Source organism: Gemmatimonadaceae bacterium (assembly GCA_037721215.1).
Classification (GTDB): Bacteria; Gemmatimonadota; Gemmatimonadetes; order Gemmatimonadales; family Gemmatimonadaceae; genus UBA4720.
Genome location: JBBJNV010000023.1, coordinates 1 through 57,671, shown reverse-complemented (window position 1 = coordinate 57,671; position 57,671 = coordinate 1). Strand labels below are relative to the sequence as shown.

At 59.6% G+C, this 57,671-nt stretch carries 41 protein-coding genes and 1 pseudogene (1 of these 42 running past the window's edge); 20 read left to right on the top strand and 22 right to left on the bottom strand.

Annotated features, from left to right (window positions below):
• The 3 genes in view from WKF55_12950 to WKF55_12940 are tightly spaced (at most 42 nt apart) and all read left to right on the top strand, a layout consistent with a single transcriptional unit that may run on beyond the window.
• Positions 1 to 589, top strand: partial view of a glycosyltransferase family 4 protein gene (locus WKF55_12950; GenBank protein ID MEJ7760485.1) — the 3' portion only. Its footprint begins 476 nt before the window's first position; the window shows 589 of its 1,065 coding nt (coding positions 477-1,065); the start codon falls outside the window, past its left edge; its stop codon occupies positions 587 to 589.
• A 42-nt stretch (positions 590 to 631) separates the two neighbouring features.
• Positions 632 to 1,429: a glycosyltransferase family 2 protein gene (locus WKF55_12945; GenBank protein ID MEJ7760484.1), complete on the top strand. Its 798-nt coding sequence runs from the start codon at positions 632 to 634 to the stop codon at positions 1,427 to 1,429.
• 20 nt (positions 1,430 to 1,449) lie between these two features.
• Positions 1,450 to 2,316 carry a DUF3108 domain-containing protein gene (locus tag WKF55_12940; GenBank protein ID MEJ7760483.1) on the top strand — a complete coding sequence of 289 codons (867 nt, stop codon included), beginning with the start codon at positions 1,450 to 1,452 and terminating at the stop codon, positions 2,314 to 2,316.
• Here the strand turns inward: WKF55_12940 and WKF55_12935 are convergent.
• Positions 2,290 to 2,523: a hypothetical protein gene (locus tag WKF55_12935; GenBank protein ID MEJ7760482.1), complete on the bottom strand. Its 234-nt coding sequence runs from the start codon at positions 2,521 to 2,523 to the stop codon at positions 2,290 to 2,292. The two genes, WKF55_12940 and WKF55_12935, sit on opposite strands and share 27 nt — an antisense overlap.
• Positions 2,524 to 2,585: 62 nt before the next feature.
• Between WKF55_12935 and WKF55_12930 the strand changes: the two genes are divergently transcribed.
• From WKF55_12930 to WKF55_12895, 8 genes and pseudogenes are all read left to right on the top strand, one after another.
• Positions 2,586 to 3,659 carry an FAD-dependent oxidoreductase gene (locus tag WKF55_12930; protein MEJ7760481.1) on the top strand — a complete coding sequence of 358 codons (1,074 nt, stop codon included), beginning with the start codon at positions 2,586 to 2,588 and terminating at the stop codon, positions 3,657 to 3,659.
• Positions 3,660 to 3,678: 19 nt separating this feature from the next.
• Complete coding sequence (gene lipA / locus WKF55_12925; GenBank protein MEJ7760480.1) at positions 3,679 to 4,587, top strand: lipoyl synthase; 909 nt, start codon at positions 3,679 to 3,681, stop codon at positions 4,585 to 4,587.
• Positions 4,584 to 5,642, top strand: a complete 1,059-nt coding sequence (gene pdhA / locus WKF55_12920) for a pyruvate dehydrogenase (acetyl-transferring) E1 component subunit alpha (GenBank protein MEJ7760479.1) — start codon at positions 4,584 to 4,586, stop codon at positions 5,640 to 5,642. The genes lipA and pdhA overlap by 4 nt, the downstream gene beginning before the upstream one ends.
• A 1-nt stretch (position 5,643) precedes the next feature.
• A complete protein-coding gene (locus tag WKF55_12915) occupies positions 5,644 to 6,624 on the top strand; it encodes a pyruvate dehydrogenase complex E1 component subunit beta (GenBank protein ID MEJ7760478.1) in 981 nt (326 codons plus the stop codon).
• A 5-nt stretch (positions 6,625 to 6,629) separates the two neighbouring features.
• Entirely contained in the window at positions 6,630 to 7,961 is a 1,332-nt protein-coding gene (locus tag WKF55_12910; protein ID MEJ7760477.1) for a dihydrolipoamide acetyltransferase family protein, read from the top strand.
• Positions 7,962 to 7,978: 17 nt separating this feature from the next.
• Positions 7,979 to 9,385, top strand: a complete 1,407-nt coding sequence (lpdA, locus tag WKF55_12905) for a dihydrolipoyl dehydrogenase (protein MEJ7760476.1) — start codon at positions 7,979 to 7,981, stop codon at positions 9,383 to 9,385.
• 28 nt (positions 9,386 to 9,413) lie between these two features.
• A pseudogene (gene lipB / locus WKF55_12900) lies at positions 9,414 to 10,208 on the top strand (lipoyl(octanoyl) transferase LipB).
• A 57-nt stretch (positions 10,209 to 10,265) separates the two neighbouring features.
• Positions 10,266 to 12,359, top strand: a complete 2,094-nt coding sequence (locus WKF55_12895) for an ATP-dependent helicase (GenBank protein MEJ7760475.1) — start codon at positions 10,266 to 10,268, stop codon at positions 12,357 to 12,359.
• 82 nt (positions 12,360 to 12,441) lie between these two features.
• Here the strand turns inward: WKF55_12895 and WKF55_12890 are convergent, their stop codons facing one another.
• From WKF55_12890 to WKF55_12875, 4 genes are all read right to left on the bottom strand, one after another.
• Positions 12,442 to 13,908 (bottom strand): tetratricopeptide repeat protein, encoded by a 1,467-nt coding sequence (locus WKF55_12890; protein MEJ7760474.1) that lies wholly within the window; start codon positions 13,906 to 13,908, stop codon positions 12,442 to 12,444.
• Between the two features lie 19 nt (positions 13,909 to 13,927).
• Positions 13,928 to 17,089, bottom strand: a complete 3,162-nt coding sequence (locus WKF55_12885) for a SusC/RagA family TonB-linked outer membrane protein (GenBank protein ID MEJ7760473.1) — start codon at positions 17,087 to 17,089, stop codon at positions 13,928 to 13,930.
• Between the two features lie 264 nt (positions 17,090 to 17,353).
• Positions 17,354 to 18,508: a carboxypeptidase regulatory-like domain-containing protein gene (locus tag WKF55_12880; GenBank protein MEJ7760472.1), complete on the bottom strand. Its 1,155-nt coding sequence runs from the start codon at positions 18,506 to 18,508 to the stop codon at positions 17,354 to 17,356.
• Between the two features lie 60 nt (positions 18,509 to 18,568).
• Positions 18,569 to 19,744: an aminopeptidase gene (locus WKF55_12875; GenBank protein MEJ7760471.1), complete on the bottom strand. Its 1,176-nt coding sequence runs from the start codon at positions 19,742 to 19,744 to the stop codon at positions 18,569 to 18,571.
• An 11-nt stretch (positions 19,745 to 19,755) separates the two neighbouring features.
• On the opposite strand from WKF55_12875, the gene dnaE reads away from it, so the two are divergent.
• The 5 genes from dnaE (at position 19,756) to WKF55_12850 (ending at position 27,656) form a co-directional block, all read left to right on the top strand.
• A complete protein-coding gene (gene dnaE, locus WKF55_12870) occupies positions 19,756 to 23,235 on the top strand; it encodes a DNA polymerase III subunit alpha (GenBank protein MEJ7760470.1) in 3,480 nt (1,159 codons plus the stop codon).
• Entirely contained in the window at positions 23,236 to 24,204 is a 969-nt protein-coding gene (locus WKF55_12865) for an acetyl-CoA carboxylase carboxyltransferase subunit alpha (GenBank protein MEJ7760469.1), read from the top strand. It abuts the gene before it with no gap.
• Positions 24,205 to 24,287: 83 nt separating this feature from the next.
• Positions 24,288 to 25,499 (top strand): regulatory iron-sulfur-containing complex subunit RicT, encoded by a 1,212-nt coding sequence (gene ricT, locus WKF55_12860; protein ID MEJ7760468.1) that lies wholly within the window; start codon positions 24,288 to 24,290, stop codon positions 25,497 to 25,499.
• A complete protein-coding gene (metG, locus tag WKF55_12855; GenBank protein MEJ7760467.1) occupies positions 25,496 to 27,034 on the top strand; it encodes a methionine--tRNA ligase in 1,539 nt (512 codons plus the stop codon). Before ricT ends, metG begins: the two co-directional genes overlap by 4 nt.
• A 106-nt stretch (positions 27,035 to 27,140) precedes the next feature.
• Positions 27,141 to 27,656, top strand: a complete 516-nt coding sequence (locus WKF55_12850; GenBank protein ID MEJ7760466.1) for a hypothetical protein — start codon at positions 27,141 to 27,143, stop codon at positions 27,654 to 27,656.
• Between the two features lie 123 nt (positions 27,657 to 27,779).
• Here the strand turns inward: WKF55_12850 and WKF55_12845 are convergent, their stop codons facing one another.
• The 5 genes from WKF55_12845 to WKF55_12825 form a co-directional block, all read right to left on the bottom strand.
• A complete protein-coding gene (locus tag WKF55_12845) occupies positions 27,780 to 29,363 on the bottom strand; it encodes a RagB/SusD family nutrient uptake outer membrane protein (protein MEJ7760465.1) in 1,584 nt (527 codons plus the stop codon).
• Positions 29,364 to 29,381: 18 nt separating this feature from the next.
• Positions 29,382 to 32,507 carry a SusC/RagA family TonB-linked outer membrane protein gene (locus WKF55_12840; protein MEJ7760464.1) on the bottom strand — a complete coding sequence of 1,042 codons (3,126 nt, stop codon included), beginning with the start codon at positions 32,505 to 32,507 and terminating at the stop codon, positions 29,382 to 29,384.
• Between the two features lie 638 nt (positions 32,508 to 33,145).
• Positions 33,146 to 33,538: a Plug domain-containing protein gene (locus WKF55_12835; GenBank protein ID MEJ7760463.1), complete on the bottom strand. Its 393-nt coding sequence runs from the start codon at positions 33,536 to 33,538 to the stop codon at positions 33,146 to 33,148.
• Between the two features lie 271 nt (positions 33,539 to 33,809).
• Positions 33,810 to 35,219, bottom strand: a complete 1,410-nt coding sequence (locus WKF55_12830) for a hypothetical protein (GenBank protein MEJ7760462.1) — start codon at positions 35,217 to 35,219, stop codon at positions 33,810 to 33,812.
• 19 nt (positions 35,220 to 35,238) lie between these two features.
• Positions 35,239 to 38,259 (bottom strand): SusC/RagA family TonB-linked outer membrane protein, encoded by a 3,021-nt coding sequence (locus WKF55_12825; GenBank protein ID MEJ7760461.1) that lies wholly within the window; start codon positions 38,257 to 38,259, stop codon positions 35,239 to 35,241.
• A 195-nt stretch (positions 38,260 to 38,454) separates the two neighbouring features.
• On the opposite strand from WKF55_12825, the gene WKF55_12820 reads away from it, so the two are divergent.
• Both WKF55_12820 and WKF55_12815 read left to right on the top strand, forming a co-directional pair.
• Positions 38,455 to 39,849, top strand: coding sequence for a P1 family peptidase (locus WKF55_12820; protein ID MEJ7760460.1), 1,395 nt, complete (start codon positions 38,455 to 38,457; stop codon positions 39,847 to 39,849).
• An 8-nt stretch (positions 39,850 to 39,857) separates the two neighbouring features.
• Positions 39,858 to 41,234 carry an aspartate aminotransferase family protein gene (locus WKF55_12815; GenBank protein MEJ7760459.1) on the top strand — a complete coding sequence of 459 codons (1,377 nt, stop codon included), beginning with the start codon at positions 39,858 to 39,860 and terminating at the stop codon, positions 41,232 to 41,234.
• A 39-nt stretch (positions 41,235 to 41,273) separates the two neighbouring features.
• Here WKF55_12815 and WKF55_12810 read toward each other — a convergent pair whose 3' ends face one another.
• Genes WKF55_12810 through WKF55_12800 form a run of 3 tightly spaced genes read right to left on the bottom strand, consistent with a single transcriptional unit; the run spans position 41,274 to position 43,442 of the window.
• Positions 41,274 to 41,852: a LemA family protein gene (locus WKF55_12810; protein ID MEJ7760458.1), complete on the bottom strand. Its 579-nt coding sequence runs from the start codon at positions 41,850 to 41,852 to the stop codon at positions 41,274 to 41,276.
• A 56-nt stretch (positions 41,853 to 41,908) separates the two neighbouring features.
• Complete coding sequence (locus WKF55_12805) at positions 41,909 to 42,619, bottom strand: hypothetical protein (GenBank protein ID MEJ7760457.1); 711 nt, start codon at positions 42,617 to 42,619, stop codon at positions 41,909 to 41,911.
• Between the two features lie 55 nt (positions 42,620 to 42,674).
• Complete coding sequence (locus WKF55_12800; protein ID MEJ7760456.1) at positions 42,675 to 43,442, bottom strand: TPM domain-containing protein; 768 nt, start codon at positions 43,440 to 43,442, stop codon at positions 42,675 to 42,677.
• A gap of 250 nt (positions 43,443 to 43,692) precedes the next feature.
• Between WKF55_12800 and WKF55_12795 the strand changes: the two genes are divergently transcribed.
• Both WKF55_12795 and WKF55_12790 read left to right on the top strand, forming a co-directional pair.
• Positions 43,693 to 44,394: a thioredoxin domain-containing protein gene (locus WKF55_12795; protein ID MEJ7760455.1), complete on the top strand. Its 702-nt coding sequence runs from the start codon at positions 43,693 to 43,695 to the stop codon at positions 44,392 to 44,394.
• Between the two features lie 35 nt (positions 44,395 to 44,429).
• Complete coding sequence (locus WKF55_12790) at positions 44,430 to 45,707, top strand: glycosyltransferase N-terminal domain-containing protein (protein ID MEJ7760454.1); 1,278 nt, start codon at positions 44,430 to 44,432, stop codon at positions 45,705 to 45,707.
• A gap of 28 nt (positions 45,708 to 45,735) precedes the next feature.
• Here the strand turns inward: WKF55_12790 and WKF55_12785 are convergent, their stop codons facing one another.
• From WKF55_12785 to WKF55_12745, 9 genes are all read right to left on the bottom strand, one after another.
• The gene (locus WKF55_12785) at positions 45,736 to 46,995 is read right to left on the bottom strand and encodes an EAL domain-containing protein (protein ID MEJ7760453.1); all 1,260 of its coding nucleotides are present in this window, start codon (positions 46,993 to 46,995) and stop codon (positions 45,736 to 45,738) included.
• A 2-nt stretch (positions 46,996 to 46,997) separates the two neighbouring features.
• Complete coding sequence (locus WKF55_12780; protein ID MEJ7760452.1) at positions 46,998 to 47,396, bottom strand: response regulator; 399 nt, start codon at positions 47,394 to 47,396, stop codon at positions 46,998 to 47,000.
• 45 nt (positions 47,397 to 47,441) lie between these two features.
• Positions 47,442 to 49,757 carry a S9 family peptidase gene (locus tag WKF55_12775; protein MEJ7760451.1) on the bottom strand — a complete coding sequence of 772 codons (2,316 nt, stop codon included), beginning with the start codon at positions 49,755 to 49,757 and terminating at the stop codon, positions 47,442 to 47,444.
• Positions 49,758 to 49,904: 147 nt separating this feature from the next.
• Positions 49,905 to 51,329: a hypothetical protein gene (locus WKF55_12770; GenBank protein ID MEJ7760450.1), complete on the bottom strand. Its 1,425-nt coding sequence runs from the start codon at positions 51,327 to 51,329 to the stop codon at positions 49,905 to 49,907.
• 9 nt (positions 51,330 to 51,338) lie between these two features.
• Positions 51,339 to 54,437: a SusC/RagA family TonB-linked outer membrane protein gene (locus WKF55_12765; GenBank protein ID MEJ7760449.1), complete on the bottom strand. Its 3,099-nt coding sequence runs from the start codon at positions 54,435 to 54,437 to the stop codon at positions 51,339 to 51,341.
• Between the two features lie 182 nt (positions 54,438 to 54,619).
• Positions 54,620 to 54,871 carry an ATP synthase F1 subunit epsilon gene (gene atpC / locus WKF55_12760; GenBank protein MEJ7760448.1) on the bottom strand — a complete coding sequence of 84 codons (252 nt, stop codon included), beginning with the start codon at positions 54,869 to 54,871 and terminating at the stop codon, positions 54,620 to 54,622.
• 4 nt (positions 54,872 to 54,875) lie between these two features.
• Positions 54,876 to 56,315 (bottom strand): F0F1 ATP synthase subunit beta, encoded by a 1,440-nt coding sequence (gene atpD / locus WKF55_12755; protein ID MEJ7760447.1) that lies wholly within the window; start codon positions 56,313 to 56,315, stop codon positions 54,876 to 54,878.
• A gap of 2 nt (positions 56,316 to 56,317) precedes the next feature.
• A complete protein-coding gene (atpG, locus tag WKF55_12750) occupies positions 56,318 to 57,181 on the bottom strand; it encodes an ATP synthase F1 subunit gamma (protein MEJ7760446.1) in 864 nt (287 codons plus the stop codon).
• Positions 57,182 to 57,184: 3 nt separating this feature from the next.
• The coding region (locus WKF55_12745; protein MEJ7760445.1) for a F0F1 ATP synthase subunit alpha at positions 57,185 to 57,671 on the bottom strand (487 nt) is incomplete at its 5' end.

Genomic DNA, 57,671 nt, shown 5'->3' with positions numbered 1-57,671 from the left:
AGGCGTCGCGCCACTTGCCCGCTCTTATCCCCAGCGCGACTGGAGAGCCGAATTCGGGTGGCCGGTTGATGCCGTCATCTGCGGAGTCGTCGGTGCAATGACCGTGGAAAAAGGAATCGACCTGCTGCCCGAGATCACGAGGCAGATACCGGTGGAGCTCGCAAAACGGGCGCGCCTCGTGTTGATCGGTCCAGGCGAGAAGGCAACGATGATGATCGGTCCGGTGACAGCGCACGCTGCAGGCTTTGTCGAGGAGGTTGGTGCTTCCATTGCCGGTCTCGACATGCTCTGGCACCCGTCCCGCGTGGAGGGTCTGGGGACGTCGGTAATCGACGCCATGACACTTGCGGTTCCACCAATCGCCTTTGCGACAGGTGGTCTTCCGGAAGTCATCGATCAATGGGTAAGCGGCGTTCTCGTCCGCCCGGGTGATACATCGTCATTTGCAGGCGCTGCTGCCCGCCTGATCGACGACCCCGAGCAGCGCCGCGTCCTCGCGGAAGGGGCAAGGGCGCGGGCGAAATCCTTCACCGTGCAGGCGATGACCGAACAAACCGAGGCGGTGTATGACAGCGTGCTGGCAGAATAGCGATTACTCTTCGTATTCCAGACGAACCGCCATCGAGGCACTTTGCTTTACATCTGCATCCCGACCTACAACGAGAACGCCACCGTCGGCGTTTTACTCTGGCGCGTCCGCAAGGTGTTTCAGAATTACTCCCGTGAATACGAGATAATCGTATTTGACGATGGCAGCACCGATGAAACCCGGGAAACCCTCAAACCGTACGCCGACGTAACACCGCTGACGGTGATGGGGGAAAAGACCCGCAAGGGCTACGGCTACGCGGTGGAAAAGCTTGCCCGCGAGGTGTCGCGGCGTACGAAGTACCCACGACGCGACGCGATGATCATCATGCAGGCCGACTTTACTGATCAGCCCGAGCAGCTTCCCGAGATCATCAAGCGGTTTGAAGCAGGAGCAGACATAGTTGTCGCCGAGCGAGGCGAAAAAAATGCGCCGGTTCCCGTTCGCCGCCTTCGACAGCTCGTGCCATGGGCGCTGCGTTTCTTCGTACCCATCACCGGCGTCACCGACCCGTTTTCCTCCTTTCGGCTCTATCGTATTTCTCTTTTGCGCGAGCTCATCAAGTCGATGGGCGAAAAGCCTCTCGTAACGACTGACGGATGGGTGGCCAATGTCGAGCTGCTGATGCACACTGTCCCGCTCGCGCGCCGGGTCGAGAACGTCGAGCTTGCCCCACGTTATGACCTTCGCATGCGCGAGAGCCGCATCCGTCCGTTTGCCGATGCGATGGCGATGTACCGGTTCGGACGAAGCGCACGCGGACGCAGCATTGTGGGTCCTTCGGGATCAATTCAGGCTGCGAAGACGGTGATTACGCCTCCGCAGCCAGCAGCATCGTGACTCGCGGGCGCTGGTGGCTGTTGAGTGGCATAATGGTCGCGGCGCCCGCCCTCGGGGCGGCCACCGCCCGCGATCACCCTGCAGCCCCTCTGCAAAGCACCGCTGACGCGAACAGTCGTCAGCAGGGGTCGTTGGCGCCGCAGCAGGCGTCTATCACCGCCGCGCCCGCCAACGCGCGGGCGCGAGTGCCGTTCGGGGCCGGCGAGCGGTTCACGTTTGACGTCCGATTCGGCAATCTCAAAGTCGGCACCAGCCAGATGGAAGTACGCGGCGCGGAGATGGTGCGAGGGCGCGAGGCATGGCACACGACCCTCTGGATAAAGGGCGGCACGTTCTTCTACAAGGTCAATAACGTGTTCGAGAGCTGGATTGACACCCAGACATTATCCTCGCTGCGATTCGTCAAGCAGCAGGAAGAAGGCGCACGCGAAGGCGTGAAATACTACGAGATTTTTCCGGAGCGGGCTGCATACATCGAGCGTGGCGAAGACGGCCAGAAAGAACATCGAAGCGTGTCACAACCACTGGATGATGGCTCCTTCCTGTATTTCGCGCGGACGCTGCCGCTCAAGCAAGGCGAAACGTATGACTTGAATCGCTATTTCATTCCCGATCGCAATCCGGTGCGGATCCGAGTGCTGCGAAGGGAGCGCGTGACGGTACCCGCCGGGACGTTCAACGCGATTGTGGTCCGCCCTGTCATTAAGACAAAGGGCATCTTTTCCGAAGACGGCCGCGCGGAGTTGTGGCTTTCTGACGACTCCGCGCGGATGATACTCCAGCTGAGGACCAGGCTTTCGTTCGGATCACTCAACCTTTTTCTGACGTCCTACACTCCGCCTGTGCGCCAGGCGTCACGCTCAGAAACGGTCAACGCTCGGCCCTGACCAGCGTTCGCGCAGCCGCCGCGCAGTGTCCGGGCTGACGATGCGTATCACGAGATAGACTATTCCGCCGACGATCAGGGCCTTGATGGCAAAGCCAAGAAGCCAGAACGTCAGTCCGATCAGTCCCCCAAAAATCTTGAAAACAAAACCGAGCGCAAACACGCCAGCCATAACCAGCAAACCAGTCATCATGATGGTACGAAGCATCGAAGCTTTCTCCAGTACGTGGGTATGATCGGTACGATGAACGTATTCGGCGAGTTTCAGCTATGCCACTGACCGCAGAAGTCATTGTCGTCGGGGCCGGCGTCATCGGACTATGCACAGCTACAGCGCTCGCGCGACTCGGCATCAAGGTAGCGCTCGTCGGCGAGCGGCGAAGTGGCGAGGCGTCACCTGCAGCCGCAGGAATGCTGGCCCCTTCCGTGGAGCGGGCGTTCGGACCAGCCCATGATTTCGCGATCGCAGCGAGGGATTTGTATCCGGCGTGGCTCGATGAGCTTGCATCCGCAACCGGAGTTCACGTGGCGCTCAACCGGCGCGGCGTGCTGCAAATCGCCGTCACGGAAAATGGTGTCAAGGGTCTGCGCAAGAGCGCACTTCCCCATACCGAATGGCTGACTCGTGATGAGTTGATTCGTCTCGAACCGTGGTGCTCCCACGCGCTCGGAGCCGTATTCAGCCCGGACGACGGCGCCGTCGACAACGTGAGCCTGCTGCGGGCACTCGAAGTGTTTGTATCAGGGTCCAGCTATGCCAAACGCATCAGCGGACGCGCTGTCAGCGTGCAGCCGCATTCATCAGGCAGCAGAGTCATGATCGAAGGGGGCGAGACAGTAGACGCGTGGGTGGTGGTGCTGGCGCCCGGCGCGTGGGGAGCCGAGCTGGCCGGCGCGCCGTGCCTCAGGTCGGTCGTACCGGTGCGCGGCCAGCTCGTGGCATATCAGGGTATTGCGCTGGGCCATGTTGTGTACGGTCCGCGCGGCTACCTGGTACCCCGCGAAAATGCTGTGACGATCGCTGGAAGTACCATGGAACATGTTGGCTTCGATGCAGGAACCACCATTGAAGGTATCGCCAGGGTGCGGTCTGCCGCGGAGGAGATTGCTCCGCTCCTGGCGACTGCGCCAGTCGCATCGACGTGGGCCGGTCTGCGGCCCGTGACCCCGGACATGCTTCCATTGCTCGGGCCTGCCACCGATGATCCGTCACTCATTTACGCATGCGGTCATTCCCGCAATGGTATTCTTCTCGCGCCGCTGACAGGCGAAGTGGTATCCTCGATTGTTGCGGGAAAGCCACTGAAATACGACCTCTCTCAATTTCGCCCTGACCGGTTTTGAGATAGATTTTCACAGACACATGAGCGACGTGCTATACCAGATAATGGGCCGCCACCGTGCTGAGCCGCTCCCCGAGCGCAAGCCGTCGTGGCTGAAAGTAAAAGCGCCCGGTGGGCCGAACTACATGCGCCTCAAGCACCTGATGCGCGAACTCGACCTCCACTCCGTGTGCGAGGAAGCTCATTGCCCCAATGTTGGCGAATGCTGGGAGCACGGCACCGCCACGTTCATGATCCTTGGTGACGTGTGCACTAGAAACTGCGCCTATTGCGCGGTTTCTCACGGCCGGCCACCCAAATACGACATCTCCGAGCCTGATCGCGTCGCGGAAGCGATTGCTCAGATGCAGCTTCAACATGCCGTCATCACGTCGGTCGATCGCGACGACCTTCCCGATTTCGGCGCTTATATCTTCGCCGAGACAATCCGACAGATCCACGCGCGGGTTCGGGATTGTTCGGTCGAAGTGCTTGTTCCTGACTTCCAGGGCAGCGAAGACAGTATCAGGATGGTACTGGAAGCGCGGCCGGAGATCTATAATCACAACACCGAAACCGTTCCCCGGCTTTACAAGAAAGCGCGCCCCGGAGGCAGGTACGCGCGCGTTCTCGAAATATTCCGTGCCGCAAAGCGAATTGCGCCGGACATTCCAACCAAGACCGGCATGATTCTCGGCATGGGTGAAACCATCGAAGAGGTTATCGTGGTGATGCACGACCTCCGTTCAGTAGACGTTGACATTCTGACGCTCGGACAATATCTGCGACCGTCGGAGAGTCATATAGCCCTGGACCGCTACTACACGCCCGCTGAGTTTCGGCAACTGTATGAAGTGGGCATGAATCTGGGCTTCCGTCACGTCGAGTCGGGTCCGCTGGTGCGATCGAGCTACCACGCGTGGGAACAGGTACAGGCGGCGGGCGTTTGACCCGAAGCGACGGTTTCCAATCCCCTCGCGAATCCAGCTCACCCATGGTTATCGCCAACGACAACGGAACGGATGCGCCATCCGATGAGGCTGCGGTTCGGAAGGAGTTGTTGCGTTCGATGCTGTTGCAGCGGCGCTTCGAAGAACGCTGTGCCGAGGCATACGCGATCGGGAAGATTGGCGGTTTCTGCCATCTGTACATTGGCCAGGAAGCGATCAGCGCGGGAATGATGTCGAAGCTTCGCCCGGACGATTACGTCGTCACTGCCTATCGCGATCACGGCCAGGCACTCGCGCGGGGCATGACTCCGCGCAGTATCATGGCTGAGCTGTTTGGCCGAAGCGATGGATGCTCGGGAGGCAAAGGTGGTTCGATGCATCTTTTCGACAAGAGCGTCAACTTCCTTGGCGGACACGGAATTGTCGGTGCACACATTCCGCTTGCGGCCGGAGTGGGTTGGGCGATCAAGTATCGAAAGGGAGACCAGGTCTGTGTGTGCTCATTCGGAGAGGCGGCTGTGAACATCGGGGCATTCCACGAGGCGCTCAACATGGCGGCGCTCTGGAACCTGCCCGTAATTTTCGTGATCGAAAACAACCGCTATGGCATGGGAACAGAAATTTCCCGCTCGACTGCGAATGAAGATGTTGTCGTTCGCGCCAAAGGCTACCGTATGGCGGGTGAATCTGTCGATGCGCAGGACATCTTCGCGGTCCGGGATGCAGTCGGCCGTGCGGTGGGAATGGCCCGCAGCGAGCAGAAGCCAACGCTGCTCGAGATGCGCACGTATCGCTTCATGGGACATTCCATGTCCGATGCGGCAAGCGGCACGTATCGCTCGAAGGAAGAGCTTGAAACGAACATGAAGCGCGATCCGATTCTCGTTCTTCACGACCGGATGCGTGAGGACAATCAACTCACTGACGGTGAGTTTGCTGAGCTCGACTCGGAGCAGAAGGCGGTGTGTCAGGATGCCTGGGATTTTGCCGATGCCAGCCCTGAGCCTCCGCCCGAAGAGCTTTACACCGACGTCCTCGTCGAAACCACCAGTTGACATGGCGGTCATAACCTATCGCGACGCTCTGACGCAGGCACTTCGGGAAGAGCTCGCTCGCGATGATCGCGTATTTCTCATGGGCGAGGAAGTCGCGCAATACAACGGCGCGTACAAGGTCTCCAAGGGCCTGCTCGACGAATTCGGGCCGATGCGGGTGGTTGATACACCGATCACCGAGCTCGGATTTGCCGGCATTGGTGTTGGATCGGCGATGGTCGGGCTCAGACCGATTATCGAGTTCATGACCTGGAACTTCGCATTGCTGGCAATCGACCAGGTCGTGAACGCGGCTGCGAAGATGCTCTACATGTCAGGGGGTCAGTTTTCAATGCCGATGGTTTTCCGCGGGCCAAACGGTTCCGCGCTGCAACTCTCGGCGCAACACTCGCAGGCCTGGGAAAGCTGGCTCGCCCACATTCCGGGACTGAAGGTTCTTACTCCAGGCACCCCGGCGGATGCCAAGGGACTATTGAAAGCGGCAATCCGCGACGACAACCCGGTTGTGTTCCTCGAAGGCGAAATGTTGTACAACACAAAGGGAGAAGTTCCAGACGGCGACCACATCGTTCCCATCGGCAGGGCAGAAGTGAAGCGCGAAGGTGGTGATTGTTCAATAATCACCCACGGCAAGATGGTGCTTGTCGCCATGCAGGTCGCGGATACGCTGGCGAAGGAGAATATCTTCATCGACGTGGTCGACCTTCGGACAATTCGGCCGATGGACGTCGAGGCAATCAGTAAATCGGTTCAGAAAACCAACCGCGCGGTGGTGCTCGAAGAAGGCTGGGAGATGTGTGGCGTCGGGGCGCAGACAGTGGACTTCATACAGCGCGAATGTTTTGATGATCTCGACTCTCCGGTCATTCGAGTGCATCAGGCCGACACGCCGATGCCGTACGCCAAGGGCCTCGAGAAGGCAGCAAAGCCTGATGCAGCGAAAACAATCGCTGCAATCAGGAAAGTCATGTACCTCGACTGATACTTATGGCGACGAAAGTGGTAATGGAGGCGCTGTCTCCAACGATGGAGGAGGGCCGGCTCGTCAAATGGCTGATGAACGAGGGCGACGCTGTGAAAACCGGCGACGTTCTCGCCGAGGTCGAGACTGACAAGGCAATAATGGAACTCGTTGCCCGGGGGGATGGTGTACTCCGCAAGCAGCTCGGTGTGGAGGGGGACGCGTCACCGGTGGGAACGCTACTCGCGGTGATTGCGGGTGCTGACGAGGACATCGATGCGCTGATCGGCGGCGCGGCCGGCGCGGGCACTTCGGAGGCCGCCGGCGCCACCGCCATGCCCGAAACGCCGGAGCAGTCCCAGGGCGACGCGTCCACTCCACCTCAAGAAAAGAATGCAGGCCAACCGGCTTCGGGTACAGGCGAGCGCCCGCTCAGTGCCACACCTGTCCCCCAGTCAGAATCGTCACGTGCGGCTCAGGGGCGGCAGCGATCGTCGCCCCTCGCACGCCGGCTTGCGTCAGAGCGCGGCCTGGAAATCGGAACAGTTCGCGGATCGGGGCCAGGCGGCCGTGTTATCAAGCGTGACATCGAAAACGCACCGGCAGCGGCCGCAGCCGGCGGCGTCGGCGCGAAAAGTCCTGATCCGGCGATCCCTCGCCTCATCTCGCGCGATGGCGATTATCAGGATATCCCGCTTACCCAGATTCGCAAGACGATCGCACGGCGACTGTCGGAATCGATCGGGCCCGTTCCCACGTTTTATCTCACTGCCGAATTTGACGCGGAGCGCGCGGCAGATATGCGCGGACAGTTGAAGGAGCTCGGGGCAGATTACAAAGTGAGCTTCAATGACATCGTGATCAAAGCAGTCGCGGGCGCGCTCGCTGAGCATCCGGAAGTCAATGCCCACTGGATGGGAGATAGCATCCGGCATTTCAATCGCGTGCATGTTGCCATGGCCGTCGCAATCCCCGAAGGACTGATAACGCCGGTGATTTTTGACGCCGACCAGAAGACACTCCGCGAGATCTCAGCCGAAGCGCGGCAGCTCGCCGATCGGGCAAAGCAGCGCAAGCTGACCCCGGAGCAGTATACGGGCTCGACCTTCTCGGTCTCGAACCTCGGTATGCTTGGGATCGAAGCGTTCACGGCGATCATCAACCCCCCCGAAGCCGGGATTCTTGCAGTGGGTGCAGTTGAAGCCAGACCGGTTGTCGTTGACGATCAGATCGTCATCCGTCAACGGATGCGAGTGACGATGAGCTGCGACCATCGCGTGATCGATGGAGCAACCGGCGCAAGGTTCCTTCAGACCGTCAAGCGCGGATTCGAGAACCCGCTGCTGCTCATGTTATAACCACCAACGAAAAAACAATGGCATCATTTGACGTGATCTTCATCGGCGGCGGACCCGCCGGTTATGTAGGCGCAATTCGCTCTGCGCAACTGGGGATGACCGTGGCCGTAATCGAGCGCGAGGCGCTCGGCGGAACGTGCGTGCTGTGGGGTTGCATTCCGGCAAAGGCCCTCCTCGAGTCTGCATCGATCGCGAATAAAGTGCGAAAAGCAGCTGAGTTCGGCGTCACCGTCGGCGAAACAAAGTTCGATTACGGCGTGGCCATGAAGCGCTCGCGCTCGATAAGCATGCAGAACTCGAAAGGCGTCGAGTTTCTGTTCAAGAAACACAAGATTACGCACATCAAGGGGACCGCGAAGCTGGCCGGGAAGAACTCGGTGAGCGTGAAGACGGCCGATGGCAAGGAAGAAAAACACGATGCGAAAAAAGCTGTCGTGCTTTCCACAGGTTCCCGTGTCAAAGGACTCCCGCAGGCCGGGCTCGAGCTGAACAAGACCACCGTATTGTCATCCGACGAGGTGCTCGTTCTCGAACGTGCGCCAAAGACGATGGCCGTCATCGGAGCCGGCGCGGTCGGGTGCGAGTTTGCGGACGTGTTCAACTCGTTTGGAACGGAGGTCACTCTCATCGACGTCGCGACGTCAATCCTGCCGCTCGAGGATGCCGAATGCTCGGCGGAGCTTGCCAAATCGTTCAGGAAACGGAAGATCGAAGTCATTACCGGTGCGAAGATCGGCAACGTAAAGATCGGAAAATCATCGGTGACGATGTCTGTCGATTCCGGCGGCAAGTCGCGCACTCTCGAAGTGGAACAGGTTCTCGTTGCTGCAGGTCGTGCTCCAAACGTCGAAGAGGCAGGGCTCAAGGAAGCAGGTGTTCAACTGACAGAGCGCGGCTTTGTAAAAATCAACGAGCGAATGGAGACCTCGGTTAAGGGCGTTTATGCAATCGGCGATGTTGCTGGCCCGCCGATGCTGGCCCACAAAGGCTCTCGTGAAGGCGCTGTGCTGGCCGAGCTGCTGGCCGGGGGCGAGCACGTGCACCTGGTGAATTACGGCAACATTCCCAACGCCACATATTGTCATCCCGAAGTGGCTTCGGTGGGCATGACGGAGCAGCAGTGCAAGGACAAGAAGCTCGACTACAAGGTGGGAAAGTTTCCATTTTCAGCGAATGGACGGGCGCGTACTTCCGGAGAGACCGAAGGGTTCGTGAAAATCATCCGCGACGCGAAGTACGGCGAGATTCTCGGGGCTCACATCATCGGCGCCCACGCCACGGAATTATTGCATGAGCTTGTAGTCGCCCGTGAGAACGAATTCACGGTCGAAGAGATCGATCTCGCCATACATGCCCATCCGACTCTCTCGGAAGCTGTCGCCGAAGCATGTCTCGATTCCCTCGGGAAGGTGATTCACGCCTGACGGTGGAACGCAGGTCAGCGCTTCGGTTGACTGCCGGGAGCTGTGGGTAGTTCAACTGGGCTCGATGGGATATGCCGACGCGCTGGAGTTTCAGCGTCAGGCGGCCCGCAGGAGAATCTCAGGCGAATTGTCGCAAGACCTGCTGATTCTCGTCGAACACCCGCCAGTCGTCACACTTGGCCGTTTGACAAAGGAAACCAGCGTGACGGCAACCCGTGAGGAACTCACGTCGAAGGGCGTTGCTCTGTTCGAAGTGGAACGCGGTGGCGACGTGACTTTCCATGGGCCGGGGCAGCTCGTCGGTTATACGATCATCGATTTGAAGCGCCACCGGAAGGATCTACACTGGTTCCTCCGTCAGATCGAGGAGGCATTGATTCGAACGCTTGCGGAGACTGATATCAATGCCGAACGGGATATCGGCCGCACCGGAGTATGGACGGCCGGCCGCAAAATAGCATCTATCGGGCTCCACGCACGCGACTGGGTGACATGGCATGGGTTTGCGCTCAACGTGACAACCGATCTGGCCTACTTCGACCTCATTGTTCCCTGCGGGATCGGAGGGGTGGCGATGACGTCGATTGAAAATGAGCATCGGATTGCGGGGCACAACAAGCCCCGCCCTGTTACGGCAGGTAGCGCTGCGCCCGCGTTTTCTGGGAGATCTGAAGGAATGACAGCGACAGGTAGTGCGGTCAGGCCAACGACAATGGCGGCTGTGGGAGAAACCGTAGCATCGAAGTTTGCCGAAGTGCTGGGCCTGACACCGATTGCAAAAGCTCCGGGCATCATCTCTGTGCTCACTCCACTGCAAGTTTAGCAATCGGAGCAATCGGCCTTCGGCATCGTTTCGGGTAGCCAGCGTATATTAGAATCGATGACGGATGACGCACTTCGGGGTGAGGTTTATCCCGCTCGCGACCGACCAGTTCTGCTCGACGATCCGAAAGATCTGAGTGCCCACCTGAACCCTGAGCAGGCGGCAGCAGCAGTCCATGGAGAAGGTCCCCTGCTCATAATTGCCGGAGCTGGCACCGGCAAAACGCGAACGCTTGTCTACCGCGTCGCACATCTCATCGAGCGTGGTGTGCGGCCGGAAAGGATTCTCCTCCTTACTTTCACCCGGCGCGCCTCGCAGGAAATGCTTTCACGCGCCGAGCGACTGGTGGGTGCGAACAGCAGGAAGGTGAGCGGCGGGACGTTTCACGCAACGGCACACCGCCTGTTGCGGCGATTCGGTCAGCTGGCGGGGCTCTCGAAAGACTTTACGATCATGGATCAGGGAGACGCTGCGGATCTGATGCAGCTATCGCGGTCGCAGCTCGGTTACGCCTCGAAATCAAAGCGGTTTCCAAGGAAGGAGACGCTCCACTACGTATACTCACGTCATATAAATACCGGAATTTCAGTTGACGACATAGTTCGCGAAGAGTATCCGCAGTTTGTCGATTATCTCGAGGATTTCAGGAAGATATTCGAAGACTACACCGCCCGAAAGCAGGACCGTAACCTCGTCGATTACGACGATTTGCTGTTGTTCTGGGCGCTGATGCTCGAAGCATCGCCTGAGCTTGGCGACCGGGTTGCGGCGTTGTACGACCATGTTCTCGTCGACGAGTACCAGGACACGAATGTTCTTCAGGCGCGGATTCTCCGCGGCATGTGTCGCACCCACAATAACATCACCGTCGTTGGCGACGACGCGCAGAGCATCTACTCATTTCGCGGGGCGAACTTTCGCAACATTCTCAGCTTTCCCACCCAGTTTCCCGGCGCGAGAATCGTCACCCTCGAGCAGAACTATCGATCGACGCCGCCCATCCTCGATGTCACCAACACGTTGATCTCGAGAGCGACCGAAAGGTTCACAAAAAACCTGTGGACCGAGCGAACCGGCGGCGAGCCGCCGTGGCTCGTCGCGGCCCAGGACGAACAGCAGCAGACACAGTTTGTCGTGGACCGTATCCTCGAGCTGCACGAGGAAGGCATTCCGCTCCGGGAGATCGCCGTGATATTCCGTGCGGGGTACATGTCGGCAGATCTCGAGATAGAACTTACCAACCGAAAGATCCCGTTTGAAAAATGGGGGGGATTGAAGTTTCTCGAAGCAGCCCATGTGAAAGATGTGCTTGCCTTTCTCAGGATACTGGAGAACCCACGCGATGAAGTAAGCTGGTACCGCATTCTGCTCCTGCTGCCCGGTATCGGCGATGCTACGGCCCGCTCGGCGATCGACGCCATGGCGGGTGCCGCGTGGGAGTCGGCCGCGTTTGGCGGCTACCAGGCCCCGCCACGGGCGCGAGATGCACATGCCGCACTGGTGTCGTTGTTGAACGACCTGCGCGGCGCTCCTTCAGCGGACCGGGCAAAAGTATCCGCTGACATCGCCCGGGTACGCGTGATGTACGACAACATCCTTCGTGAACGCTACGATAAGGCGCAGCCAAGACTGTCAGATCTCGACCAGCTACAGACGATCTCGGCCGGATATCCTGACCGGGCTACGTTTCTGTCTGCGCTGGCGCTCGAACCGCCCCAGGCGACGCAGGATCTCGCTGGCCCTGCGGGCAGTGACGACAACGATTGTCTGGTGCTGAGCACCGCGCACTCATCCAAGGGCAAGGAATGGGAAGCAGTGTTCCTGATCTGGGCGGTGGACGGCTGGTTTCCGTCGGCTCGCGCACTCGATAGCGATGAAGATACCGACGAGGAACGCCGGTTGATGTACGTGGCCATGACGCGAGCCAGGAACTATCTGAGTGTCACATACCCTTTGAACGCGTATTCATCGCGGCGGGGCTCCGATTACTCGATTGACCAGCTCACCCGTTTCATCGATCGCGGAGTTCGTGACAGAATGCAGCGTGTTGCCGTGGGATTGCCTGTGCAACCGCCCGATGCGCCATCGGGGCCAGCATCCCCCCTGCTGGACCTCCGCGCGCTCCTGAGAGGACGTTTCAGCGCGGGTTGAAATAAAATCAGATGAGCAGTACAAAAAACGCGAGGTGCACCTTGCACCCCGCGTTGTCTGCACTTGTCCTGCTGTCCAAAAGCTACGCCGCCGTAGTCACACAGGCCGCGCGATTGAACTCCCTGTTGTTTTCCTCGTTGAAAGGCACGGGATACGCAACGTCGTTTCCGAATGTGCCACCGCGGAAATGCGTGCCACTCGGAAATGCAACATTTGACGGAACTCCGTACTGACGCACGAGCCGGCGCAGGTCGCCTTGACGGTGTCCAGTGTTGAACAACCACAATGCGCGTTCCTGAAAAAACAGAGCGCGGCGAGTGTCTGGAGTTCCGGGATCAATAAGCGGCTGCAGTCCCGTCGGATTCTGCACGGCTTTCTGACCGGGATAGAGTACCTGGACGATCTGTGTGACGTTTGCCCGCAGTGTATTCAGTGTACTGAGCATCAAAGCAGTATTTCCCGCACGCAGCGCCGCCTCGGCTTCGATCAGGCGCGCCTCGACTCCCGAAGCCAGGGGCACATCGGCATCGAGAGTGGAATAATTGTTGTTGAAAAAACAATTGACTGCGCTAAAACATCTGCCCTTGAACTCCCAGGGTACTCTGGGGTCGCGAAGACCGCGGAAAGCGATTCCTTCGGCACCAGGAGCCGTGGTAGCAGGAGCTGTAGCATCTGGACGCGTACTGGTGGTGCTGATAACCGCACCTTCGAGATTCGACACGCTGTAACGGCCATTGTCGATCAACGCCCTGATCGGATTGTTTTCGGCCGGAGTGTTGATAGAGTGCTCGAGCAGAAAAACGTACGACGTTGGCACACTCTGCACGGCTGCTGCCGCCTCGGCGAACCGGCCAAGATTCAACAACGCTCTGGCCTTTCCAACAGCCGCCAGAGCGTTGGACGAATTGAGGGCTAACGCCTGATTGAAGCGCGTAACAGCGGTATCGTTCATGCCCGCAGTGCTAAGCGGAACACCGTTGGTAATGCGGCTAGCGTCAACCACACCGGTGTCGGGCACAACGCTGAAGGGAACCGAACCGCACCATCCTTCGCTGAGGGTTACGTAAACGTAACCTTCAATCGTACGGAGTTGCGCCTGCGTGGTCCCGTCTGCAGCTGCTGTGGCTGGTGTTGAAAACTGGGCAACAGTTGCAAACGCCCGGCGCGCGTTGAAACGGGCCTGCTGCAGCAAACCAAACGACCCGTCCGAAATGTTGCCAAGCACTGCGGGCTGCAGCGTGCGCTTATCCGCCGCATCTCGGGTAGTGAAGGTATCTCCGTAGTACAATTCATCCGAAATGACGCCTGAGGAAGAAAGAAACGAGTCGCCGCCAAACCCGCTGTAACCGCCAATGAACTGACGCAAGGCGCCGTTCACTAACGCCGGTACTGAACCGGTGTTGTTAATCTCCTCAGGCCGGCGCGCTGCGGGGTCTTCGACTTCTACGATCTTGTCAGTGTCACAAGCCCCGGCTGAGAGCGCCAGCACCGTTGCCAGCACTAGCCTGGGAAGGGTCCGAAGACCCTTCCCTGTGGATAAAATTTTCATGGGTAAATAATCCGTCGATTTAAAGTTTGAAGTCGAAACGAAGAGTGAAGGTCCGGACCGGGGGCTGGGTGTTGAATTCGCCCTGACCGAAATTCGAGCTGCCACCACCTTCATTGATCTCCGGATCGATACCAGAGTAATCGGTCCAGGTCTTGAGATTACGACCCGAGAGTGAAATTGCCGCACCCTCGAGCGCGCTGAACTTGCTCGAAATCGACTCTGGTACCCCGACACGAACGGACAATTCACGCCATTTGATGAAGTCAGCATCTTCGATGTAGCCGAAAGGCGTTGCGGACAGGAATTGAGCCCCGATATACGCCGCCTGCGACTCCAGAGAAGCATTGGGATTCGACAGCGCACCACACTGACTGTAGATTGCGGTCGGCCCCTGCGTCCGGCAACGGAAGAACTCCGTGAAATTCAACTGCTTGTTACCCGCCCGACGCTCGAATAGCGCAGAAATTGTGAAGGCGCCAAACAGCGTCACGTCACCAGAAAGACCTTGGGTATTCGTGGGAAGTGCGGGTCCTACATAAGCCACATTCAGGGTGTCAAGACCGCCCTTGATATTACGGACCGCCAGAAACTTCGACGTGTCTACAGTAACCTCGGCCCGGGACAGCTTACCGTTCTTGTCGGCATCGTCGTATTTGATTGGCCGGGCGAAGAATGCGCCGGTCGGGAAGTCCTGACGATGAGCCTGGGCTCCACGGTTGAACTGAATCGGCGCTACTGCGCTATCCAGGGCAAGATCTTCAATGCGGTTGCGCAGAGTCGTCGCCGTCAAGCGGGCGTCGAAGCGAAACTTGCTTGCATCTACCAGATTGGCGCGCAACGCCGTTTCGGTACCCCAGTTCCGGATGCTGCCGATATTCTGAAACACCGCGCCGGTGAGTCCGGAAGATGGTGCAAGGTTGCGCGAAATAAGCGCATCCACAGAGCGACGCGTAAAGGCCGTAAACTCTGTCGAGAAGCGATCACTGAAGAAAGAAGCATCGAATCCACCCTCGATCTCAGTGGTTCTTTCGACCTTCAGCGCCGAGTTGCCTGTTCTGGTAAGAATGAGCGCTGGCAATTCAGCGCCGCCAATCTGCACTGCACGGGATGCAAAAAACGTTTCCGCATCGCCGAAGCCCGGACGTTGACCAGCCTGCCCGTAGCCGGCGCGAAGACGCAGCTGACTGAGGAATCCAATCGTCGGGAAAAACGGCTCCTTTGAAAGGACCCAGGAAGCGTTAAGCGATGGATATACCGCCAGACCTGACACTTCCCTGATCAATCCGCTGTTGTTATCAGCGCGAAGTGTTCCGGCCACAAAAAAGCGATCGGCAAACGCCAATTCCTGGCGGCCGAACAAGCCGAAGGTCTTCGCGTCCGAATAGCCTTCGCTGACAGAAAACTGACTCGTTGCTGCAGAGCATGACTCGGTGCCCGCTGGAATGCCGATGCCGTAGCAACCGATGCTCTCGAACAGCGTCCTGAGATAGCTCACTCCACCAGTCGTATTGGAAACCAGGCTTGGCGTGAGAGAGAAGGTAGCCGTTCCGGAAGCATTCGACGTGTACTGATAGCTGCGTGACCGATTTCCATCACGGAAACCGCGAACATAGTCGAGTGCGAGCGGAAGAATGTTTGGATCCAAAGTCTGTCTGTCGTAGCGTCCGAAGTAGTCAACGCCGACGTTTCCATTCAGCCGCAGCCAGGACAATGGGTTGTACTGCGTGTTAGCACCGACTATGTAGCGGTCGACTGACTGGCTCGAGACCGTCAGACGCTGGTCAGCCGTGTTGTACCCGAAATAGGATCCGAGCCGTGAACCGGGTTTGGATACAGTGTCCGACTCCATTCCCGGCAGATACTGCGCAGTACCCAGGAATCCGTTGATGAGCGGACTGAAGATATTGTTATCACCTGAGAACCGGTCGGAGTCGCTGGTGATGTAGGCCGCAGTAATAGCTGCATTCGCCTTGCTGCCAATACGAGCGTTGAGATTGGTACGAAAGCTTACGCGCTCAAGGTCGTTCGGCCGAAGTACTCCATTCTCGCGTTCCTGGTCGCCGGAGATGAAGAACGTAAGAGCTTCGCTGCCGCCCGAGATGCTCAAGCCCACTTTGCCCCGCTGTCCGTTCTGGAACGGCGTCGTACGAGAGTCTTCCAGCTGATTGAAAGAAAGAACCGTGTCCTGAACGCAAGCACCGGGCGTTCCAGAGGCAAGCGCCGCCAAAAAATTTGGGCACTGCTGATAAGGCCGGGTAGTACCTCCGAAGAGGTTTCTGGTGTTGAGAACTCCGCCCTGCTCTATGTCATACACGTCTCCCTGGCCTAGCCGCGAGAGCGCTATGTAGTTGGACGGATAGTCATTCTTGTCTTCCAGGCGTCCGCCTTCGACGTAGCCGCGCCACACGGGCTTGCCTGCCCGCCCGCGCTTGGTCGAGATCAGGATGACTCCGACCGAGGCCGCGCTGCCATAAATGGCGGACGCCGCTGGGCCCTTGAGGATCTCGATGTTCTCGATCTCTTCCGGGTTGATGTCATTCAGTCTCGAGTAATCCTGCCCGCCAAGACCAATTCCGCCCTTGCTGTTCGAGACCAGAATCCCGTCAACATAGAGAAGAGGTTCGTTCGAAAGCGAAAGACTGTTGGCACCGCGAATCCGGACGCGCTGCGACGAGCCTGTCGCGCCTGCGGCCGATTGCAGATTCACGCCAGCCACACGGCCCTGGAGTACGTCTGCCATCTTGGTGATGGGGCCCTTGGGCAGAGCCGCGACGTCGATGTAACCGGTGTTGGTGCCAACTTCAACGCGTCGCTGTACCTGACCGGTAACAGCGTTGACGACAACTTCCTCGAGCTGCGCCGCCGACGTCGCAAGCGCGAAATTCGCGGCTGCACTGACGCCCGCACCGACAGTTACGCGCTGCAGGCCGGGCGCGTATCCGACTCTACGCGCGCGAACCTCGTACGACCCGGCTGGCACATTCGTAATCGAATACCGGCCCTGCTGATCGGTCGAGGCGCCGCGCTGGGTGCCGACTACAAACACCTGTGCTTCCTGCACCGGGCGCTGATTGGATGCATCCAATACCTGACCGGTGATCGTACCGCCGCCCTGAGCAGAAAGCCCAACGGGCAGCGCCATGGCAACCAAAGCCATGGCAATTCTGACTAATCTGGTCATACCATTCTCTCCTTTCCTGTTCAAATGTGCGCCGGAGCAGGAGCGCCGGCGCAGGTGAGATTCACCTTAGTATACTAACGACAGGCTTAGATTTGACAACCTGCCCGCCCTTTACCGGATCTCTCCTATAGGTTGAAGTGTGGTCGCCCCGTCGGCGCCCGTGCGCCAGCGGCCGGGGAAGCAAATGTCAGCATCTTGTATGCCGGATCACCGCTGTTGGATTCATCAGCAGCACGCAAAAATCCTGCGGCATTGCCGCCGCTCTCAGCTCCCGCCGTTTTTCCCCGACTTTCCAGGCGCGGCCGGGAAAGAAAATGACTGGTAGACTACCTGACGCACAGGCTTGCCATTCTTGAGTGCCGGAGCATACACGGCACGTTCCAGACCTTGAATCACTGCCTCGCTGAACAACGGATGCGCCGAAGAAACTATTGCTAAAGTCCCATTTTCGATGCGTCCCACAGAATCGACGACGAATTCCGCCACGACGTTTCCCCCGGTCCCACTTGCAAAAAGAGCTGGAGGATGCGCCACGACAAGCGGCGGAGATCCAGCCAGCGCCGCCGGCCTGTCTACCTGGTCGGGCGTATAGACCGATAGAGCACTCACCAGCTTTTCAAGGTCGACGTCTGACCGCGTGGCACTTCTCCTGGGCTCGGTATCCCTGCCCCTCGACCAGAGCAGAATCGTTCCGCAGCTGGACATTCCCTGCGGACCGGTGTAGTCGATCGGTGCGTTTGTAGAGCCCAGATACATCTCGATGCCGTGTAACGTGCTCGCTGAAAATGCATCGAGATCCACTTCGCCCGCGGGCATCGCAGTGCCATCCAGCCATACGAGGGGGCGGCAAGCCCTGCCCCGCATCCGGACAGCGCCGAGGCCGGTGGGGCTCCGCATTGCGTTTACCCCCGGAGTCTGCGCCAGGAGCTGGCTGAGCGTTCGGTAGCTCTTTCTGTCAATCTCATCGCGGGCGATGAAGTAGCCGCCGGAGCGCCGCCGAAGTCGCTCATAGTATCCGGCCAGCCGGCCGGTGTACTTCACGCGGCTTGCCTGCACTACCACCGGGCTCATGGTATTGGGCAATGCTGACATTCTGAATTGAATACGCCCGGATGCTTCCTGCGACGTAACGGTCGCCTTTTGCGCCACTGGTGCGAAGCCCAGGCGGCGCGCGAGGATTTCGACTGGGCCCAGAGTGACGCCCGTTATTCGAAATGCGCCGCGCTCATCACTCACGGTTGCCAGCTGGGTGCCGCCAAGCGAAACCCTGGCCCCGGAAACGGGGTTGTCAGATACGTCCAGCACAATGCCGCTCACGGTACCCGACGGCTGGGCTATCGCGCGGGGAACCGGCGTCACGATGCCGCTAAGGAGCAGCGGCACCCAGAGCCGCGCACTGAAACGCCCGAATGCGCACATTGGTCGGCATCGCCTCGCTTCGAAGAACATCTCCCTGGCCACAGGGAGACGTTGGTCCCATCAGGGAATGTCTGACTCCCGGACTGCGCTGCGGCCGTCAATCAGCGTAGCTGAACCGAAGCTATTGCAGGGACCCGACCCCTGCAAGCGATTTCCTCCCAGCAGTTTCGCAGTGCTGTCCTGCGTCGCGACCCATCGTGCGAGAGCCGCATAAGGATCGTCCTTGTTGGCTTTCGCAAGGGAAATCACGCGGCCAATCGCCCGACGCAGATTCCGTCCTTCCCGGTCGTAAACCGAGTCGAACAAATCAAGATCCCGCGCGTAGACACGCCTCGCCAGCAGCGATGCGTTGTCCAGTGGCACGTTCGCCGCATACGACCGAGGGATTGTTGTGAGTTGTGGCCCGACCACTGTTACGAGCCGGCGCCGCGCGGCCAGATAAACTGTGTCCCTGACCCGTATGCGCGCTGCCCTGTCGTCAGGATGCATCGCGTATGCTGAATCGAGCGACTTTGCGAGCCCGGTCCAGAAATCCCCAAGGCGTTTTTCATCGGCCCATTCCGAGTCGACCCTCCCTGCCGCGGCCGCGTTGCCTCGGGACCTGAAAAATGCCGCTGCGCCACGCGCGCCCACAAAACTCGCAAACGACTCGTTGAACACCGCCTGCCCCGGTGCGTAGAAGGTGTTGTGAGTCACTTCGTGAATGACGGTGTTGACGAGCTCGAGACTGTCCCGTGAAAGCGTTGTGCTGAGCAGAGGGTCGTTGAAGAATCCGAGAGTGCTGAACGCACCGGATGGCCGTAAAGCCACATCATAACCGTCGTCGAGGAAAGACTTGGCCGCCCGCCTGGCGGCGTCGAAATCAAAAAACCCCTTGTATGGAACCCGGCCCACAATGGGAAACCACCAGGTATACGCTTCGAGCCGGTCCCGATAGGCTGCCGAAAGCACCAGCACGAGCGTATCGCTCTCGAGGCGGGAATAGGTGGTGAAGCTGTCTCCGGTCCGGAGTCGAATGGAGTCTTTTGCGTACGCACGAGCGTCGAGCACGAGCTGCAGCTTGTTTCTCACCGCCTGATCGATCGACCGGTCGCGAACCAGTTTGGAGATCGGTCGCCTTCCGGCGAGAATCTTCCCCTCCTCCCAGGCGGCCCGGCTGAGGTAGCAACCGATGGGCGTCAAGCCCAGTGCAGCCACGCCCGCGAGCGCCGCTATCGCGGCTATACGCCTTCGCATATTGTTATGAGGTGTCCTTCGTACATCTCCATTGTCACTCCGAATACTCCCTTCTGGATGGCGCAAATCGCATCGATGACCTGATCCGGCGCGCGCAGGAATTCGAGCAACCCGCGCTTGCGATCACCGACCATGGAAATCTGCACGGCGCATGGGAGTTCCAGGAAAAAGCGATCGCCGCAGGAATCAAACCTATAGTAGGCATGGAGGCCTACGTAGCGCCGGGCAGCCGGCGTAACAAGGAGCGCGAAGCAAACCGGAAGCCATACTACCACCTCGTGCTCCTCGCCAGGAACGCGACCGGCTATCGGAATCTGGTAAAGCTTTCCTCTCTCGCCTATACCGAGGGTTTCTATTCCCGGCCGCGAGTCGACCGCGAGCTTCTCGCCCTCCACCACGAAGGTATCATAGTATCGTCCGCGTGCATGGCGGGAGAGGTCGCGACACACCTTCTCGCCGACAACTGGGCGGCGGCGAAGGAAGCAGCGTCATGGTACGCCAATACCTTCAAGGATTACTACCTCGAGGTTCAGGCTCACACCACGGCCAATCAGGCGGAAATCAACAGCCGCGTTTTCCGGCTGGCCCAGGAACTCGGTCTCCCTGTAGTCGCCACCAACGACGCGCATTTCCTGCGTGCCGAAGATCACGCCGCCCACGATGTCCTGCTCTGCATCGGGCTTGGCAAGGATCACAGCTCGCAGGACCGGATGAGGTACAACGAGGGCCTGTACTTCAAGAATGTCGACGAGATTTCGGCGGCGTTCCCGGACCGCCCGGATGTCATCGAGAACACGCTCAAAATCGCTGACGAGTCGAGCTCCGAATTCAGGAAGCAGTATCAGGTGCCGGCGTTTCCGCTCCCGGATGACGTTACGAGCGAGAATGAACTGCTCGTCCGGCTCAGTGAGCAGGGAGCGCACATGCGTTACGGTGAAGCGCCACCGGCCGAAGTCCGGGAACGCCTGGACTATGAGCTGCAGGTGATAACCAGCACCGGGTATGCCGGCTATTTCCTGATTGTCGCCGATTTCATTCAAGCCGCCCGCACCAGGGGTATCCCCGTTGGCCCAGGCAGAGGTTCCGCTGCCGGGTCGCTCGTCGCGTATGCCCTTCGGATCACCGATGTCGACCCCCTCCGCTTCGACCTGCTCTTCGAGCGTTTCCTGAATCCGGAGCGAGTGTCGATGCCGGACATCGACATCGATTTCTGCTACGAACGCCGCGGCGAAGTCATCGAGTACGTACGGGAAAAATACGGCCGCGATTCAGTAGGTCAGATCATCACTTTCGGCACCCTCAAGTCGCGAGCAGCGGTGAAGGATGTCGGTCGCACTCTTGGATTCACCCCGGCCGAAACCGACGCGCTTGCAAAGCTCATCCCAAACGCGCCCAACTTCTCGCTGACTGTCAAGGAAGCCATCGACAAGGTGCCCGAGGTGCGGAAGCTCTATCGTGACGATGAGCGCTACCGCGAGCTGCTGGACTTCGCGATCAAGCTCGAAGGGTTGTCGAGGCACGCCGGAGTGCACGCCGCCGGCGTCGTGATCGCACCCGGCCCGCTCGACGACTACGTACCGATTTGCACGCAGGGCTCGAGGGGCTCGAGTGCAGGTAGCGATGAGAGCATTGTCGTCACCCAGTACGACATGAACGCTCTCGAGCACGTCGGCATGCTCAAGATGGATTTCCTGGGTCTCACTACACTTACGGTGATCAGTGACGCGCTCGCGTCGATTCGCGCGCGCACAGGGGACGCTCCCGATCTGGACACGCTTCCTCTCGAGGACGAGAAGACGTTCAGAATGCTGCGTGCCGGGAGAACCGCCGGCGTATTCCAGTTTGAATCGGCGCTTGCCACCGACATGCTCAAGAGCATGCGAGCTGACAGATTCGACGATCTGGTTGCCTCGAATGCACTGATGCGGCCGGGCCCGCTCGATGCGGGGATGCACAAGGTCTACTGCAAACGAAAGCGGGGCGAGGAGGCCGTCACTTATGCGCTGCCCGAGCTCGAGGAGATTCTCGATACCACTTACGGTGTAATCACTTATCAGGAACAGCTGATGCGCATCGCGCAAAAGCTGGCAGGCATTTCGCTTGGTGAAGCAGACGTGCTTCGCAAAGCCGTTGGTAAAAAGGATTCCCCGCTCATCCGCGTCGAGGTTGGAAAATTCGTCGAAAAAGCCATTGCCCTTGGCCACGATGCAAAGATCATCGCTGAAATTGCCGGCCAGATCGTGACGTTCGGACGTTACGGATTCAACAAGTCGCACGCCGTTGCTTACTCGATCATCTCATTCCATACGGCCTGGCTCAAGACGCACTATCCTGCGGATTTCATGGCCGCGCTGCTTACATCGCAGATTGGCGATACTGACAGCGTCGTCAAATACATCAAGGAAGCGCGCGAAATCGGCATCGAGCTTCTGCCGCCGGATATCAATGAGTCCGGCTACAAGTTTACTGTCATCGCCGAAAAGCGAATCCGCTTCGGACTGGGCGCAATACGCAACGTCGGCAGGTCGGCGATTGATTCCATAATTGCAATCCGGGAGAAAACGCCGGTCGAATCGTTGTTCGATCTTGCGAATCGCGTCGACCTGCGGGTTTGCAGCAAGCGCGTGTTCGAAGCACTCATTCAGGCCGGCGCGCTCGATGGGCTGGGCGGACATCGCGCGCAGCTTTTTGCCGTTCTCGATTCGGCGATTCGAGAGGCATCCCTGCAGCAGGAGGAGGCAACCTCCGGGCAGGTGTCGATGTTCGGCACGCAATCGTTGAATGGTGGTGCAACGCGCCACGAGTCTCCTGCCCTGCCCAACATCGCGCCGTGGACCGAGTCGGACCGTCTGTCGAAAGAAAAGGATATTCTCGGGTTTTATACATCGGGGCATCCTCTCGATCCCTTTACGACGGAGTGCGAGCTTTTCGCCACTCACCGAGTTGCCGACCTGGGCAGCTGGAGTGCGGAGCCAATGGCACTTTCAGTTGTCGTGACGGCGATAAAGAAGCAGACCAGCAAACGATCGGGCGCGGAATTCGCGCGGCTTACGATCGAGGATTTCTCGGGCTCTACGGAAGTGCTCGTGTTTCCGGAGAAATGGAGCGTGCTGGCCGATCAGGTAAAAACGGACACTCCCGTATTGCTGCGGGGCGGTTATGCGCGCCGGGATCAGGACGCTGACAATCCCTCGTTCGTGCTGGATTCCGTGATGAAGCTTGCCGAGCTGCGCGCGAACGGGCAGGTGATGATTGCCATCGAAGTTCTGAAAGACCCGTCGCGATCGCCTGATGTCGTCAACGAGCTGAAGGCAATCGTGGAATCGTATCCGGGCACTGTGCCACTCGAGCTCGAATACAGCGATGGCAACGGGTTGCGGGCAAGGCTGCGTTCCCGCAGTTTGACTTTGGCGGTCAACAACGCCGCGCTGGGCGAGCTCCGCTCACTGCTTGGGAACGATTCGGTTCGTCTGCGACGCGGGAGCAAGTAAGTGGCGACTTCAACAACGCTCGAGTTCGAGAAGCCGATTGCGGAGCTGGAAAAGCAGATTGACGAGCTGAGGCGGCTGGCCGGCGAGCGGCAGTTGAACGTATCGGCCGAGCTCGCGCCGCTCGAAAGAAAACTCGGCGAGCTGCGGGAAGAGATCTACCACAATCTGACGCCATGGCAGCGCGTCCAGGTCGCACGCAATTCGAAGCGGCCGTTCACGTCCGAGTTGATCGAGCTCATCTTCACCGATTTCATCGAGCTCCACGGAGACCGCGCGTTTCGCGATGATCCAGCAATAATCGGCGGCTGGGCGCGGCTCGACGGTGAGACGATAATGGTGATGGGCCAGCAGCGTGGCCGTGACACCAAGGAGCTTCTCAAACGCAACTTCGGAATGCCGCATCCCGAGGGATACCGGAAAGCGCTGAGACTGATGAAGCTGGCTGAGAAGTTTCATGTGCCGGTTCTCACTTTCATCGACACAATGGGAGCATGGCCGGGGATTGGAGCAGAGGAGCGGGGTCAATCCGAGGCAATCGCCCGGAATCTGCTCGAGATGACGCAATTGACTGTGCCGATTATCGCGACGGTAATCGGTGAAGGCGGATCAGGCGGTGCGCTCGCCCTTGGCGTCGCCGACCGCGTGCTCATGATGGAAAACGCCGTCTACTCGGTGATAAGTGTGGAGGGGTGTGCGACAATTCTCTGGAAGGATGGGAAGCGGCCTGACGTGCAGGAGAAGGCCGCATCGGCGTTGAGACTGACCGCCCCTGATCTTTTCGAGCTGCGGGTAATCGATGAAATTGTGCCGGAGCCCCCGGGCGCGGCGCACGCCGACCATCCTGCAGCGGCGAAGGTGTTGCAGGAAACGCTGAATCGTCATCTGGAGGAGCTCCGAAAGCTGAGGCCGGAAAAGCTGGTCCGGCGCCGACGGCAGAAATATCTGCGTCTGGGACAATGGTCTGAGTAAGGGCAGTATCACGTCAGTAGAACGACATTGTTTATAGAGCTAACCGGCCCTGAATCGCTCGATCCTATTTCGAATCATATAAAGTGGCCCATCTGGTAGAAATTGCATTTCGGGGAAACCGGAAGGAGTTCTTTCTCTGGGATTACCCTGAGCCTCCGCCCATGAAGGCGGCGGTAATCGTCGACGCTGACCGTGGCGAGGACCTGGGGCATGTGCATTCTCTGGGGGATCTGGCTCAGATCCGGAACGGTGGGTGTCCCCACGGCTGCGGAACGACAGCCCCCACGCGGAAAGCGCTGCGCCTGGCAAACGCCCGAGACAAGGCCTCGGCGGCTGAGCTCGTCAGTCTGAATGACGACGTAAGACGAAAGGCCATGGAAAGAGTGCGAGCCAACGGGCTCGGGATGAAAATGTCTGACGCCGAGTGGCAGTGGGACCGCAAGAAGCTGACATTCTATTTTACTGCGGAGAAGCGTGTCGATTTCCGCAATCTCGTGCGCGATCTGGCGGCGCTTTTCCGGACGCGGATCGAGCTCAAGCAGATTGGCGTACGCGACGAGGCAAAGCGCCTCGATGGGATTGGCAGGTGCGGACGCCAGTATTGTTCGGCGTCATGGCTACCCGAGCTGCGCCCGGTAAACCTCGGCGTGGCCAAGGATCAACGACTCTCACTGAACCCCGCGCAAATCTCCGGGGCCTGCGGACGTCTCATGTGCTGTCTCCGTTACGAACACGACTTTTACGTTCAGAGCCGCAAGCGGTTTCCGAAAGAGGGAAAGATCTTCGTCACGGAAACGGGTGAGGAGAAGCTGATGGCAATCGACATCTTCCACGAGCGTCTGACATTCCGGACTACGGAGGGGGACACGCGCGTCGTCACGCTTGCGGATTTCAACCGCGCCATGCTCCAGCCCTCCTCTGCGGAGAGCGAGGAAGCGCTGAACGTTTCTCTCGCGGCTGAAGAGTCAGACTCGGGCGAAGTTTATTTCGATGTTTCGCCCGAACTCATGTACACAGCGGAGCATGAGGTCCCACCGCTGAGACAGCTTGTCGTTCTCGACTCCCCTCTGCACGACGGAGATGGCGCAGATACGGATTCCCGCATCGACGATGGAGTTGAATCTTCGCGCGCGGAATCGGAGAGCGCGGCGGCGGCGAATGAAGTCGCTGACGCATCAGCGGGGCACGGCGGAGAGCGGGATGAGTCCCTCGCGCGCCGCCGTCGCGGGCGTCGTGGCGGCAAGCGTGGCCGCGGCAACACCGGTACTTCGGGCACCGGGACCGGGAACGGGTGACCTTGGCCCCGTTTTACATAACTGCTGCAATCGATTACGCGAACGGCGATCCACACCTCGGGCATGCTTTCGAGAAGATCGGTGCCGATGCAATTGCCCGCTATCGCCGGATGTGCGGCGACGATGTGCATTTTCTGCTCGGGATGGACGAACACGGACAGAAAGTGGCCCTGGAGGCAGGGGACCGTGGTGTAGAACCGCACGCGCTCGTGAACGAAGTTGCCACGAGATTCCAGACGATGTGGAACCGGCTCGGCATCTCGAACGACCAGTTCATACGGACTACGTCAGCCGAGCACCACGCGGGCGTTCGGGCACTCATCGAAGCGATCTTCGAACATTCGCCCGGTGATTTCTATGAAAAAGCATACGAGGGCTGGTATTGCGTCGGATGCGAATCGTTCAAGCAGGACAACGAGATCATCCAGGGCAAATGCGTCCTGCATCCCACGCGCATGCTGCAGTGGGTAGCCGAAAAGAACTGGTTCTTCCGGTTGTCGTCCTATACTGACCGACTGCGTTCGCTCATCGCTGACACCGATTTTCTCGGACCGAAGAGCAGACGGAACGAGATGCTGTCGCTGCTTGACCAGGGTCTCGAGGATATTTCTGCGAGCCGGTCGCGATTTTCGTGGGGCGTGCCCTTTCCGAGACCGTCGAGCAACGGTGAAACCCAGACGACTTACGTCTGGTTCGACGCACTTCCGAACTACCTCACCGCAACGGGATATCCTGACGAGCGCTTCCGGTCGCGCTGGCCGGCCGATCTGCACGTGGTGGGAAAGGACATTACCCGGTTTCATGCGGTGATCTGGCCGGCGATGCTGATGGCGGCGGGACTCGATGTTCCGCGCCGCGTGTGGGCGCACGGTTTCGTTCTGCTGGCGGGTGATCGCTTCAGCAAATCGGCTGGCGTGAAGCTCGAGCTGGGTGAAGCCATCGACCGATACGGGCCAGACTCGTTCCGATATTTCCTGCTTCGCGAAGTTCCTTTCGACGCCGATGGAAACTTCGCCTGGGAGAGGTTCGAGGAGCGGTACAATGCCGATCTTGCCAATGCGTGGGGAAATCTCGCCAGCCGGACCATCTCGATGATCGACCGTTATCGTGATGGCGTAGTGCCCGCCGGCCAGCCGGGCGAGATCGATGACGCAGACGCGGTCGACCTTGCGCGCTACCATGCGAGCATGAACGGCGATAGCGGTTATCTCCTTCACGAAGCTATCAAGGCTGTATGGCGCACTATTGCTCGCGCCAACGAATTCGTCGACCGGCAGGCGCCGTGGAAGCTGGCGGCGGACCCGGCGAGTGCGGCGGAACTGGATCGCACTCTGGCGTCACTGGTGCGACAGCTTGTGCGACAGTGCGTGTATATCGCCCCCTTCATGCCGGAGCGAACGGGGGAGTTGTGGACTCGGCTTGGCGCACCCGGTAAAGTTCAGGATCACCGGTTCAGTGCCCTGGGGGCGATCGATCCGACTTCGTGGAAAGTCACAAAGGGGCCGCCGCTGTTTCCAAAGGCGGAGAAACAATAGGCAGGCCTGGAAACAGGCCCGCAGGTGTTTGACAATTTCCGTTTCTTGCCGTAATAACGTTGCAGTTGAACGTCTGGCCGCAACCAACCGAGAAAAAGAGAAAAACATGTCGATGAAAGATCAGTTCTTCCTGCTGGCGATCGGCTCGGGCCTGCTTGCCTGCGCTCCCGCCAGTACGCCGGTTGAGGGCGCGGCTGAGCCCGTCAGGAGCGCAGGTGTAGCGGCCGGGGGGGAATGGAGCGCCAATATTCAGCCGGTTCAGTCGAGCAGCGCCGAGATCCGGCAAAGCTCACGCGCGAGGAGTTACGGAACATCTGCAATGAGCCGTGGCAGCAGCAACAACCTGACGAACCTCAGCGTCGTCTTTACTCATGGCGGCAATGAGCGGTTCCTGAGCTGGGCAGTTCTCGCAGGCAGCTGTGGATCGCCGGCGGTTCCCTTGCTCCCCGTCAGCAGCTTTCCCGAGCTGCAGGTTGGGAGCGGCGGGCGATCGCAGGCTACTGTTGCGCTTCCCATAGAGTTTCCTGTTGGAGGCAATTATCACATCAACATCTACCGCGAACGCCAGCAGTCTCTGGAAGGTCTCGTGGCCTGCGGTAACTACCGGCGCGCAAGGGGTTAGACGCGGGTATCAGGCGATGTCCAGGCTCGGGGGTGGCGAGCTGACGGCGATCGCTGAAGGCACATTGAAAAAGGCACGCCTCCGAAGAGGCGTGCCTTTTTCATAGGGTTCCTGCAACTGCTCTTACATCTCGGGGAACACTGGGTTTGGAGCATTCCCACCGTAGGTGTATACGGGTAATCCGAGCGTCTCCAGCTCCTTCGCGGGAACCGGCAGATGACGCGCCGTTCCCTTCTGAAGGTTGGATCCGCCACGGAATCCCCAGGTGTTGCCGATCGGGAGCCCGTCATACGTCAGGCTCAGGTCGATACGACGGCGGTCGAACCATGCCTGCCCGCCACCGGTGCCGAACAACTCGATGTCGCGCTCGTAGAAGATTGCGGCAAGGAGATCGTTGGTGCTGCTGCCTGCGGTCAGGGCGCTCAAGCCACCCCGGCCAACACGGGTCTTATTGATGAGCGTTGCCGCTCGCGCCCGGTCGCCAGTAGTCCGCACAAGCGCTTCCGCGATCAGGAGATCGTTTTCAGAGAAGCGAACATACGGAACGGTGGTGAGAAAAGGGGCGTCCACTTCGTAAGAATGGTCAACATAGCGGACGTGTCCCCATTGGCTGAAGAAGTGCACGCCGCGGGCAACGGGAAACGGAATCTGTTTGGTGAACTTGAAATCAGTTCCGTTAGCCGATTCTGAACCCCAGCGCTTGTCCGGGGAATTGACCGGTGGCGGAGGTGTCGCGGTCGTGTACACGACTGGCTGTGTCTTGTCAGCGAGCTGGATCACACGCTGATCTACCCGAACCCAGCTTTCAAGGTTGTTGTAAGCCTTGAAAGTGTCGCCCCACGAGTTGCCGCCATCGCCCTTAATCTGCATGTCGAAGGGTTCGCCCGTGCTGATACCCTTCTCGGCATATGAGAGCACACGAGCCCAGTTGACCGTGGCATTCTCTGTCGCGGTGCGCGGCAGATAGGCTAGCTGCCGGGCCGCGAGCGTGTTGGCCATTCGCCCGAGCCTGTCGGCGGTGATCGTCATGCCCGGCGTGAACTCGGTGGGAACGGTCCATGTCTTACCGGCTGCGGCTGCAATCGTCTTGTCGAGCTTGGCGAGAGCGGCCGTTGACACTGCCGTATAGGGCTGAAGCACGGCCGTGCCTGGCGGCGTGTCTTCGTCGACTACAAACCCCTTGTCGAATACCAGCGACTGGAAACCCAGCGATGCGCCCTGGATGAAAAAAGCGAGTGTCTGCATCTGCGGCGTTTCGTCGGGCGAGCTCTTGTTGATTGATGGCTTGATGCCGCGCTTGATGGCATTGAGACCATCGTTGGCGGCTCCAAGTGCGCCGTAGATCCGATCGTACGGCGTGCTTGCAACCCGGCCGTCGCCTGCAGCCGAGCTGTTGTTGTACGGCAGCCGCGGCTCCTGACCGTTGAAACGGGCGCCGAAATTACCGAACGCCATGGTCATGTTGTCAGCCATTACGGCGACCGCCAGGCCCGGCAACGGTTCGCCGTCGACCGGGCCCTGCATTGCCTGATACCATGTTGCATACGAACTGCCGATCAGACCTCGAACGTCGCTGCCTGTCGCGAGCGCGCGTTCGATGTCGGGCTCGTTGGGGTTCGTTACGTTGAGATCTGGATTGCAGGCACCGGCGAGCGCGACGACAGCCGCGCTCCCAGCCAGCACCGCAACCCGATTTCTAAAATTCATAGTTGATAGGTCCGGTTATTAGAAGCCGATTTCAATCTGGCCAGTGAGCTGGCGGAAGCTTGGATAGCGGAAGCCATCGATGCGGAAGTTGAAATCATTGTTTGATGCCGCTTCGGGATCGAAGCCGCTGTAATCCGTCCACGTCTTCAGGTTACGACCGATGAGCGCAACCTTCACGCTGCGGCCCTGGCCGAGGAAGCGCATCGAATTGAGCAGCTGCTGGCCGAGGCTGTAGCTCACCGACAGTTCGCGGAGCTTAACGTAGCTGCCGTCTTCGACGAAGTAGCTGTTGGGCTCGAGACCGTTGTAGAAACCGACGTTGTAGTACTCGAGGGCCTTCTTGTTTTCCTCGGGCTTGCCGGTCTGATCGAGCGAACCATGCCGCTGATCCTGGAACATCCACTGTTTGGTGAAGTTGTAGATGTTTCCGCCTCTGGTGCCATCGAGCAGCCCATAGACTGTAAAGCCACCAAGGCGAATGGTGTTCGCGAAGCCGAAGGAAAAGTCGGGGTTCACGTCACCGATGTTCACGTAGTTAACGCCCTTGCTGTCGACATACGCGATGGGGCGCTCGTTAATCTTGCCGCGACTTCCCTTCAAAACCACATAGCCGTCATCGTTGAGCTCGAACATCGCGTTCAGATCCTTTCCGGCGTTGAGCGGGTTGTCCTTGAGCTCTTCGATCGAGCGAGCCCATCTCTGTCCGTAAATGACGCCGAGCGGTTCTCCGGCGCGGTAGTAGAAAATATTCTGTCCCTGCGACGTGCTGCCGACGCGGAACGGTGCGCGGTTGAGCTCGTCGATCTTCTGACGCGAGCGCTCGCCCGTGAGAGTGAAGTTGTAGCTCAGGTTCGGACGCTCGATGACGCGGGTGTTGAGCGCAAGCTCGAACGTACGGCCGCCGACGCGCGCGGCGTTCTGCCACTGCGCCGTGAATCCGCCGGACTGCGCCAGCGAGAGCGGAACGAGCAGGAAAGCACCCTCGGTGTGACGATCCGACTTCACGTACTCGAGGTCGAAGCGATCGAGGAAGCTGGCGTTGATACCAACTTCGTTCTCGGTCTGGAGCGCCGGCTCGAGGTCTCTGTTTCCGACTTGATTCTTGGTAAGCTGGCCAGCAGCCACAGAGTAGGTCTCGTACTGATAGTTGTAGCCAGGGCGAAGACCGGCGGTACCACGGGCAGCGCGGATTTTCAGCTCCTGGAAGCCGGGGATCTTGATGTCCTCGGTGATTCTCCAGGCGCCGGAGAATCCATAATAGTTGGCATAGCGGTTTGCGCGTCCGAACAGAGACGAGCCGTCACGCCGGCCGACGAGCTGAACGAGATAGCGGTCGCCGAAGTTGAAGTTCTGAACGATGTTGCCGTTCAACGTTCGGAAGTTCTCGATAGACGATGTGGCAAGGAGCGTCGTCGGGTCACCCGCCTGCAGATCAGGAACGGAAGCTACTCTCAGCGTTCCGGTCTGGCTGAATACGTCGGCGTTCTTTTCTTCCTCGTACTGGTAAGCGAGCCGGGTGCTCGAGTTGAGCAATCCGAACGTGAAGGTGCCCAGTGCGCTGATCTGCGAGTTGGAAGCCTGGTTGTTCAGATTGTAGACGGACAGGAAGCCGGTCGACTCGTTCTCGACGGTGGTGTTGCTACCGACCAACCCGCGATCGAGAAAGTTCGTTTCTTTTCGGTCAAGGCGGTCGGTACCATAGTTACCATCGAACGTCAGCCAGCCGAACGGCCGGTAGCGGGCCGAGAATGAGCCGATGATGCGCTGGCGACGATCGTTGTACGCACGCTGGTTCAAATCGAGCAGCGGGTTGCCGCGAGCGGTGCCACCTGCTGCAGCCGCCGGAAGCACTGGCGAGAAGCGGGTCGTGCCGGGGCCGTTCGGAAATTCGAGGTCGACATCCGGTGGCGCCTGCAGCAGCGAGAAGAACGTTGAACCTGAGCCAGCGCGAGACGCATTGGTCTGGTCGCTGAACGAAAGACCGTAGGTGATGGCGGCCGAGAAATCAGCTTTGTCGCCAAGGCCCTGATCGAGATTCAGGCGGACGTTGCTCCGGCGGAAACCCTCGAGCAGCGGAAGGATGCCCCGGTCGGTGTCGCGGCTGAACGAGGTGGAGAAATTGGTGTTGCCACGGCGCATCGCCACCTGCGCGTAATTCATTACCGTGCGGCCGCTCTGCAAATGCTCCCTGAGCTGGTTGCGGAAGGTGCCGGCGGGGAACGGGTTATCGAGAAAGTGATCGGCCTCGAGGATCCGGCCGCCCGTCGAGCTCAGCTTGAACGACCCATCGGGGTTCAGCTGATTCGCGTGAACCTCAAGCAGCGGAACGTAATTCTCGACTTCGGAGGTTCCGAACTCGTTTCGCGTCAGGAAGCTGACCTTGCCTTCAGGTGTGTCCTTGCCGCGCTTGGTCCGGATGGAGATAACGCCGCTGGCCGCCGAAGATCCGAAAGAGTTCGACGAAGCAGCGCCTTTCAGCACTTCGATGGACTCGATGTCGCTGCCATTGATGTCGGCGAGTCCGTTCTGGGTCAGCACGCCATCGATAAGAACGACGGGGTTCTGGCCACCGACGCCGAGACTGGTCGACGTGCGGACGCGGATGGCTGGGGTGGACCCAGGCTGACCCTGCGTGAAGGAGACGCGCACGCCGGCAACCTTTCCGGCAAGAGCGCTAGCGGGTGAGACAGCCGGTACTTCCTTGAGCTGTGCCTCACCGACCTTTCCGACGGAGATCGTCAGGTTTTTGCTCGATGTCTCGGTTGCGACACCGGTTACGACGACGTCATCGATCCGGCGAGCGTCGACGCTGAGCGTGAAGTTTTGGGTCTGACTTCCCGCAGCGAGCGTGATATTGCGCGAGCTCGGAGCGAATCCGATGCGGCGGGCATTCATCACGAGCGACTGGCCGACGCGGTTATCGTCGAGCGTAATGGTATAGACACCGTTTACGGTCGTATTAGCGCCAACTCCGACGCCGAGCGCCGGGAACACGACGCTCGCGCCCGGAATGGGTGCCCCGCTCGGATCGGTGATCCGGCCCGTGATTACTGCCTGGGCCTGGACACTCGACGCGGCGGCTACGCTCGCGACGATGCCGAGTCCGGCTGCAACCAACCGACCGACTTTCCTGTAATTGTTCATGTTGCCTCTAGTTCGAAGAATGTGTTCGGCATCATCATGGCTTGCCGAAAAAAACCCAATAAGCGGTACTGCTGTCCAATCCGGAGAGCGAATCTCGATTGCCAATCGCTCGGCGCATTCACGAGGGGTTTGCCCGCGGCTCCAACGTGCGGGACTGGACCTTTCTAAGGACTTATAGTTGCCATCGCGTCCCTCCTCTGGGGGTGATGCCGCTCATGGTGGATGCCGCCAATCGCGGTGGAACGGAAACTGCTTTAGCTCAGAACGCGACGACAATAGGGACGTCGTCAACGTTGCCCAGCATCTGGCCAGCTTCGGAATAGCGAAAATCGCCGCACTTACCGGGTGCGGCCGCAGTTGATCGCCAGATTGGACCTACCTGCCTGCATCTATATTGACGGGCGCTGCCGCCCGATCATGTCGGAGAGCGATGTCGCCGGCGCGCTAGAGCGTCTGCCGGAGTTCGTAGCGCAAATGTACGGGTGTAATCAAACGCCCGCAAGAGTTTTAAAGTAGCGTGTCACGAAACGCGCGGGAAGCAACCGCCAAGGCTTGGCTGTGACTCCCTATCAGGGGTAAGCGCGGGCGTTTCGACGGATGGGAAAAACGTCATAGATCCTACCTCCCCGGTCGACTCGTCACTTGGATCGGGTCGTTACCTCGATCACGCCGCCCATATTGCCGTTGCCATACTTCGTCGCCGCCTCCCAAGCCCGGTACAGTCTGATCTGAGCCACCTGCGACGCCGGAATCGTCCTCAGGGACGCCAGCGGTCCGAAGGCATTTTCATCCATATATACCGTGGGCTCCGGTGAGGACGTGTTCATCATCGTCGTCCGGCCACGATAGCTGAGGAAATTGCCTCTCAGTTTCCTGATGGCCTCATACGCGTTGACTGCCTTCGAGTCAACTATCTCCTCCTCGGTAATAATCTGATTCTGATGGTTGAGGCCACTTGAGCCCTGACGGGAGCCGGCACATGCAAAAGCGGCCAGCGATGATGCAATGGTGACCCAGCGAGCGGCATTCATGTCAACCCCCCCACGGTAATCGGACTATGCTGTTGATAATGCGGCCGGTGCATCTGTTGCGCCAGTGCCCGATTTGTGGAGCTCTGAAAAGCAAAAAAAACTCCGCTCCGCGCTGGCGAGCGTGCGGACTCTGCCGCTGACCCGGATAAAAGAAAACGGCCCGGGCTAATCCTGCCCGGGCCGCTCGATGCGAAGCTGCGTTTGCTTGATTGTTATTCTGACCGCCCTGTCGAACGCTTCCTCACGATTTCCCGCTGCTACCGCCGCTCACCTACTGGCAGGTAATATTTCCGTTTCGGGCGTTCTGCTCGCCGCGGGGGATCGGGAAGGCGGCATTGAATGGATCGGTGGGTGTCTCCCTCCGGAAGAACGTGTTGTTCAGACGCCCATACTCTCTGAGATCCACAAGTCGCTGCGGGCCTTCGAGCAATAGCGAGAAACGCTTCTCATACAGAGCAGCGCTTCGCGCGGCCTCTCTCGACGTAAACACCGCGTACGGAGCCAGTCGGTTGAAGGTGCGGACCGAGTTGAGATCGGCCGTAGCCGCCGCAAAATTGCCGGCCTCGATGTACGCCTGTGCGCGAATCAGAACGAGTTCTTCATCACGCAGGATTGGAAGTGGCAGCGCCTGGTTGGCGGGCGTGGCTACCGCGAACGACGCGGTCACCGTCGTGGAAATACCGCCGCCGGAAAGCACCGGCCGGCTCACGATCTTGGAAGCGCGTGCGTCACCCGCCTGAATGCTGTCTCTGATCAGGGGGTTGAGGCCAATCTTGGCGTCAGCACGGTTATTAGCTGCTGCGTTGGTCTCCGCTGCGCCGAAATTGTAGTACGGGCCGAAGTTGAACGTCGATGGTGAAACCGCACCTGGGGCCGCCCCGCCCAAGGCCTGAGTCAGCTCGGCAATGGCCGTCGCGTAGAGGGCAGGCATGACAGCCTTGCGGTTCAGGCCGGTGTAGAAATCCACCTTGCCCTTAAGCCCGCGATTCAGCCTGATGATGTTGCTCACGACGCTGTAGTCCCGGCCGTTGGCGGTGAAGCCGGAAGGAAGGGTAAAGGGAAGCTTCGTCGCCGCCCCTGCCGCCGTCAGGTCCGTGTTTGCGCTGTCGAGCAGTGCCTGCACGTACGCCAGCACCGGAGACTTGCAGCGAATTGGCGTGACTTCGTCCTGGTTGTCCGACTGGATCGGAACGCCGACGGTGTCTCTGAGCTCGATCAAGCGGTAGTACTCGAGTGCCTTGATCGTCTTGATGAATCCCGCAGTCGCGCTTTTTTCAGCCGCACTGACGTCGGTTGCCGCAGCAGTGGGCAACGCGAGAATGAGATTGTTGGCGGCGCGGATCGCGATGAAGAAATCTGCGAAACCTCCACCGCCGGCAAAACTACCCGCATCTGGCTGGCCACCAAGGGTCTCGCTGACATAACGGGGTTCCGAGCTGTCGATGCGATAGACGTCGCGGGCGAAAATGCCCGACAATATGACGTAGGTGAACGAGCTGGCAATCGCAGTGCGATCCTGGGCGAGCACGCCCGTTGCCAGAGCCTGAAGGGACGTGCGATTGAGCGCACCGCCAAGCGCTTCGGCGGTCGGCGCGTTCACCGACCGGACGGTAGTGCTGTCCTTGCACCCGCCGGAGGCAAAAGCGGCCGCCGCGAGCGCAATCGTTGTGTATTTGTTCATAATTGCGATCACTCGATGACTAAAAGGTTGTGTTGACAGAGAAGAAGAAGCTGCGGCTCGGCGGATACGGCGTCACATCCTGAAGACGCCCAACCGCTACGTTCCCGAAGTTCGATACTTCCGGGTCGAGGCCGGTATACTTGGTTGACGTGAGAAGGTTCCGTCCACTGAACTCGATCCTGGCGCGCTCGGCACGCCCATTGAACAGCCTGTTCGTCAGACCTGAGGGGAGCTCGTACGCGACCGATACTTCCCGAAGCTTCACGAAGCCGGCGTCCTCGACATATGCAGCCCTGCCAGAACGGAACGAGGTTAGACGCGCATTCCCAAGCGCGCTGTCACCAAGCAACCCGCCGTCGAAATAATTGTTGGTGAGGTTGATGGCCTTGCCGCCCTTTCTCCAGTCGACGAGAGTCGAGAGGCGGATAGCGCCCAGTGTGAAGTCGTTGCTGAAGCCCATTGTGTAGTCGGGGAGGGCATCGCCGACGAACGAAAGAATTCTGCTCGCCGCCGGGCAGTTACCGCCGAACGGCGCCGAAGCTGAACGAGGCGCAACTGCGACGGCGCATGAATTGACCGCCTGTACGACTGATGGCGACTGACCAACCTGGATGAATCCGTTGCCAAACCGGCTTCCGAACGAACCGGAGACAGGGATGAACGCCGGCACTGACGCCGGAAGACGCGTCACCTTGCCTGCAACACTTGCGTAAGTCGTATTGGATGTCCACTCGAAGCGCCCGGTCTGGACAGGTGTCAGGCCGAGTTCGAGCTCGGTACCGTGGTTGACGATCTGGCCGCCGTTGATGAACTGTGACGTGAATCCGGTCGACGGGGCGAGCACGGTCTGAAGCAGGAGGTTGTCAATCTGCTTTCTGAACTGAGTGGCAGAGAATCTCATCCGCCCGTCGAACGCCTGGACGTCGAAACCACCCTCGAGTTCGCTTGCAACTTCCGGCTGAATACCGGCAAAACCCTTGGCGGTTGAATTTCGCAGACCCGCGACACCTTCATTGAAGAGCGTCGTCAGGAATGTGAATTTGCCCTGCGTTGGCTGATTGCCGGCACGGCCGTACGCCAGTCGCACCTTGAATTCATTGACCCGCGGAATCACCTCCGGAATACGATATGACGCCGAGAATTTCGGGTACGCGTAGAACTTCGTGTCGTCTCCGTTGTTGCTCGAGCGTTCCGCATTCACACCAGCGGTAAAGAGCAGCCGCTCGCCGAACGTCAGGAATTCTTCCTGCGCGAAGAGCGTGAAATCCTTCACAAGTCCCTGATTCTCAGCGACGAAATTCTGGACTGCCTGGTCGACGCTCTGGACTCCTGGAATTACCCCCCGGCCGATTACGGTCGTGATGTCGAACTGGCGGCGGTCCTGACGGAAACCGGCTGATGTCGTCGCAGTAAAGCCTGACCTGATCAATCGGTGCGCAAGCGAACCGTTCAGATTGGCGTTGACAAACGACGATGATGTCGTGGCAAGCGTTCCGGGATTCGAGTTCACCTGTTCCACATAGAGAAACGCCGGAGAAATGACCTTCGCCACGTCGTTGAATGCGTCAACTCCACCGGTCATCGAGAGATCGAGCGTCTGCGACTGGCTCGTCAGCAGGTTGTACGTTCCTGTGAGACTGCCGATCAGGCGATAAACGTTTTCAGGCGTCTTGATAGCGTCGGCATTCTGGAACGGATTCGAATTACCGACGGCATTTTGCGGATTTCTCGGGAAGGTCCCATCCGCGTTGCGTCGGAGGTCGACGAATGATGGGGTCGCGGAGAACGTGGTGTAGGGGTTGATACCGGTGTTGTCGTTACCCGACACTCCGCGCTGAGTCAGCGTATGGATAATCTCGGTATTGGCGCGCACATTGAGCCGGCCGCCCACCTGCTGGCCAAGATTGATGCGCATCGACTGCTTGTTATAGAAGTCGTTGAGCGCCAGTCCATTGTCACGCTGGGCCAAGCCCGAGACGAAGAAGTTCGTTCCGCTACTGGTAGACCCACGGATCGAGGCAACAGTCTGGTACGACAGCGATTCGTTGCCGTAGAATTCTTCTTCGTAATCGTGGCACTTCTCGCCGGCTGCCGTGAACAGCTTGCCGTCGTCGCCACCGCCGAGGAAGCCCTGGTCGTCAGCGCCTTCCGCAGAAGTGAAGCAGAAGAACGGTCCGATCTTGTTGGCCAGTGTGTAGGTGCCCAGACGCTGTGAGATATCGAGCGTGGTCTTGCCGGCGCGTCCCTGCTTGGTTGTAATCACGATGACGCCGTTGGTACCCTTGGACCCGTAGATGGAGCTGGCGGAAGGGCCTTTCAGCACCTGAATGCTTTCGATGTCGTTCGGGTTGAGATCGGCGATCCGGTTAACCTGCTGATCCTGCGACGAGGCGGCATTCGCTACGCCACCAGACCGGGCTGCCTGGGTGATCACGTTGACGGCGTTGGGAATCGATGCATTGCTGACGATGACTCCGTCCACGACGTACAGCGGTGTGAAGCCGGCGTTGATGGTGGACACTCCGCGGAGCTGGATCTGCGTGCCGCCACCGGGAGCGCCGTTGTTGCTGCTGATGACTGCGCCGGGGACTTTGCCCTGAAGCGCGTTATCGATCGTCTGCGCCTGAACCCGGCTCAGGCGCTCGCCGGACACAACGGCAACGGCGTTCGCGGCGTTGACCTGCGCGACAGTCGTTGCGGTACCAGTGATGACCTGGCGGTCGAGCTCGAGCACGTCGCGGGCGAGTGCCGCCGTCACTTCGGTCAGGCCCGCGCCCACCGGTAAGGTTCTTGGCGTGTAGCCGATGCGACGCACGCGAAGCGTAACCGGGCCGGCGGGAGCCGACACCGAAAACCGGCCGTCATCTCCGGTAATCGCTCCAAGCGTCGTTCCAACCACGCTGACCGTCGCTGCAGGAATCGGATCGGTGGTCCCTTCAACAGTGACACGTCCGCTGATGCGCCGGGTCTGAGCCCATGCACTTGAACCAAAAAGTGCCAGCAACACGAATGTCATGACTAACGATCGAGTCTTGTTCACGCTTCTCTCCAGCGTTGGGAGTATGGAAAAATCTCCGGTGCTGTCAGAGTTAGCTGATGCACCGGTTCCACCGACTGGAGCAGGGTTGCCCGGCGGTGGAGGGTCTACGGTAGATACGGCTCGTGAAGAGGCGTGTCAAGGGTGACCCACGCGCTCGTCCCGTTTGCGTAACGGCTTGCATCACTTCGACTGCCCATGGACAACCTGAGATCGCTTCCCGACATTACGCCCTTGGGTACCACCGAAACCACGAACAGCCCGTGGAGCACTGTGATTAGAGCGTGTTTGCCGGCAATCCGGCTGGTCTGCGTTTTCGTTCTGCCATGGGCGATTCCATTCACGGCGACAGCGCAGTCCGGGCAGCGGGCACGCGATCTGGGGGTACCCTTCGATGGCACACCAGGCAGGAACAACGGAATCACGGACGTCCCCGGAGTGGAGGTGGGCGTTTCGACGATCATTGAAGGGAACGGCCGCCTCGTGGTGGGCAAAGGGCCCGTGCGCACGGGCGTGACAGCGATTTTCCCAAGGGGAAAGAACGGATCTGACAGTGTCTTTGCGGGCTGGTTTACGCTGAACGGCAACGGCGAAATGACGGGCACCACCTGGGTCGAGGAATCAGGGCGGCTCGATGGGCCAATTCTCATCACCAACACCCACAGCGTCGGCGTTGTGCGGGACGCAACCCTCGCGTGGATGACGAAACACCGCGCCGGCTTTCTATGGGCACTGCCGCTCGTCGCTGAGACTTACGATGGAGTGCTGAACGACGCCGAGGGTTTTCATGTCAGGCGCGAGCACGTTTTTGCGGCGCTCGACGGGGCCAGGTCCGGGCCAGTTCCGGAAGGAAACGTCGGCGGTGGAACGGGAATGCAGTGCCACGGCTTCAAGGGCGGCACCGGCACTGCTTCGCGAACTCTCGCCGGCGCGGCCGGCGGCTACACTGTGGGCGTGCTCGTGCAATGCAACTATGGGCAGCGCCGCCGACTCACCATCGCTGGCCTGCCTGTGGGCAGGGAAATTCCTGATCTCATACGATGCGCAGCCGGACCCACGCCGCCAACCCGTTCGTGGCTCATGAGAATACCGGTATGCGGGGGCAGCAAAATCACCGATACGGATTTGAGGAAGCCTGAACTTTCCGGTTCCGAGACTGCCCATCTCACCCGGAAGGGCGTCGGTCGCGACGAAGGCCTGGGTTCCATCATCATTGTCATCGCCACCGACGCACCTCTCCTGCCGCATCAACTCAAGCGGGTAGCGAAGCGCGCCGCGCTGGGAGTGGGCCGTATGGGCGGGCTCGGAGAGGACTCGTCGGGCGACATCTTCATCGCGTTCTCAACCGCAAATACCCGAGCGTCGGCCGATACCGGAATTGTCGCTCTGACAATGCTGCCGAACGATCGCATCAATCCAATCTTCGAAGCCGCTGTCGGTGCAACCGAGGAAGCGATCACGAATGCGATGCTCGCCGCAAAGACAATGACTGGCGCTGACAATATTCGAAGCTATGCGCTGCCGCACGACAGGCTTCGCGCGATCGCCCGGAAGTATGCAACGCAACAACCTCTGTCTGGACCAATCCGATGACCGACACCATGACCGCTCCCGCAATAGAAAAAGCGACGCAGCCGATGCAGATGCCACCACTGGAGTACACTCCGCGGCCGTACACCGGGCCGTCGCGCGAAGATGTGCTGGCAATGAGGCGGGCATACGTCAATCCGACGGTGTTCACGCTTTACAAGGATCCAATCATGATCGTCGAGGGCAGGATGCAGTACCTCTTCGACGAGACCGGCCGCCGGTATCTCGATCTGTTCGCGGGCATCGTCACGGTGTCATGCGGCCACTGTCATCCAAAGATCGTCAGGCGCATCCAGGACCAGGTCGCCACCCTGCAGCACGCGACCACGATCTATCTGCATCCGAATCTGCCGTCACTCGCAGAGAAGCTCGCATCAAAGATGCCCGAGGGCCTCGACGTGACGTATTTCGTGAACAGCGGCAGCGAGGCGAACGACCTGGCGGTCACCATGGCCCGGCTGTTCACTGGAAATGCAGACGTCATCGCGCTGCGCAATGCATACCACGGCGGAAGTCCAAGCGCGCAGGCGCTGACATCGCATCACACCTGGAAATTTCCGGGATCTGAAGGCGGTCCGGTGCATCACGCCATGTGCCCGGATTCGTACCGTGACCCGGGCGGCGGCACGCCAGAGCAGATTGCTTCGAAGAGCGCCGCCGATATCCGCGAACTCATCCGTTATTCCACACCAGGGAAGATCGCCGCCTATATCGCCGAGCCGATCCAGGGGGTCGGCGGCGCCACGCACGGCGCGCCCAATTATCTGAAAGAGGCATATGCGGTCGTACGCGAGCATGGCGGACTGTGCATTGCCGACGAAGTGCAGACGGGTTTCGGGCGCACCGGCGAGCACTACTGGGGATTTCAGAACTTCGGCGTGACGCCTGACATCGTCACCATGGCCAAGGGAATCGGCAACGGAGTTCCTCTTGCCGCAGTGACAACCCGGCGTGAAATCGCAGAGACGCTCAAGCAGCGGATTCACTTCAATACTTTCGGGGGGAACGCGGTTTCGATGGCGGCCGGGCTGGCGGTGCTCGAGGTAATCGAGGAGGACGGTCTGCAGGAAAACTGCCGTGTCATCGGCGCGCACTTCATGCGCGGGCTTCGCAAGCTACAGGGCCGTCACACGCTGATTGGCGATGTTCGCGGCATGGGCCTCATGATCGGAGTCGAGCTCGTGACTGATCGCGAGACCCGCGCACCCGCGAAAGACGCGGCTTTGCAGGTGCTAGAGCATGCGCGCGAAATGGGAGTCCTGCTCGGCAAGGGCGGACTCGATGGCAACGTGCTGCGCATCAAGCCGCCGATGTGCATCACGCCGGACGATGCTGATTTTGCACTCGATGTACTCGACCGCGCGTTGACCCGGGTTACGAGCGGCTGAAATGGAACGCCGCCCGTAGATTTTTTAGCGTTACGTGCCCTACCGCGTAATCACGCCGCGCGGCTTCGAGAAATCCACTGTCGGCGCGACGTCCGCGCCAGCAGGGGCATCGTAGTACGTCCGCGCATTCGCCCCGGTAACCATCGCCGTGAGCTTCTGCGGAAATCCGCGGATGTACGTGTTGTATGTTCCGACAGCCGTATTGTAATCGCTCCGCGAAACCGCAATCCTGTTCTCGGTACCGGCGAGTTCGTCCTGCAGCCGCAGAAAATTCTGATCGGACTTGAGCTGCGGATACGCCTCGGAGATCGCGAGCAGTCGGTTAAGCGCGCCCGTCAACTGATTGTTTGCGGCAACCTGCTGCCCTGGATCGCCCGATCGCACGGCACCGAGAAGTCCAGCCCGTGCAGTCGCAACCTGAGTGAAGATCGCCTCCTCCTGACTGGCGTATCCCTTCACGGTCGCAACCAGATTCGGCACCAGCTCTGCGCGGCGCTGAAGCTGAACTTCGATCTGCTGCTTCGACTGTGCTGCCTGCTCATCGAGCGTCTGTATCCGGTTGTATCCACAGCCGGCGAGCGCCAGCGGAGCGAGCAACATCAGAACGTGGCGTTTCATTTTTAGGATGCCTCTTGAAGTGATCGGAGTAACCTACGCAAAACTCATCGAAAAGTTCATGCCGCGTAATTATCGAGGTACGATACAAGGGCTTCCATCGCTGCCATATAGCCGCCAAGTACCGCCGTTGCTGCCTCCTTCTTCAGCTTCTCGGAGCCTCGCACATGTCGAACGACCCGCATGATCGGTTCGGCATCAAACCCTGATTTCATCGCAATGTCGGTCGTCAGCGCCAGATAATCCTGAGCCGGCACTTCTCCATGGAGCCGCGAAACCCCGCGGAATACGACCATAATCGCACTGAGACTGGCCTCGAGCAATTCGAGCTGAGCCTGGGAATCTCCACCGGCCGCCATGGCACCACGCCTCAGATGCAGAAGCTTTCCCAGTGACTGCTGCTCAACTTCCAGCCGCAGATCGCTCCGGGCGACATTGATTCCCTCGGTCACGTCCTCTCCGTACAGGACACGGTGCCGCTCGAGAATATCCGAGTATTCCATCGGGAAAACATCTGCCGACGATTTCCATTCCGAAGCAGTGAATGTCATCGGCGAGGAATTACCGGCTTCAGTCCACGACCTGAGCACGGCGCCGACTGCGGCAAGCCGCTCCAGAGGAACGGCATCCAGAACCAGCAGCACATTGTAATCAGACCGTTTTGCAATATGCTCCCCGGCCACCGCCGATCCGTAAAGAAGAACGGAGCGAAGAGTCGGCCCGTAGGCTTTCCGAAGTTGCTCGACAAGCTGATCAAGTGTCATCGCCATCGTTGCATCCCGCCTGAGTTAAGAACGAGCGAACCAGCACTCACCGTCGTCATCATTACCAATCCGATCCCCCGCCGCCGCCGGCAAAACCGCCACCGCCGCCGAAGCCGCCAAACCCGCCGCCTCCCCCGCCAAACCCTCCGCCGCCCCAGCTTCCGCCTCTTCCCCCCATCGGAATTGGCATGATGATCGGCATCCCTCCGCCACACCCGTCGCGCCTGCCGCGCTTACCCTGCTGGCCGCGGCGACTCGCCCTGCTCAAAACCTGAAGAACAATGAAAAAAAGAATGACGAATACAAATGGCGGAATCCCGCGGCTCTGCCTGCGCGGGGCATAAACCGGCTCAACCGGGACGAGCGCGGTATCGATCGAAAAATTGAACTCGTTGGCGAAACGCTGCGCCGTTCGAAGGGTGATCAGCTCGATTCCAGTCGAGTAATCGCGTACCCTGAACGCCGGCGTTGCCTCGCGGCAGATCTCAGCGGCTGTTGCGTCAGTAATGAATCCCTCGGTTCCCTGCCCTGTAAGCACGAAACAGCGGCCCCGGCCGTCGGAATTCGTCTCCTTCGGCACCAGCAGAATCACCGCGCCGGCATTTCGCGTGGGATCGCCGGGATTTCCCACTTTCCCCACTTTCCATTCCCGGCCGATTCGCAGCGCCACGTCGGCAACGTTCTCAACGCCGATACTTGGCAGCGTCACGATTGCGATCTCGCCCCGCGATTTGGCCCGCACATCCTCGGCGACACGCGTCATCCGGCTTTCAGCCGCTTCATCGATGACATTCGCAAAATCGTTGACCAGCCCGGTTGGTGCTGGCAAAGCCACCTGCTGGGCGCCGGCCGACGCGGGTAATCCCGCCGTAACCGCCAGAACTACGGCGCCGATGAGAACACCAGACGCCCGCCGCAGGCAGCGAGGTGCATCCAGAGAGCTCCGCCACGCTGAACCGCGCCGGGTAATGTCCGTCGTTATATCCTGCGTCGCCGCGCCATGCTTGCGCGCGACCGTTATTTTGAGAATCGTATCTCCACCCTTGATTTCAACCCCGTTCGCGACACCTATTTAGCCAATGACGACCATTCAAGTCAACTTCAGTGCCGCAATGCTCCTGACGCTGCTGACGAGCGCCTGCGGACCGACCAACGGCGCCCCTCGGCCAGCCGAAAGCACGCCTTCGCCAGCGAGCGCCACCGCCATATCGACACCTGCGCAGGCAGCCGTAACTGATCCTGTCGTCGCCGCTGCCGACCGCGGCCGCGTGCTCGGCGACACGTCGGCGAAAACATGGGTGATAGTCGCGAGCGATTTTCAGTGTCCGTTCTGCAAGACGTGGCACGACGAAACCTATCGGGCGCTCGTTGCGGAATATGTACGGACGGGTAAGGTAAAGCTGGCGTATATCAATTATCCCCTGTCGCAACATCGAAATGCGATCCCGACGGCGGAAGCCGCCATGTGTGCGGGCGCGCAGGGGAAATTCTGGGAGTATCACGACGGCTTGTTTGAAACCCAGGCTCAATGGGGGCCGATGTCATCCCCACGAACGCTGCTCGACTCCATTGCGACCCGCGTCGGCGTGAACAATCCGGCATGGAAGGCATGCGTCGATGGCGGGAAGATGCGATCGCTGATCGAAGCGGATCAGGCGCGCGCTCAGGCAGCAGGTGTTCGGTCGACCCCGAGCTTCCTGATTGGGAACCAGATTTTCCTGGGCTCGCAGCCAATCGAGGCACTTCGTCCGGCGCTAGATTCGGCAATAGCAAGGAAGTGAACCCGATCGTCCGCGTTCCATACGCGGCAGCGGGTATGTTCAGCCGGGCATTGGTGGCCGTGGCACCCCGGCATTCTTCGAAGTTGCTCACTGCTCTCAGCGCCCGGCGCGGGCTGCTGCAACGTTATCGGCAATGGGCAGAGACGAATCGGGACATGGACCGGCCCCTCGTGTGGCTGCACGCACCGTCGGTTGGCGAAGGTCTTCAGGCGCTCCCGGTGCTGGAGAGATTCCGGGAACGGCATGCCGACTCACAGATCGTCTATACTTTTTTTTCGCCAAGCGCCAAACAGTTTGCGGCAAAGATGGGCGCGGATTTCGCCGACTACCTGCCATTCGATTCGAGCGACGCTGCCGACCCGATTCTTGACGCTCTGCGACCTTCCGCGCTGATCTTCAGCAAGCTTGACGTCTGGCCGTTTCTTGTGGAGCGCGCATCCCTGCGCGGGACGAAGCTCGGGCTGTTGAGCGCGACGATGCCGCAATCATCCGGTAGAATGTCCCGGATCGCGAAAGCGGCGCTTACTGACGCCTACGGTGCACTCGACGCTGTAGGCGCCATCGCTCCCGGCGACGCACAGAGATTGATCGAAGTCGGTGTGCGCCCTGAGCGGTTGATCGTTACCGGCGACACGCGGTACGATCAGGTCTGGTCACGTGCCGGCGAAACGTCGCAGGCCCGAGCACAACTTCTGGAGCGGTTTCGCGATCCAAGACCGACGCTGGTGGCCGGGTCGACCTGGCGGAGCGACGAAGAACGGCTGCTGCCGGCATGGGTGCAGGTCCGTCGCGCGATGCCTGCCGTGCGGCTGATAATCGCACCACACGAACTATCGGCCAAGCGCCTCGCATCAATCGAGCGCTGGGCCGCGACTGCTTCGCTTTCAGTTGCGCGAACAAGTGACCCGGCGGGAGCCCAGGCCGATGTTGTGCTGGTAGATCAGTACGGCATTCTTGGCGACTTGTATGCAGTCGGAGATGCAGCATACGTTGGCGGAGGTTTTCGCGGTGCCGGACTGCACTCTCTGCTCGAGCCGGCAGCGTTCGGAATACCGGTAATTGTCGGACCCAGACACCTCGACAACCGCGACGCCGCCCTGCTTGTGGCGGGTGGAGGAGCGGCGCGTTGCACGGGCGTGGGGGACATAGCGACGCGAATCAGGATCTGGTTCGGGAATGCCGAGGTGCTCAGAAAGGCGCGGTCCGGAGCGCGCCGGGTGGTTGAATCGGAACTGGGCGCCGCGGACCGCTCAGTGGAGATTGCCGAGTCGCTGGTCTACGGCACTGCGCTGTCGGTGATGGGACGCCCGTAGTCCGGCAGGTGCCGCCCGGGGTTTCCTCTCAGGCCGTTGCGCCAGGCGTGGCCGGCGGTGGCGCGGGGGGGTGCAGATAAAATCCCTGAACCAGATGTACGCCGAGCTGCTTCACAGTGTCGTATTCCTCTTTGGTCTCCACGCCTTCCGCAATCACCATCGCTTTCTGGTCGTTCGCAAACCTGACGACCATTTCAACCATGCTCTGCTTGATGAAATTGTCGTTGATGCAGTTGATCAATGAAATGTCGAGTTTGATGAAATCGGGCTCGAGGTTGGCGATCGAACCCAGCCCGGCATAACCGCTGCCCGCGTCATCGACGGCGAATCTGTATCCGCGATCGCGAAAGTCTTTCAGCCGGCCGCGGAATTTGGGATAGTCGCGGATGGCCGTTCTTTCGGTGATCTCCAATACCACCCGGCTCGGGTCCGGCACGTCCAGATCCATCTCGGTGAACATCGGATCTGTGAAATCATGCGGATCGACATTGATGAACAACAGCTGGTTTTCTTGCAGACGCTCATCCATTCCACCGATGGCAGTGTTGCGGCAGAGGCGGCTCAATTCCCAGATCATGTCTGTCTGAGCGGCCACCTCGAACATCACTTCCGGCCGGCGCATGCTTTTCATTTTTCCGCGCGCCAGCGCTTCATATCCGAAAATATCCTTGGTGTCCGCGACCACAATCGGGTGATAGTCGATGTATAAAGCACCGATGCGGAGTGTCTCTCTCAGATCGGCGGCCTTACGCCCGAACTCTCTCTGTTCGACGCTGTTTGACGAGCTGGCCGCCTCGCGGATTGCCCGGTACAACTGGCGCTCCAGCCGTATTTTCGAATCGAAATGAATGTGTGCACGGCCGACGAACGTGTCGAACAGAGCAGCGATGTCCTCTCCGTGCATCTCCTCGACTTTTGCGGCAATGATCTCATGGAGCTGAGCGGTGAGCGCCGTGATCTCGTCGTCAGTGGGAACCGGCTCTCCCGCCTGAGGCACATGAAACAGGACGAAGTCGTCATCGTTGTTGAAGCTCACCATCATCTGTGAACCCCTGAGAACGCTGCCCTCGAAAAACTCGCGCATCGCGTCCGCGGTCGTTTCGAGTATCTGGTCGAGCTGTTCCCAGCCATAAATCTCTTCAATCTTTGTGTAGCGATCGAAGTTGAAGTACAGAACGAGCAGTTCCTTCCGGTCGTGAATGCGCTGTCGGATGGGATCGATGCTTTCCGGTACAGTCGGGACTTTGGGCGATTCTCCACGCCGAAAAAAACGGCGGTAATTGGGCAAGGTCAGCTGGCTGGCGTAAGTAGTGCCGCGTTCCGCTCGACGGATTGTACCAGCCGGGCCAGCTCGAAGGGCTTCTCAATGAAATCATCCGCCCCCGTTTCGAGAGCCTGACGCTTGTCCATCCAGTCCTGCAGGGCGGTGACCATGATGACGCGGATGTTCCGTCCGAGGGTGGGATGGCCCTTCATCTCGCGGCATACCTGCCATCCGTCACGTCCGGGCATCATCACGTCGAGAAGCACGAGTGACGGCTTCATGGACTCGAACAGAGTCATCGCTTCGTCGCCGTTGTAGGCGACGGAAATAGGATATCCCTTCGCCTCGAGATAATCCCGGATGATATGTGCGTTATCCTCGTTGTCGTCGACAACGAGGATAACGGGTAAGGACGATTCGCTCATGGTTGTACGTTGCCCTGTAGCGGCTCGCATGGCAAGTACGGGGGTTTACTCGAGGCCAGCCGCTTTTTTCGCCGGCGCGCTCATCACCCGCTCCGATTCGTCCTCGAGAGTCTTCAATACGTCCCGCCACGCAAACCGCCGGCCCGTGCCACGGACGTAATAATCCATCCACGCCATCTCGCTCATCGACTTCACGAGCTGGTTTCGCGGGTCGGGAATGCCGTGAGTGGCGCCGGGATAGACAAACAGCTCCGTTGGTACTCCAATGCGCTTGAGCGCCATGTGAAGCTCCTCGGACTGGGGCCGCGGCACGCGCGGATCACCGTCGACGACGTGGATCATCGTCGGGGTCTTTGCATTCCGGATGTACTTGATGGGAGACTGGTTCCAGTACGCGTCGAAATCATCGTACGGAAGCTTGTCGCCGAGGTAAAACTGGCGATTTCGCTGTACGTCGCTCTGCGCGTACATCGAAATCCAGTTGCTCGTTCCCGCACCCGAGCTGATTGCCTTGAAGCGATTTGTGTGGGTGAGAATCCAGTTCGACCAGTGACCGCCGGCGCTCCAGCCCAGAACGCCCATCCTGCTGCTGTCAGCGATGCCGGTTGCGATGAGATGATCCACACCGCTCATGATGTCATTGTATCCGGGCTCGAAATAGTTGCCCACGATGCCCGTCTTGTGGGCTTCGCCATAGCCCGTCGACCCACGATAGTTCGGCCTGAGAACCGCGTATCCTGCACCGGCGTAGACCTGTGCTCCATAGCCGCCGTTGAAGCCCAGCATGTCTGCCGCCGCAGGCCCGCCATGCAGCGCGACGATTAGCGGATAGCGCTTGCCGGACTGATATCCCACGGGCTTCACGAGAACGCCGCCGACGGTCTTCCCATCGGTTGATTTCCAGGTGATTTCCTCCTCGTCACCAAGCGCGAATGCGCGGACCTGCGAATTGGGATCAGTGAGCTGACGCCACGACGACCGCGTGGACACGCGATCGACCGATGGAACAGTGAACAGCGTCGAAGGCGTCTTCGGATCGGCATAGCTCACGATCAGCACACCGGTATCGTCGTCGCGGCTGACCTGCAGATTCGCTCTCTCGTTCGTCACCTGGCGCACGGTGTTGCGCGCAATGTCGAGGGCCATCAGCTGACTGGTGGCGCGAATGCCCTCGTTGAAATAGATGGTACGCCCGTCTTTCGACCAGAATTCAACACCTGCATCCCCGTCGAACGAAGCACCCAGCTTCTGCCACTGCCCTGCGCGGTCGTCGACCTTCCGCAGATACACGCGGCGGTTCGACATCCCGTATTTCGTCATGTCGTTTGGCGCAGAAAAAGCCACCCACCGGCTGTCCGGGGAAAAACTCAGGCCACTTTCACCAACCTCGACGTTATTGGTAAGCCGTTCGATTTTGCCGGTTGCAGCTTCGAGCAGATAGAGATCGGCGTTGAGGCCCTGCTCGGTGACGTTTCGCTTGTAACGGTCGGCAGATGTTCCACGAAAGCCAATCCACTTCCCGTCGTCGGAGATTTCAAAGTCGCCGACAGTGATTGATGTGTCACGAGTCAGCCGCGTTGTGACCTTCCGGTCGAGATCGAGCGCCCACAGGCTGGAGAGCGGAGTTTCCATGTTGCGGACGACGACGGAAAACTTCTTTTCCGTGCGCAGCTTGTCGTCGGGATCCAGTGTGTCGGCGGTCGCGAAGTAAATGCGCCGGCTATCGCGCGACGCTTTCCACGTTCCGACACCAGCTGACTGCTTCGTGATCTGCTCGGCCTTCGCCGAATCGATTCCTGCAACAGGAAGACGATGGAGCTGCTCTTCGCCCGTTTTTCCAGCACGATAGACCAGCCATTTGCCGTCGCGCGTAAACGAAAAAGTCGATACGCCGTCCTTTGCATCGCTGATGCGCCGAGCCTCGCCACCGTCGGCGCGCATTGCGTAGAGCTGGTTCTGAGTCGCGGTCGCGATTGGCGCATCACGATTCGACGAAAAAACGAAGAACGAGCCATCCCGCGCCCATTGGGGCGCAGCCTCGTTCTTGTCTTTCGTGAACGTCATCTGCTTGGTGGAGCTGACGCCTTGTTCAAGCGATACTACGTAAATGTCAGTCTGGCGCTTCGCTTCCTTCCAGTCGGGAGTGGAAAGAGTGTAGAGCATGCGCTTGCCGTCGGGACTGGGCGTTGGTGCGCTCGCTTGGCGGATGTGCTGCATGTCGATGAATGTCATCGGGCGCTTAACGGCGCGACTTGCTTGCGCGTCAAGCGCAACGGGGAGTGTCATCGTGAGAAAGGCGACAGCGGTTGCAACGCGCGTGACCAGCGGTCGCGGTCGCGGAGACAGGCGAAAAATTGTCATGGCATGACTCTGATAAGGAAAAGTTGCCGTTAGCGGCTGTTGTAATGAAGCACTCGTGCACTGCGCGCGGCAGCGTTCCCGCCTCTCATTGAGAATATTCGCGGCGAAGCGAAAAAGGGCAGGCCGTCTGGGCCTGCCCCTCGATTTTCAGGCGTTGCGATCCAGGCAGGTTGGCTTCTCGGTTCCCACGTTCGGATTGTTCTGTTCTGCCTGTGGAACGGGCAGATTGACGTCCACTCCATAGTTGCCACCCTTGTAATGGATGCCAACCGGGAATGTGTTCTCGGGCGTTCGGCCGTACTGTCTGATCAGACGCCGCAAATCTCCCAGCCGTTGACCGCGGCTGAAAGTCCAGAACGCTTTCTCCCGAAAGAGCAGGTTTATTCGCGCGTCGGCGGTGCCCGGGTCGCTCAGGTCCGGCAGAACCGTCGGCTGAATTTCCCCCAGCTTCGGCGGCTCCCCTCTAAGCGCGTTCAGGATTGACAGCATCCCTGCCACGTTGTTGGCCCTGAGCATTGCTTCCGCCTCGATCAGACGCGCATCGACACCACTTACTACCGGGACAGGTGTCGTACGTGCCCAAAGGGTTGTCTTCCGAATGAACGTCAGACCGTCCTGCGCCCTGACCGTGTCCCTCCTGTTCGACGCAATTGTGTAGAACACCGGCACGCGCGGATCCCTCGCCGAGAAGAACGGAATCGCATTCCTGACGAGCAGGTTTCTCGCGTTGCCCTCCAGGCTGTCACCTACCGTATAGCGACCAGCGCTGTTCGGCTGAGCCCAGAGGATGTTATCTCCGGAAGTAACCGCGAACGAATTGGTGTACGTGTAGCTGGTTGGCACACCAGCCACTGTCACCGCCGCCTCGGCGATCTGCCCCAGCCCGAGCTGAGCACGGGCCTTGCCGATTCTCACTGCATTCCGCACCGACACAGAGGCCGCATCAGTTCCGGTCACGGTGGAAAGCGCGGAGTCGTAGGACGCCACGGCCGTGCGAAAAACGTCTGCTACGGGTAAGGGCTTTCCGTAGATGATTTCAACCCCAGTGCCATCGCTCAACGGAATTCCGTTACAGAAATCCTGCGCCACCTGCATCTCCGCGAACCCGCGCGCAAAATACATCTCCGCTATTCGCGCGGTCTCGGTGGGCCGGAATTGCCTCAACCCGGTAATCGCCTGGTTGGCTGACGTCCGCGTCCGGAAGATGTCCTGGAAGTTTCGGGTGACCGTACCGTTGTTGGTCTGCGTGGCGCGTTGATCCGTTTCGTCGTTCTGCACGAACGTCGAGCTCGTCGACCACTCATCGGCGAGCAGCCCGCCAAAGAGCCACGAGCTTTCTCCACCGCCAGTCATCGTCCGCAACCGCCCAAGCGCGCCGAAATAAAGCGCCTGCGCGCCCTCCGGCGACTGCGCATCCTGCGGGTTGATGAGATCGGGATCAACCGCTTCGAGCAACGTTTCGGTAGCGCTGCATGCGCCAAGCGAACCGGCGAGTGCAAGGCCAATGCACGCGACGATCCGCCGTGCCCGGCGGGCATCCGCAGCCATATGCTTCATGTTATGTGATTTCATGGTGATGACCTAAAAACCGAGCGATAGACGTGCAATGAAATAACTGGCAGGGCCGACCGTCTGGAAATCCGACGGAACGTCGCCACCGTCAGTGGCCTGGAAGTCATTCTCCGGATCCACGCCGCGGTACTTCGTCCAGGTCCCGAGGTTGCGGCCAGCGAGTGTGAAGTCGGCGTTCCGCGCTCTGATCATTCCGGCGAACCGCGTGGGAAGCGCGAGGCGGAGACTGACCTCACGCAGCTTTACGAAGTCGCCCTTCTGGAAGAAACCGTCGAGCGTCCGCGAAGGATGGTCGCGCGTCGCGACGACCATTGCCTGCTCTTCGAAACTCGACTCCGGATTCACCAGCCCGTTGCAGTTCTGACGGCTTACACAACGGATGCGCTCGGTGTTGTTGTACGCCTTGTAGCCGCCACGATAATCCAGCAGAGTCTGAAGCCGAAGTTTGCGGCTCAGCAAGTCGAATCCGTTGGTGAGCGTCACGGTATGCCGCGGCTGCGTGTAGCCGCGAAAAATTGAACTGTCGCCGACGAAGACCTCGTTAAGGGCAGGATCAGCGTTGTAGGTAAGAATCTTGTCGCCGTTCTTGTCTTCCCAGCCCGTGATGGGCCGAGCCCACCAGCCGAACAGCGGGTAGTCCTCGACGACGCGGGTGCTGACATTGATCTGCGGCGGCGTTTCCCCGAGCGAGATGAGCCGGTTTGAATTGGTCGATCCGCTGATCGCCAGATCCCATGCGAACGCATTGCGATCGAGGAGTTTGAGGTTGGTGAGCAGCTCGTATCCCTTGTTTTGAATCTGACCAAGATTCCGCCGCACCTGCGTGACCCCGGTCCCGGCTGACGGTGCGATGACCGCATTGATAAGAGCATCCTTCGTGCGCTTCCTGTAGAACGTGAAATCCACGCTCACCCTGTTGGAAAGCATTCGGGTTTCGAATCCTGCCTCGAACTCGGTGCTTTTCTCGGGCCTCAGGTCGGCGTTACCGATCCGATCGTTGAGAACCCCTGGAACATCTGTGCCGCCGATGTTTGGTGAGCTCGCTTCGAACGATCGGATGGCATCGTTGGAACCCGGCTGCACGCCGGATGCGCCGTACGCACTACGAACCCGGAATTGATCCAGCCAGCCCCACCCGGGAAAGAATGCTTCATCGGAAAGAATCCACGAGATGCTCGCCTTGGGATAGATGACGCTCTGAAAATCGGTACCGAAAGCGCTGTTCTGGTCGGAGCGAACCGCTGCCGTCAGGAAAAGGCGGTCGTTCAATGCAACAGCCTCTTCAATGAAAGCTCCCAGCGTTTTACTCAGTGTAGTCCCGGACGCCGCAATTTGCACGGCAGTGGCGCCCGGCGTGCGGGTGCCAGGCGGAAGGTTCTGTCCTTCGGCTGCGGCCTGCTCGAACTGGTAGTTACTGTAACTGCCGCCGACCGTCGTTTTCGAGACCAACCACGGCCGCGGGGTAAACGAAGCAGCACTCGAGAGATTCACGCTGCTCGTGCGGATGTCGGTGCGGCCCTGCCCGGCGAAACCTTCGCGGTAGATCGCCGTCAGCGGCGGACCTTCGCCGCGGAATCGCAGCCGGTCGTCGACGCGATCGGTGAGGTCATTGCCGACGGTAATGCGCGTCTGGTTCCAGCTGAACGGACGCCAGTTTGCATCGGCTCCGATAATAAACCGGTTGATGCGCTGATTGGTCTTTTCCTGCCACGAGTACCCGGGCGTCCATGCGCGATAGCCGTTGCAGGGAGTGCTAGGGGACACAGCAACCTGGCAGTTGTCCTTGAAACCGGGCCCGCCGAAAAGGTGCGAACCGATCCCGGCAGTGGCATTCGATTCAAGAGAGAGACGGCCGTCGCTGTTGATGAACGCCGACTGAACGGACATGTCGAGCTTCGAACCAACCTTGGCCGTGATGTTGGCGCGGACGCTGTTTTTTTGAAGAGCGTTTGGCCGCTTTGTGTAATCGCGGAGAAACGTGCCCGTGGAATCGAAGCGGCGGCGCTCGAATGCCGGTAGCTCGAAGGTTCCAGTCTCCTGCTCGCGCTCCGCCGACAGGAAATAGTTGATCGACTCGGAGCCAGCGCTCAGTTGCACGCCCGTCTGGAACCGATGTCCCTGTCCGATTGGCGTCGCATCGGGATCGTGAATAGGCGCGTAGACGCGAAGACTGTCCTTCAAACACGTGGCGGCTGAGACCTGTACGAGCGTGCATGTCCGGGCCGTCGTGCTCCCGGGAGAACGGCCCGCGATCGTGTAGTTAAGCGGATAGTTGTTGCGGTCGGTGAGCAGCCCGCTTTCCCCGTAAACCGTCCACCTGGGCGCGCCGGCCCGGCCTCGCTTGGTGGTGATGAGAATCACGCCGTTGGCCGCCGCCGTCCCATAGAGCGTTGCCGCCGACGGGCCCTTGACGATCTCGATGTCCTCGATGTCCTCAGGGTTGATGTCCCCTACGCGGCTGGGATTTGCACCACCTGACCCATATCGCGAGCTGCCGTTATCGCTCGTCATCCGGATGCCATCGATGATATAGATGGGATCGTTGTTCAGGTTGAGCGAGCTCTGTCCGCGGATACGCACCCGGGAACCGGTTCCCGTCTGCACCCCGGTTTGAACCACAACGCCCGGTGCGCGCGAGTTCAGCAGGTCGTTGATGCTGCGGATGGACGAGCTGGCGGTAGCTTCGGCCGCATCGATCGTCGAGACGGCGTTACCAATTTCTACCCGCCTGCTCGGCCCCGTCGCAGTTGTCACGACTTCTGTCAGGCTCACTGCAACTGCACTCATGACGATGTCGGCATTTGCCGATAGTCCCGAGGCAACCGCAAGTGTACGCTTCTGCTCTCCGTATCCGACGCGGAGTGCACGCACCTGCTGATTTCCCGCAGGGACGTTGCGAATGATGTACACGCCCTGGGAATTCGTAGCCGCGCCGAGCACCGTGCCGACGACACTGACCTGGACTCGCTCGATCGGCTGTCCGTTAGCCCTATCCGTGATGGTTCCGGTAACCGTTCCCTGCTGCGCATGAGCGGGCCGCGCGACGATCACCAACAATCCTGCGACGCATAGCACGCGTCCCATCTCCAACAGACGAGTCAGAGACATTCATCCCCCTTGCTTTGACTGCGATTCGGCACGCGGGCCAGACCCGCGGTAGCAGCACCATGCTGCCTGTAACGCGATTGTAACGCGCGTTATCGCATATATGGGGGACAACACAGATTACCGCAATGCCGGGGCTTGCCAGCCCGAACGCGGCCTGGACTTGCAGCAGGCATTTGGCCGAGTTACGCCGCCGTCGCCCTCTCCGTCACGATCCTCACCTTGTTGTCCACCACCTGAAGAAACCCGCCCTCGACCGTGAAGCGTTTCTCTCCCCCCGCCCCGTTCAGCCGCAATGCTCCGGTGCCAAGAAGAGTCATCATCGGAGCGTGACCTTGAAGTATGCCCACCTCTCCATCGAACGCCGGCGCTACGACGCCTGCAGCCTCTCCTTCGAACAAGACGCTTTCCGGTGAAATCACCGAGACATGAAGCATCGTCTTACTTCACCTGAGCCATTTCATTGGCCTTCGAGACGACGTCGTCAATCGACCCGGCCATGAAGAATGCCTGTTCGGGCAGCGTGTCGAACTCGCCTGCCACCACTCTCTCGAAAGACGATATCGTGTCCTCGAGCTTGACATACTTCCCGGGTATGCCGGTGAACTGTTCGGCAACCGCGAACGGCTGGGACATAAACCGCTGCAGCCTGCGGGCGCGACCGACAACCAGCTTGTCCTCTTCGGAAAGCTCGTCCATGCCGAGGATAGCGATGATGTCCTGCAGCTCCTTGTAACGCTGGAGAATTCTCTGGACCGACGTCGCAACCTTGTAATGCCGGTCGCCGATGAACTGGGCATCCAGAATTCGGGACGATGACGCAAGTGGATCGACGGCCGGATAGATGCCGAGCTCGGTGATCGCTCGCGACAGAACGACCGTCGCGTCGAGGTGAGCAAACGCGGTAGCCGGCGCAGGATCGGTGATGTCGTCGGCGGGAACATAGATCGCCTGCACCGATGTAATCGAGCCGGTTTTCGTGGAGGTGATCCGCTCCTGCAGATCACCCATCTCCGTCGCCAGTGTCGGCTGATAACCAACCGCGCTCGGCATGCGTCCCAACAGTGCAGACACTTCGGAGCCTGCCTGCGTAAACCGGAAGATATTGTCGATGAACAGCAGCACGTCCTGATTCTCGACATCCCGGAAATATTCGGCGATGGTGAGCCCGGACAGCCCCACGCGTAGTCGCGCTCCCGGCGGCTCATTCATCTGGCCGTAGATGAGCGCCACCGAATCGAGGATGCCGGCTTCCTTGAACTCGAGGTACAGATCGTTGCCTTCGCGGGTACGCTCGCCAACGCCGCAGAACACCGACCGGCCACCGTGGCCCTTCTGCACATTCTGGATGAGTTCCTGGATGACGACGGTCTTGCCAACGCCGGCGCCGCCAAACAGCCCGATCTTTCCACCCTTCACGAACGGTGCAATAAGATCGACGACCTTGATGCCGGTTTCGAAAACTTCAGTCTTCGGCTCGAGGTTAGCGAACGGAGGAGACGCGCGGTGAATCGGCCACCGCTCGACATCGGCCGGAATCGGATCCCCATCGTCGACTGGATTGCCGAGCACGTTGAGAATGCGGCCGAGTGCGGCTTCACCAACGGGAACGGTAATCGGCGAGCCGGTATCGATGACTTCCATACCGCGAACTACACCGTCCGTCGCCGACATCGCGACGGCGCGCACCTGATTGCGTCCGATGTGCTGCTGCACCTCTGATGTGACGTCGATTTTGCCGCCGGCGGCGGACGTCGCCGTGATGCGAAGCGCGTTGTAGAGCTCAGGCAGGTTCTCTGACTCGAACTCGACGTCGAGCACAGGTCCGATTACCTGGACGACCTTTCCGACATTCTTCTCGGTTGCGACTGCTGTAGCCATGACTAACCCTCGAGTGCCGCGGAGCCGCCGACAATTTCGGCGATCTCCTGAGTGATCTGCGCCTGGCGGGCGCGATTGTAAGTACGGCGAAGCACGTTGAGAATGTCGCCGGCGTTGTCGGTTGCGTTTTTCATTGCGGTGCGTTGCGCGCTCTGGAACCCGGCTTCGTTCTCCACCAGCGCCCGGTACACGGAGTTGCGAACGTAGGAAGGAAGCAGCTCTGAAAGAATTGCTTCAGCCGAGGGATAAAGCAGATAGTCCGGACGAACGCCGGTCGTGTCCGGTGGCGTGACCGGAAGAATCCGCTGTGATGTCGGAGGGGTGGAAAGTGCGGAGTTGTACTTGGAGTAGATCACGTAAACAGCATCGATCGCGCCCGATGCGAATTCACCAATCAGCGCGTCGACGAGCTCCGCTGCGTTGGCGGCGCTGGGACGATCGGTTATATCGGTTCGTGAGGTAGCGACCGCGCGGCCGATGTAACGGAAGTAACCAAGCCCCTTCTTCCCGACGACGTGCAGTTGCGTTTCTACTTTGTCGCGGTCAAGCCCCACCAGGAGCTTGCGGGCTTCCTTGATCAGATTGGCGTTGAAGCCACCGGCGAGACCACGATTGGAGGTAAGCAGGATGACTGCGGCGCGCTTCACCTCTGCCGGCTGCCTCAGCAGCGGAAACTTCTCGGCGAGGTCTGGCGAATAGAGATCGGAAATCACTTCTGCGAGGCTGTTTGCGTAAGGCCGGGCAGCCTGCACCCGGTCCTGCGCCCGCTTCATTTTTGATGTCGCGACCATCTCCATCGTACGCGTAATCTTGCGCGTGTTCTCGACGGATTTGATTCGCCCCTTTAGCTCACGACCCTTCGCCATTCGTCAGGCCGCTGCCTGGCCCGTGTCGCGCGATTGTGTGAAGGCCTCGATTGCGCGCTTCAGATCTTCTTCGATTTCCGGCGACATCACCTTCGACGATTTGATGCTGCTTGCAATCTGCGGATACTCGCGATCGGTATACTCGATGAATTCCGATTCCCACTGACGCACTTCCGCAACCGGAATCTTGTCGAGGAATCCATTCGTGACTGCGTAGATGATCACGACCTGCTTCTCGACCGACATTGGCTGGAACTGCGGCTGCTTGAGTATCTCGACTGTTCGCGCGCCGCGGTCGAGCTGCCGCTTGGTTGCGGCATCGAGATCCGACGCGAACGATGCGAACGCTTCGAGCTCGCGGTACTGCGCAAGATCCAGACGAAGGCGGCCGGCAACCGACTTCATGGCTTTGATCTGGGCAGCGCCGCCGACTCGCGACACCGAGATCCCGACGTTGACCGCCGGCCTCACGCCGGAGTAAAAGAGATCA

Coding starts and splice junctions, on each gene's coding strand:
- WKF55_12765 (MEJ7760449.1), bottom strand. CDS start 54,437: ATGTCTCTGACTCGTCTGTTGGAGATGGGACGCGTGCTATGCGTCGCA.
- lipA (MEJ7760480.1), top strand. CDS start 3,679: ATGAGCGACGTGCTATACCAGATAATGGGCCGCCACCGTGCTGAGCCG.
- WKF55_12880 (MEJ7760472.1), bottom strand. CDS start 18,508: ATGTGCGCATTCGGGCGTTTCAGTGCGCGGCTCTGGGTGCCGCTGCTC.
- WKF55_12935 (MEJ7760482.1), bottom strand. CDS start 2,523: ATGCTTCGTACCATCATGATGACTGGTTTGCTGGTTATGGCTGGCGTG.
- WKF55_12885 (MEJ7760473.1), bottom strand. CDS start 17,089: ATGACCAGATTAGTCAGAATTGCCATGGCTTTGGTTGCCATGGCGCTG.
- lpdA (MEJ7760476.1), top strand. CDS start 7,979: ATGGCATCATTTGACGTGATCTTCATCGGCGGCGGACCCGCCGGTTAT.
- WKF55_12850 (MEJ7760466.1), top strand. CDS start 27,141: ATGTCGATGAAAGATCAGTTCTTCCTGCTGGCGATCGGCTCGGGCCTG.
- WKF55_12830 (MEJ7760462.1), bottom strand. CDS start 35,219: ATGAACAAATACACAACGATTGCGCTCGCGGCGGCCGCTTTTGCCTCC.
- WKF55_12780 (MEJ7760452.1), bottom strand. CDS start 47,396: ATGAGCGAATCGTCCTTACCCGTTATCCTCGTTGTCGACGACAACGAG.
- WKF55_12835 (MEJ7760463.1), bottom strand. CDS start 33,538: ATGAATGCCGCTCGCTGGGTCACCATTGCATCATCGCTGGCCGCTTTT.
- WKF55_12790 (MEJ7760454.1), top strand. CDS start 44,430: ATGTTCAGCCGGGCATTGGTGGCCGTGGCACCCCGGCATTCTTCGAAG.
- WKF55_12915 (MEJ7760478.1), top strand. CDS start 5,644: ATGGCGGTCATAACCTATCGCGACGCTCTGACGCAGGCACTTCGGGAA.
- WKF55_12895 (MEJ7760475.1), top strand. CDS start 10,266: ATGACGGATGACGCACTTCGGGGTGAGGTTTATCCCGCTCGCGACCGA.
- WKF55_12890 (MEJ7760474.1), bottom strand. CDS start 13,908: ATGAAAATTTTATCCACAGGGAAGGGTCTTCGGACCCTTCCCAGGCTA.
- WKF55_12810 (MEJ7760458.1), bottom strand. CDS start 41,852: ATGAAACGCCACGTTCTGATGTTGCTCGCTCCGCTGGCGCTCGCCGGC.
- WKF55_12815 (MEJ7760459.1), top strand. CDS start 39,858: ATGACCGCTCCCGCAATAGAAAAAGCGACGCAGCCGATGCAGATGCCA.
- WKF55_12845 (MEJ7760465.1), bottom strand. CDS start 29,363: ATGAATTTTAGAAATCGGGTTGCGGTGCTGGCTGGGAGCGCGGCTGTC.
- atpC (MEJ7760448.1), bottom strand. CDS start 54,871: ATGCTTCATGTCTCGGTGATTTCACCGGAAAGCGTCTTGTTCGAAGGA.
- WKF55_12840 (MEJ7760464.1), bottom strand. CDS start 32,507: ATGAACAATTACAGGAAAGTCGGTCGGTTGGTTGCAGCCGGACTCGGC.
- WKF55_12770 (MEJ7760450.1), bottom strand. CDS start 51,329: ATGAAATCACATAACATGAAGCATATGGCTGCGGATGCCCGCCGGGCA.
- WKF55_12910 (MEJ7760477.1), top strand. CDS start 6,630: ATGGCGACGAAAGTGGTAATGGAGGCGCTGTCTCCAACGATGGAGGAG.
- atpD (MEJ7760447.1), bottom strand. CDS start 56,315: ATGGCTACAGCAGTCGCAACCGAGAAGAATGTCGGAAAGGTCGTCCAG.
- WKF55_12875 (MEJ7760471.1), bottom strand. CDS start 19,744: ATGCGAAGGCGTATAGCCGCGATAGCGGCGCTCGCGGGCGTGGCTGCA.
- WKF55_12805 (MEJ7760457.1), bottom strand. CDS start 42,619: ATGGCGATGACACTTGATCAGCTTGTCGAGCAACTTCGGAAAGCCTAC.
- WKF55_12795 (MEJ7760455.1), top strand. CDS start 43,693: ATGACGACCATTCAAGTCAACTTCAGTGCCGCAATGCTCCTGACGCTG.
- WKF55_12930 (MEJ7760481.1), top strand. CDS start 2,586: ATGCCACTGACCGCAGAAGTCATTGTCGTCGGGGCCGGCGTCATCGGA.
- WKF55_12775 (MEJ7760451.1), bottom strand. CDS start 49,757: ATGACAATTTTTCGCCTGTCTCCGCGACCGCGACCGCTGGTCACGCGC.
- atpG (MEJ7760446.1), bottom strand. CDS start 57,181: ATGGCGAAGGGTCGTGAGCTAAAGGGGCGAATCAAATCCGTCGAGAAC.
- WKF55_12820 (MEJ7760460.1), top strand. CDS start 38,455: ATGGACAACCTGAGATCGCTTCCCGACATTACGCCCTTGGGTACCACC.